Here is a 57,671-nt window from a genome sequence, read left to right on the forward strand (position 1 = left end):
TGGTCAATTTTAGGTTGTCATTTCTAGCCGTTTTAGGATTATAACCGTCGACGGTGGCATTTCTTCGAAGTTCATGACTTATTGTACTAAAATGAACGCCAACCTTTAGTGCGATGGTCCTCAATGACATCCCTGCTTTACGAAGCCCGGAAATCTGGTATCTTGGTTCTTGAGTGAGTTGATTGTAGTGTTTGTTTTGTTTGTTCATAACAGACCTTGGTTAAGTGTGAGAGCTGACACCATACTTTCAACTCACTCACTTTTAAATTTCAGTCTGTTGCACTTATTGTACTACTCCAGCCGCAAACAGTGCGATACCAGTGAATTCAATGTAATTCAATAAAATGAGGCTCAAGCATGAAACATATATTCCCTATAATTTTGTTATTTCTCGTCGGCTCCTGCTCTACAACAACAACACATGTGGGCTCTGTTGAGAAAACAGAGAATGGACACGAGTACAGCATAAAAGAAACAAAAACTGGTTTTATAGTAGCAGGACACTACAACGAGTATCAATTTGTAAGAAACAGCAAAAATGGTTTCATTGGATGCATGAGGGTGATAAATAATGCTGCAAGAGAACATGCTGAATCTATGAATAAAGAAATTGAACTTCCCAAATGGGATGAAATTGAAATTATAGATCATGGACGAGATATTATTTCTGCTATAATGAATGTTAATTGTAAACACGAGTATAAATTCGTTAATAAACAAAAAGGCGTCGTAGAAAAATTAACTGAACTTAAATCTCTATATGATTCAGGCGCCTTGACAGAGCAAGAATATGAGTTGTCTAAAAAGAAATTATTAAGCGAATAGAATAAGATATACTTGAATAACATAGCACTCAACAAGGATTGCTGTCAGGCTACCGATTCGTTCTTAAAACCCATATTGTAATGCAACAGTGTATAGATTGTTGCGTAACTCTCGGGTGCCAGTAACCTGTTAGCTCCACGTTAAAAAGCAATCTCAGCATCACGCATAGGAACTAGAAATGAAATGCTCGGTCTATATTGCAACAAGTGCTGATGGTTACATTGCCACTACCGAAGGAGCTGTCGACTGGCTCCATAGTGCTGGCAATCCAGAAGTTGATATGGGCGATAATCCAGACATGGGTTTTGGCGCTTTTATGGCCTCGGTTGATTGCATGGTAATGGGGCGGAAGTGCATGGAAATGATTTCTTGTATGAATTTATCTCCCGAACAATGGCCTTACGGTGATATTCATATCGTTGTTGTGAGCAACACGATAAAAGAACCACCCGAAAACTTAAAGGGTAAGGTAGAAATGTTCTCTGGTGAAATTAATGACTTGGTAAAAGAACTAGAAAGCAAAGGGTTAAAACATGCTTATATTGATGGTGGCTCTACAATTACATCATTTCTTAATCTTAAGCTCATCGATGAGATGACAATAACTAGAGCGCCCGTATTATTAGGAGGTGGCATCCCGCTTTTTGGTAAACTAGATAACCACGTTAAACTAATAGGCTCTAAGGCAACTACGTTCGCAAACGACTTTATTCAAATAAAGTACGGAGTAAATTACTTATAACGATCAGCTGTAGCGGATCGATTTACGCTGCGCTCCAATTTCCCGTTGAGTTGGACGATATGTAACTCTAAATCAAAACCTTTATGCCTGAAAAATATTTCTGATTACGTATAAAGCTCAGCTATTTTTTTAGGGGTATCACTATATGAGTACCCTGTCCTGTTACACTACCTCCATACCACTAAACAAATGGAGGTAAATATGGCGAAAAATTCAATCCAGTTCCAACCAGGTCTCAGCTTGCAAGAGTTTATCTCAAAATACGGTTCTGAAGAACAGTGCTATCAAGCACTTTTCAGATGGCGTTGGCCTAATGGATTTAAATGTCCAGAATGTGGCCACGATCGCTATTGCACCTTAAAATCAAGAAAACTCATGCAGTGTAACAGATGCCGATCTCAGGTTTCAGTGACTGCCAGAACGATTTTTGACTCGACTAAGTTGCCGTTGACTACTTGGTTTCTCAGTATTTATCTTGTCACACAATCTAAAATTAGCATCTCCGCTCTGAGTTTGAAGAGAACTGTTGGTGTCTCTTATAATACAGCCTTATTGATCAAGCATAAAATACAACAGGTTATGAAAGAACGAGACGATTCAAAACCTATTTCAGCAACCCTTGTACAAGTTGACGACGCTTATTGGGGCGGCAAAAAACGTGATGGTCGCAGAGGCCGCGGGGCAACAGACAAAATACCTTTTGTTGCTGCAGTTTCAACGAATGAGAATGGTCATCCACTTCATATGCGTTTTAGCCAAGTTGCCTCCTTTACAAAGAAAGCTATCATTGATTGGGCAGCTAAACATCTTTGTAATGGCAGCGAAGTTGTCACCGACGGCCTTCTCGGTTTTGAAGGCCTTGATGATGCAGGTTTTTCTCACAAAGTAATTATCACAGGAGGTGGACCTGAAAGTGTTAAAATTGCTGATTTCAAGTGGGTTAATACTATCATCGGCAACGTTAAGAGGTCATTCCATGGTACATTCCACGCAATCAGCAAAAAACACTTTGGGCGATACCTCGCTGAATTTTGTTATCGTTTCAATCGCAGGTTTGATCTGCGACAGCTGCTACCCAGATTCACTTACGTGGCTCTAAGAACTCCACCGATGCCACAAAAGCTTATAAGAGTGGCTGAGCTTTGTGGGTAATCAGAAAAATATTTATATTATTTTAAGAAGACACGGAAGCAACGGTCTTTTCTGTTTATCAGAATGGGGATTGTTCTTTTAGGGTATATAGCTGCACTTTATCTAGTTGAATACTATACTGATTTTAATATACCTGAAGGTGTTCACGATATAATCGTGATCGCATTTTCATCGGTTGCAATTATATTGTTTTATGTCGCATGGTGGCTTATCAAGAATCCTGCAACATACGAGGCATTTATTACTAGCAAAGAACTCTCAATAAGCTATCCCGAAAGTATGTCATGGTCCTTCACTGTGAAAATTGAAGATATTAAAAGAATTGAGCATAGACAAACTCATTCAAGTGGAGGAAAATCCATTGTAAAAACAGGGGTGCTTATGGAAAATTCTGATTTTCATGAAATAAGTATGAATTATGGAAATAGCGTTAATAAGATGTTTAAAGTTTTGAAGTCTATTAACCCAGAAATAACTTTTCCAAAAACTGTCAAAAAAACTTTTTACCTGTTTGGTAAGAAAATACGGTAATGCATAGAAAAAATCTTGGGTTTGTGCAAAAATGCTATTGGAAAAAGGCTGTTAAGAAGTGGGAGCAGTTTATCGGGCGTTTTACAGATAATAGTCAATTCTATACTAATATTGACCCATAATAATGGACACATAGTTAAACCTACCTTGTAATTTTCCGCCTCAATTTCAATATGATCCTGCATTAAAAATGCAGTACGCGCATGGTAAGGAAATTGCTATAGGGCTCTCCTTTTTTTTAAAACTTACTTTTTAATCTTAAAAAAGCATAATTTGGCCAGATGGTCATTTATTGTTCTCACCATCGTAAGTATATTTGGTGCAGTACTTTTTCTTACAATAGAACTGTTTTCTGATCGTGTTGGTCCAATTCTTACTGTTGTGCAAATTGTAATGCAAGGAGTTGCCGTGTATTTTTTAGCACAACATTCAGTAACTACTTGGATTAAAGATCGTAAAAATGTTAAAGCTACCTGTTTTCTCACCGAGCCTGCTGAGGCTCCCCGGTGAGCCTACCGTTACACGAATAGAATATCTAGATGTCCGATGATGGGCAAACAATAGGGTTCTGCTATATGTCGGAACCGTGCGAAGTAATGAGGTTGTTATAAGAAATGGAAGCTGAACTGAAACACCTGGAAGATGTAGAATTGGCAAACGGCGTTGTTGTACGGTTTTATAATGAATCCCGCAGGGTGGCCGGCGATCGCTGGCAGGTTAACGTGCGCTATGATGCAGTTGTTCCTGTCTCTGAAGCATTTTGGAGTCTGGTGAGTGGAGAGCCGGAATTGATAGACGAGATTCGTGCTACCTTAGGTTCAGAGATAGTCCTTACCAATCTCAATGAGCGGAATTTTATTTCAGAGGAGGAAAAGGAACCGTTGATCGCAGAAATAGTCAACCGGGCTCGGGAAAATATGCTCGGCTATTTCGCTGATCCTTCGTTTCCCGAGAGCTATTTTAAACGTCGTTTTAAAGAGGCGCGCGAAGAAATTGAGCGGAAAAAGCGAGAGGTGTGGGTTGAGGACAACGATGATACCGAAGAGCCGGATGATTTTTCCCATCTTTTTTCAGATGTGAAAAAGAGCGATTAACGTCAAACAATTCAGGGGTTGTCTTGTTGTATTCTCACCTGGTTTTCATACTAAACTGCCCTTTGGTTCAAGTTCAGCGTTGCATGTCAGATTTTTATCCTCAGGTAAGTGAGGAACGAGACTCCGAGATATCAAAAGTATCCCTACGGTAAAAATCTCATACGCGCCTTGGTGTTGAACCAAATGAGTAGTTTTGGGATGGAAATGCACATTATGAACTCTTATACGAGTAGTATAATGAGATAACCCCAATTACAAGAAATCCAGCATATGACTATCGGCGAACACATTTATTCCTAGAAAAGTCTTCATTAAATAAAGAGCAATAAGAACTGTGATTCCAATAGTTAAAAACAGCATGAACACCATGATTATTGTACCGGATGCTGCAAGAGCTGTTGTCCAGATGTTTGAGAGTATTGAGACGGTTGCCTTTCTGAATCTCTGTGCAATGTAGGGGAGGCCTTTAATTTCTTCTAGAATACGGAGGTATTCAGTGGTTATCGTATCAGTTTCCACTGATTTGACATGATGTTCGTAGGCGCCTGAAACTGATTTCTTAATATCGTCTTCATGTAAGGGTTTTTTGATATATTTAAGAACACCAACTTCGTTTACAGCAAAATAGAGCAGGTCTTCATCAATTCCTTCACTCATCAGTACGGGTTGAAGGTGTTTGAACTCATTTACTATTCTACTCATAAATTGTAACCCACTCTCACCAGCCAGATTTTCGTTACATATCAATACACCTACAAACTCCTGTAACAGTACAGAATATCCTTGTTCTGCATTAATAGCCGTCAACACTGTGAGTTCCGGTTCAAAAAGTTTTTTGAAGAGGGAGATAACAGCCGGGTCTTCATCGATTACCAAGAGCAGTTTAGATGGTTTTGACTGCTTTGCGGAGAGGGATGTCATTACGAAATCCTTTATAGTCCTTTCGTTGGTTGTCGACTTCCCTGCCTGGTTGAGGGGAAAACAGCCAGTGAAAGTGGTTTAGGGCCAAGAATATGAAACGATGCTTCAGGCTTTCAATCAGGCTTTTTGCGCGCAACTAACCTTTCAACCCAACATATTTGCATTGCACACTACTTAGTACCCGACAGAAAACCGCCAATTTCCCCAATTGCTTCGTTGCTTTCGAATTGTAATTCTCAAAATACTTTGAGTAGTATTCCGGTTAAAATTATCGGCCACTTTAAACTTCAAAAACGTGCAGTTTTTTCGTTCAGACACTATTTAGGAGATTTCTGATAACTGCTCACAACGTTGTTTTCCATATTTCGATGCCTGTTTCGATTGCGGAGATAGCATACAAATTCATGACAATAGCGGGTGAGAATACGGGTTCTTGATAGAGTCGGCATTTGATCAAAAGTGAGATCGTAACCAAGTTTTTCTAGTAATAACCTGGAGAAAGGGTAACTCTCGAAATCACGTAGTTCTTGTTGGCTGAGGTTTGCTCGCCACGCATCAGCCTTTGAAGCCTGTGGTCGTTTACCTACCAGTTTGTGCTGTGTTTCGGTAAAGCCGGGGATAACAAGCCCACCACCGTTCACCATGGTATCTGTATATGGAATGTCTGCGAATATACAGAGTTCTTCTAAGTTCTTTTCAGGATCTTTAACGAGTTTTTCGAAAAATACGCGTTGGCAATTATCTGATTCCACAAATTCTACAATCAGGGCCTGCTGTAGCCGCTCTGCCCAGTGACGAGAGGCGCTGTAGGCATTGTTGGGGCCCCAGTCCAGATGCCTGAACGAGTCGCATACAGCACGTCCGTCCCGAATGATGTGAATAAAACGGGCATCCGGGAACACTGATTTTAATAATGCGTAATACTTGAAATTATCTGGAGTGTGGTCAATCCACACACCTGCTTGAGTTTTGCCAGGCTGAACCCGCATCAAATAGAGTCTGATTATACCCTCAATAGTTTCGCGTGGTTTATCTATATTGATGACCTCTGCCAGTTCTTTTTCGCTTGCCTGTAATCCCCAGGCCGCAAAACGAAAATTATCAACGAGCCAGTGTGCAACTTCTTCAGGGGAGGAAAATGCTTCAAGTTGAAAATGCAGCAGCATCTCATGAAAGAACTGAGATTCAGGTGTGGTGATTGTCTGTTCAGTGCAGCCGAGCATGTCGCCAAGCATTGTGGTGCCGCTACGGTCACAGCCGCTTATAAACACAGGCCTAAAATTCATATCAACCTCCTGCTCCAGCACGGGAGCCGAATACTAATAAAAATGGAAGATTCAACCGTTTCTGAACCTGAAAACAGCAGGCAAGGTTATTGAAAACCATCGAAATGCTCACTGCCATTGCGGCACCCGAAGCGCCGAAGGTTGGGATAAGTACGGCTGAAAGGATGATGGTAAGTAGTGTTGTTATAATCAGAATATTACGAAGTGTTTTTTCATTTCCTGTCATTGCGAGCAGATAGCCGACAGGGCCTGTAACGAGGTTGAACATCTGGCCGGCCGCAAGAATCACAAGCGAAGTGCTTGCCGCGGTAAACTCTGTACCAAAGATATTAAGAATGAATCCCGGCCAGCAAACTAATATCCCGACAGGAAAGATGCCAAGGAGCACAAGCATGCGCGTTGAGCGTTGGGCCAGATCCATGAATCCTGTCATGTCATCAGCATCATGAAAGGAGGCGAAGCGCGGGGCGGTGATTGATGACAAAACGATTATTAACAGACCAAGCTGAGCTGAAAGGCGATAGGCTACATTATAACTGCCTGCTTCCGCACCGTCGGAGAAGATGCCTAAAAAGAGAAAAGGGGTCCAGAGCATTCCGTAATTCATCAGTTCAATAAGCGTTAGCGGAATGCAGCTTGCGAGCAGTGACCGTGTACTGACAATGGTAACACCTGCACTGGCAGGAAATGATTTCTGAACGACAATCCAACCGAGCAGTGCTGTAAAAACGGTTGCTGCCAGGTAACAGATACTCACTGACAATGCGCTGAATGTGGTGAAGACCGAGACAACGCTTAAAAGAAGAATGGTCATGGTAGGAAGGGCAGCCACTTCAATGAACCCACCCCAGGCGGGTTTACCCATCGCTTTGAGCATTGCGGCCTGTATGCCAAGGAGTGAAAAAGGGATTATGCTTATATTGATAACGTTGAGTACGTTGGCATATTCGGAATTTTTCAGGACTACCGGTGCAAGTATTGGTGAGAGAGCCAGTATTGCAACGGCAAGTATCAGACTGAACAGGAAACTGATTATCATCGATTTTCGATAAATCGCACGGGCCTTGGCCCAGTCCTCCAGCATTACCGCTATTCCGGCGAGGCGTTGCAGTGCGGTGTCAAATCCGAATTTTGCCAGGATTGATAACAGCATCATCATTGTAATTGAGAGGTAAAATGCACCACTTGCTTCCGCTCCCAGAAGTCGTGCCAGCAAAAACATCAGAACAAATGAGCTGACCGGGCCAAGACCGCGGGTAAAAAGAACACGTATCACTGATTTGATCAGCGAACGTGAACCTTCATTATTGCTCTGGTTTTCCGAGTTTGTGCTTTCTATCTGGGTAGTCGGCATATCTGGTCTCCTGGCAATGAATTACTTTATGGTTTGCACGTTGCGTAATTCATGAAGGATGGGATTCCAGGTCGTGTTCGATGCGTCTGGCCTGAAGCTTTCCTATCAATTTTTGGGCAATACCTTCAATGGACAGATACAATTTTTGCGGGCAGATCAGCAGCAGATATGATGCACCGAGAGTGAGTATGGTGCGACCCGGTTCCTGAAACAGGATCTGCGGATCTGTTGCGAGAGCACGATGTACAAGTTTTGTGGCCATACGTCCGTCGCGCAGGCGGATTGCCTGTCGTGCCAGGTACCTTAACTGAAACGCCCGTGCACGATTTTCCCATTTATCTATAAATTCAGGGGCATATGTTCGCGTTTTGCTGATAACCTGCTCCCAGGATTCAAGCTGCTTAAGCAGGTTGGCAGATAACCCTCCGGCGTTGAGCCGATAGAAGGTAAGTGCCTCGGGTAAACCTTCGATGACCCAGTCGGTGGTGATTGCGATCCGTATCCAGCATTCGATATCTTCTGAGCGTCGTAATTCCGAGTCAAAATAGCAGTCTTCTTCTTCACCTTCAAAAACGAAACTGAAGCGGATGGCATCAAATACTTCGCGTCGTATAACTGGTGCAGAACCGTTGCCTATCGGGTTACGGCAAAGGTAGTAGCCAGGTTCAATGTCCTTTAGACGCGGCATTTGATAGCATGCATTAGGCGTACCATCTTCGTCAATGAATGCCGAGCGGCTAAATGAGATGCCGACTTCGGGATGTGAGACAAGATGTTTATGGTGGAGGCTGAGTTTGTCAGGGTGCCAGCAATCATCAGAGTCAAGAAAAGCAAGAAAAGCACCTTGTGCGTTTCGGACACCTGTGTTGCGGGCTCCGGCAAGCCCACGGTTTATCGTGTGCCTGATGATTTTGATGCGGGGATCATTAAACTCTTCGCAAATGGAGATGCTGCTGTCCGGTGATACGTCGTCTATAATAAGCAGTTCAAAATCTGTAAATGTCTGGTCGAGAACGGACTGTACTGCTTTTGCGACAAAGCGTTCAACATTATAGACCGGCATTATTACACTTATTTCGGGCATGTCGGTTCTCCTTCCGGGGGTGGTGATTGTTTTGACAGTTTCGCGTGGGAAGCGATCAGGATGTCCCGATGCGCCATACCTATAATCATCAGAGCAGGCCATACCAGATAGGCCAGTATTTCGAGGTTTTCACCGAAGGTATACATAAAGAGCAGCATCATCATGCCTAACCCAACCCTGACTATGGCCATTTCACCGCTCCACCATATGAGTTGCAGCATGCCAAAAGCCATGGGTATGAGTAGTGCGCAGAAGCCCACAATACCTTTGACGAAAAGCAATCCGTACCAGCTGTGATGTGACCCGATCGGCATGAATTCAACCAGATGGGGCCCGCGTTCAACAATTCCATGCCCCCAGATCGGTGCCTCATTTTGCCATCTATCAACAGCGATTCTGCCGAGTGCTTCACGAACACGTGACGACCCTGCACGGGCAGCGCGAAAAGCCTGCCAGAACTGGTTGACCAGCTCGTAAAGGGTGATACTGATAAGACCGATTATTCCCGTTGCAGCGCCAACAATAAACGGAGTGGCCGGATGCCGAATAAAGGCTATGACCCGTACAATAAGCCACACCATTACGATTGCGATCAGGGCCAGTCTGGATTGCGACATCAGCACCATGAAAATCGAAGCGACGATACCTATAATTTTCCATTTGCGTGATTCGTCCTGCAAGGCGAATATGAAAAATATATTCGCTACAAAACCGAGAGCTGGGGCCCATGGGGTAAACAATCGCCAGCGTGGAGTACCCGAACCCGGGTCGATTTCATAGAGGTTCAGAGCAAAAAATTCAGGACCGGGACCGCCAACTGCTTTGAGTGGTGAAACCCAAAGCGTCTGAGGTAAACCGACAACCCATGCCCCGACAAACAGAGGTAAGAGCAGCAGTGTATGCAGACAGACATGATTGGCAGCTCTGTAAATAAGTTTAGATCGGATATTCAGGCAACCCAGTAGAGGAAATATGGCAAGCAGAGCCCATCCTTTAGCCCACCCAACTGAAGATTTAATGATTTTGCCTACTCCGAGGTCAAAATTGATATGGCCCATAATGAGGCTGATTTCCATGACCAGCATGCCGATTATCCAGATCCATAGAGCCAGTGGGATGTGGCCACGAGGCAGGCCGGGATGGCTTCCACCTTCATGATAGTAACGGATGAGCATGATAAAGAGCATAACCCAGGCTATGACCGGGGCGACGACATACAGCGCCCCGATCAGGTAAAAGAAGTACGTGCCACGAATAGAGTACCAGACTATACGTTCTTCAAGATTTTCTGGAGATATGGTTTCCGTATCCATAAGAGTATGAGGCCAAATATAACAATACATGTGCCGAGTGCCGCTCCGACCAGAGCCAGTGTTCGTGGCAGCATGTCGGGCTTTTTCGGTTTCTCCGGCGCTGAAAATAACTGAACCATCGGGTATGTTGCGAAACGATCAGATTTACCCAGATCAATCCTTGCAAGCGCGGTAGTGAATACAGCCGTAGCGACCTGGAGTTTTCGCTTGAGATCTTCGAGTCTGCTTGCCTCGATGGTACTCTTTTCGAGCATTTCCTGTTGTGTTATGATACTTGCTTCCAGCGTAATGATCTGGCTGGCCATTCCCTGCTGACGGCTGTGCATTTCAATGAGTTTGCTGAACAGTTGCTTATCACCTGAACTGCCAATCATGGCGAGTTTTTCAGGGTCAACCTGTGAGTGACCCGAGATATCCAGAACTCGTGAAAGCATGGCCTGTTTCAGCTTATCATGAATATCCCTTGCGGTGATAACCGCTAAATTTTTTTCTCCCCACTGCGCTCTTGCCTCCGCAAGTACCGCTGCTGCTGTGGCATATTTTGCAGTGAGTTCGATATACAATGGGTCGCTTTGCAGATTAATGGCTGCGAAAGCCATTTCGGGTTGTATTGACAAGGTGTCTTGAAGTGTTTTCAGCTGTGTTTTCAAACCGTCATGTTCCGCTATTATCTCGCGCAGAGTAGTCCGTGCCCGTTCAAGTCCCAAGGTAAGTTCGGCGAATTGCTCTAGAGAGACTATGCTTGATTGTGCCTGATATTCAAGAGTGTCTTGTTGTGCCTGTTCGAGTTTGTCGCGGAATCCGCTGAGCATCATATTTGTGGATTCTTCTGTTCGCTCCTGTTCATCATTACGTAGTCGCTCAAGTTCCAAGTGAAAGGCGGAAAATAATGCTTCAGATTTATTATATGCCTCTTCTCCGGTTCTGCCGCTGTGGCGGAATTCAATTAATGCTGTTTGATCAACGAGTTTGATCACAGGTTTGCCGTACTCTTCTTTGCTGAGGCCTGCTGCCTTAGCAGCAGCATTCAGAACCTGAGGACTTGAAGCTATAGCCTTGTAATTAACTTTTGGATCAACTGAATGGCTTGTGTAAGGGGATTTTACATTTGCGGTAGCCTGACCAACACTTTCTAGTGAGACAGTCTGCCCGGCACCGCCGCCTGGCAGAATCAGCGTCCAGTTACTGTAGTATGACGGTTTAACTCCAACTAAGAAAAATACTACGGGAATCCAGATGACCATCATGGCGGCGATCGTTATGCCGAGGTACATGTAAAAACGGCGTACGCTCGGTAAGTTGCTGCCGTGCGTGACAAACCTGAGAACTTTAAGGGCGAAAACTTTTAAGAGCGCATATGGAGAACTGCTTTCAGCCATGCTGTTAAAATAATGAAAATGGGACAATAATGTCGAAAATCGTATTAGCAATTTCGCGGATATTAGTGACACCGGAGTCGTAGCAGCCTACGCTGTCATTGGGCATCAGAAATACGTTGATATCATCATTGTCAGGGTTCATAAGCAGTTCCTTTATTGATCGGGTTTCTACTTCCTGCTTGCCGTTTAGCGGGTTTTTTCGCACCAGAACCCCATACCTTGCAGCATTTGTAGATACTGTACCACCGAAGCAGTTCGCTGCTGTCATAGCGGTGATAAGGCGCGAGCCGTAGGGCAGGCTTGTAGATTCTTTACCGATTGCGGAGGTGGCGTTGCTTCGTGATGGGACTGTTAAGTTTGAAAGGAAAACCCTGATGCCGGGAGCTGTGATGATAGATGGCACGAGCAGTTTTCTATCCATTTTGCCGGACGTGGGTACAACGATGGTGTCTCCTGTCATTAGCGGAATGGCTGGGATAGGTCTGCCATCTGTGACTCCGGACAGATCCACGATTCTGGATACACCATTACGGATTAAAGTGATTGTGTCTATGGCTGCATCAGGGCGAACTCCGCCTGCACTCCGTAATGCTGCGGGCAGCAAACGTTCTGGCGGGAAATCACCGGAATACTGTGTTGATTTTTGAGTCCGCTCTTCAGCATCGCGAACATTTATAGTTACTATCCCCGAATTGAATACTGCTCCACCTACATTTACCTGAATCGAAGCCCACTGTTGCACGCGTACACTGACCCAAACCCGTGATGGGCGGAACTGTCCAGATTCCACCAGGGCGGTTGCTATTAAGGTTTCGGCATACGAAACATCATGTCCGGCAACGTGTTGAGAGGGGAGATACGGGATATTGACAGCACCGTCAATATCGACCTCATATATTCCGCTAAAGTCGTCGCCATTATGAACACGAATATGCAGGCGGTCACCGGGGGAGAGAGCAGGGCGCAACTCTGACCACCTCGGAAGTTCTGTGCTGCTGTTGAGAATCTGATTAGCTGTAATTTCATCCTGAACGCGCTGTAATGCTAGATCTTCTACGTTCATTTGCTGGAATACATGATCAGGCATTTTGTCCGAAATTCTGTACGGTGTGCAGGAGGCAAGGAGCATAAGTATGAAAAAAAGGGGAGGGATTACTTTTTGAAATCGGGATGAAAAATATCGTGTTCTCATAATATTCCTGCGTACGTTTTCCGCGTATGTGTCCATGTCCCCTGGAGGGTGTGGGAATCTTTGCGGACTGGTTTTCTTCACTTTAAAGAGCAACAGATGTGCCAGGATGTTCTGTTTATAGGTAATGGTTTGGCATTAATATGAAAAATTATTCCCAGCTGATTGTACAGTTTAAGCATGACTATCAAATTGAGAGACGATGATCCGAGTTGCTCTATATATTTGAAAGGAATTTAAGGGAAACTTCTGGATATCACTCTGGGGGAGGCATATACTTTGATATATACAGAGTTTCGTTACGATAATGATCAGAGAATACGAGATGACAATGTCCAGAGGGCGTTCACGGTTCACAATATTGATAGTCGATGATGAAGAGCAGGTGCATAGTTCCCTGCAGCGGTTCTTCTCCAGATATAATTATGTCATCCTTTCAGCAAAGAATGGTGAAGAAGCGTTGGATAAACTGGATGGAGTAGCAGTGGATCTCATGTTGCTTGATCTGCTTATGCCTGGCATTGACGGAATGACTGTATTGAAAAAGGCCTGTGAGAAGGTACCTGATCTAAAGGTAATTATTCAAACAGGGCATGGTGGAGTTGCCGAAGCGGTAGAAGCCTTGAAGCATGGTGCCTCTGATTTTCTAGAGAAAGGGGCCTCGCCTGAAATATTGCGTAAGCGTGTAGGGCAGATCTACGAATTGTGGCTGCTTGAGCAGAAAAACAAGGCGCTGGAAAGGCAGAGGTCGATAACTTTCAGCTATGATCAGATGGTTGGCGAATCTCCTGCGATGGCCAAACTCAAAGATATGATTGTGCGGGTTGCTCCGACTGACACAACTGTGCTTATTCAGGGAGAGAGCGGCACTGGAAAAGAATTGATTGCCAGGGCAATTCACCATCACTCCGCGAGAGCAAAGCAGCCATTTGTTGTGGTTGATTGCGCTTCAATAAGTGAAACAGTAATAGAATCGGAACTGTTTGGGCATACAAAAGGTGCATTTACAGGAGCGGATTCAGCTACGCTTGGTTTGATACGCGCAGCCGATAAAGGTACGCTCTTTCTTGATGAAGTTGGTGAACTTTCGCAGAGTGTGCAGGCAAAATTTTTGCGAACAATCCAGGAAAGGATCGTTCGACCGGTTGGGTCGACCAGAAATTACTCTGTTGATATTCGAATAGTTGCCGCGACCAACAGAAACCTGCTTGATGAAGTTTCTGCCAACACATTCAGGCAGGATCTCTATTACCGCCTGACTCCTGTTACGCTGATTTCGCCACCTTTAAGGGAGCGTAAAGGTGATATTGAACTACTCGCAGATCGTATACTGACTCAGTCGAGCGGGAAAGATGTGACTGTATCAGCCGAAGCCCTGGCGATGATAAAAGCGTATGACTGGCCGGGCAATGTGCGAGAGCTTGAAAATGTGCTTAAAGGAGCGATGGTTTTTGCATGTGAGTCCTGCATTCGGCCAGCTGACCTCCCACCGGCAGTTGGTGGTGAGCCTTCGCCTGCCAATGCTGAAGAATTGCTTCCTGCGGGAACTCTTGCTTCGTATGAACTGGAGGCAATTCGGAGCGCTCTTGCTCTGGCCGATAATAACCGCAGGAAGGCTGCGAAGATCTTAAATATTTCAGAAGCAACTCTGTACCGTAAAATTAAGCAGTATAGGTTGTGAGGGTTAAGGACTAGGACTGAGGGGCAAGGACTAAGGACTGAGGGGTAAGGACTGAAGACTGAGGACTAAGGACTGAGGGCTAAGGACTGAGGACTGAGGACTGAGGGCTAAGGGCTAAGGGCTAAGGACTAAGGACTAAGGACTAAGGACTAAGGAGTGAGGAGTGAGGAGTGAGGAGTGAGGGGTAAGGAGTGAGGGGTAAGGAGTGAGGGGTAAGGAGTGAGGGGGAAGGAGTGAGGGGGAAACTGTAGAAGCTGCAGGTGGATTCGAAATGTAGCAAATTTGATTTGATATACATAAGAGGCTGGCTGAGTTTCGGTGGTAATCAGGTGGGTTAATTCTGAATTCGTACCGAGATACAGGAGAAAATATCCTTTAAGGTGGTGCATCCTGTAAATTTCATAACATCTTGTTTTAACCTTTCAAGGAATAGCGAGTTTGGTACATGTTGGTTGTGGCAGACAAATTCGGCCAGTCGCTGAGGTCCGTAGTTATTACCTGCATAATTTTCGGCCTGGGTAATACCGTTGCAATAAAATATAAGCTGGTCACCGGGGCTAAGGGGGACTGTCGTTGCCTGGTAATTTGCCTGTTCGATAAGCCCGAGCGGCATGCTCTTCCCTTCAAGGAATGAATAGCTGCCAGAATGTGCACAGTAATGAATTGTCTTGCTGTGGCCGCAGTCGCAAAAGGTTAGTGTACTGTTTTTGAGGTCAAATTTAGCGTAGCAAAGTGTCACGAACACATTGAGGTCAAGGAGCTTTTGGATTATGAGATCATGAATTCGGTCAAGTGTTGCTTCGAGTAAAGTCTTATCAGTAACCGTATGATTTGAAGAGTTAGCCTGGCTGGCTCCGGCAGAGTTGTATTGGACCAATGTTTTGAGAATCAGCGTTTTGATACCCGCCCCGATAAGAATAGATTGAACTCCTTTCCCCATAACGTCACCGAGAATGAGGTCGAACCTGCTGCTGTCGTAGGTGACAAAATCATAAAAATCGCCATCCAATTGACCTGAAGGAAGACAGAGGGTTGTTATCTCTGCTCCACGTATCTGTTGAGGAACATCGGATTGCAGGAGTTGAGTTTCGATAAGCAGATGACTTGCCAGAGCATCTTTTTCCAGTCGTTCTTTCTCAGTGCTTAATTCTTTCAACTCTTTCAGGGTGGACTCAAGGTAATTGTTTGAGTTTGAAAGCTCGACAATAAGCTCTTTTTGCTGGCTTTTCAGCAAATAATACTGTGCGGCATCAAGGATGATTTTTTTGAATAGTACAGGCTCCAGCGGCTTTGAAATAAAACGGAAAACTTCACCCGTGTTGATACTTGCTATGGTCTGTTCAACGTCTCTTGTGGCACTCAGGATCAGTCGAAGGGTTTTGGGATAAAGCTCTTTCGCCTGACGTATTAACTCAAGACCTGTCATATCCGGCATTCGAAGGTCAGTGATCATGATGTGGATATCCTCTGTTTTCAGCGTTTCAAGTGCCTCTTTTGCGCTATGGACGAATACAGTACGGTAGGGTTCTTTTTTGAGGAAGCGGCGGAGAGCACTCAAAATGTCGGGTTCATCATCGACAAAGAGGATTGAAAGCTGATCAATGGTCATCATGTGCGGAGTCCTCCTGAGATCCAACGGGTAGCGATAGGGTAAAGACAGAACCTCCTTCTTCGGGGCAGTCGAGTTGTAATGTCCCGTGATGTTTGTGAACGACGATATCGTAAGAGATGCTCAGGCCAAGACCGGTCCCCTGGCCTGGGGCTTTGGTGGTGTAGAACGGCTCGAAAATCCGGTTACGATGTTCCGGTGCTATGCCCGGGCCGTTATCCCGGATCTCGCAGAAGACGGTTTTATCGTGCTGCCATGTTTTAATGCTTATGATTCCCTTGGCCTCGTGTTTGGCAGAGGCGATTGCATGGGCGCTGTTGATGATGAGGTTAAGAAAGACCTGGTTCAGTTGTTCAAGTGAGCAGTATATCTCGTCGATAATTCCGAGGTCTGTGGTTACATCTGCGTGATATTTATATTCGTTCTGAGCGATTGTAAGCGTGTCCTCAATCCCTTTATTGATATTGGCCCAGGCAAAATCACCAGCCTGGTCTGAGCGCGAGAAATCACGCATCGACTGGATGATTTTGGCTATCCGGTCAAAACCACGCTCAGACTCTTTGAATAGTACGGGAATGTCTTTCTGCAGATAAGAGATATGCAAATTTTTTTCATTATTGCGCACAAGGGCCAATGACTCATGCAGCGATGGTTCAGCCTCCGCCAGTTGTATGAATTCGGAATAGTGTTTGAGCATTTTGAGCAGATCTTCAAAATCATCAGTGAGCGTAGCAAAATTAGTACGTACAAAGTTGATGGGGTTGTTTAATTCATGGGCAATTCCCGCAGCGAGTTGTCCTACTGAAGCCATTTTCTCCTGCATGACGAGCTGGGATTGTGTTTTTTCAAGCTCGTTTGTCCGCACATGAATCTCGGCTTCAAGTGTCTCATTGAGTTTTCGAAGCTCTTCTCGACTGCTGTGTAGTTCCTGTGTTCTTTCCTGAATGCGTAATTCGAGTGTATCCCTGGTTTCCAGCAGTGCCTTTTCCCTTGAATGTAATTGATTGATCAGCCAGTCGGTATCTTTTGCCAGTGCAGAAATTTCATCAAGCTGCTGGTTTGTTGGCAGGGGTTTGTGGCTGCTGCTTGTATAGAATTCATGTACATGTTCTCTCAGTTGCTGAAGAGGACGGATATACAGTCTTTTGGCCAGTGCAATAGAAAGCAGTAGAAAGAGTATTGCGGTACCCATGATTCCGACAATGAGTCGGATGATTATTCTGTTGCGGGCCCAGTCGAGCAGATCGCGATTCCATCTGTAGGCGATATCTATATTGAGATCAGGCATAGCCAGCATATTTATCTGACCTGTGAGGCTGGGGCCAAAGGAGCCGATCACCGCTCCTTGGTGAATAAGTTCTATCTGGTAATAATTCAGGTCGTTTTGAATATAATGAAAATCGGCGAGTTCAGTGAGTTGTATCTCAGCAACCAGAGCACCGAGCGGCTGAGATTGAACGTAGACCGGTACAGCGATCCGCCAATACCAGTGCCTATCGTTGGTGCTGAGCCCCAGATATCTGTTTTGCCTGCCTGTCATGAGTTCAGTAAGCCATATTTCATGTGTATAACTGAACAGGGGCTGGGCGAGAGATGAATGGAGTATTTCGCCGTGAACATCAAGCAGAGTTATCTGGACTGTGCTTCCCAGCAGCGAGAGATCCTTCATGTAACGTGCAAGCTGTGCCTGAGAGGTTGCTGGTGTAAGTAATCCATGGGTTATGTCAGGACGCTTAGACATATCTGAAAGCGCAGTCAGCCGATAGTTAAGGAAGGAATGAATAGCCTGACGGATTTCCTGTATGTCCTGCTCAATCATGCTCTCCTGGATTTTGCCGACTGACCTGTCGACCTGAAAATAGACACCGGTGCTTACTACTATCGTCAGGATAACTGCTGCAGCGATGGAGTAGGCGACAAGCGCTTTTGAAATAGAAAACTGTGAGGAGAGAATTTTCATTCGAGTGTCATTCTGATGTCCATGCTACAACGATTGAAGTTGCTAGTGTTAGTGCAAGTGTACAGAGCTAGAATACAAAAGAGTTATAGATCCTGAACAGAGTGTATACTCTTTCCATTATATGGGGGAGGGCAGCTGCGTCCAGAAATTCTTAAGGTATTTTCTCAGGCTTTTTAGATTCTGTGATTAAAGGTGCGTGCCGGATCTATGGATGTTGAAATAACATCTTCAGGAGGATAGGATTTATCCATGCAAATTACAAACGAGTATAATAGACCGATGCGTACATTGGGGCTGGACAGGCGGAGTATCTGGGCGACGGTACGCTGCTCTATGGAAGCGGATAACTATAAGCAAAAGCTTAACGGTGGTAGGCGACGGCATCACTGGAGAAGTTTTGAGACGCTTTTAAAGGTTTTTGCTTTGGGACTGAAGGTTACATCGCTCTATGATCGCGGTATTGCCAATGCCAGAGCCCTTGAATTACGATGCCATGATGTTCCGCTTAAAAATCTGCCGACAGCCTTTGAAGGCTTTACAATTCTCCAGATTACCGATCCGCATTTCGATTCGATGCCGTCTGTCGACGACAGAATCATTGAGCTGCTACGTGAACAAGAAGTGGATGTTCTTGCTTTCACAGGGGATTATCGTAATGCAATTCATGGGAAATTTCGCCAGGTATTACCAGCAATGGAGAACGTAGTGCGTGCGACGAAAGCACGTGAAGGAGTGCTGGCGGTTCTTGGTAATCATGACACGGTCTTTATGGTTAATCCGCTGGAAGAGATGGGAGTGCGGGTATTAGCAAATGAGACGGTGAGCTTTGTCCGCAATGGAGAGACTTTGCATATCACCGGAGTGGATGATGTCCATTATTACTATACGGAGATGGCTAGGGATGCTATGGAGACGGCGCCGTCAGGGTTTCGAATTGCGCTTGTTCACTCGCCTGAACTGTATGATGTCGCAGCGGAATACGGATACGATTTGTATCTTGCCGGTCATACCCATGGCGGCCAGATCTCTCTGCCAGGCGGAAGACCGATAGTAAAACATCTAAACGTAGGAAAACATCTGGGACGTGGAGGCTTCTGGCAGCATGGTTCTGTTACCGGCTATACCAGCAACGGTGCAGGAACTTCAGGGATTCCTCTTCGTTTCAACACGAAACCTGAAATAACGTTGTTTACACTCAAGTGTGATGGGCAGTGACAGGTCGAGTACGTGCTATATAACGTATATAAATGATTGTAGGGTTCAAATTGCTAACGTTTCTTTCTGAAGGTGTTTTTTCATGGTGATAATGTTCCAGCCATCCTCATGGGAGTAGTTGACATTATCCATGGTCGATTTCATCAGGTGTATTCCATATCCACCTTCAGGTAATGAATCGAAATCAGGGGTCGGTACTTCGTCGAAAGCAAATGGAGGGTTGTGATCCTTTATTTCTATGATGAGCTGATCTTTTGTGAGTCTGAAGCATAATGTGAAATCAGACTCTCCGTCATCGGGGTTAGGGCTGTGGCGTACGGCATTAGTACAGGCTTCACCGACTGCGAGTTCTACCTCATTGATAAACGCTTCATCAGCATCAGGTTCGGTGCCCATCACCATACCATAAAACGTTCTGGCCACATGAGCTGCAGCGATGGAGCCGAGCTGGGCATGCTCAAGAGTAGACTTGAGTTCGATTTCCATCAGTTTCATGAAAAATTTCCCTTCTAATCTGAGCTGAAGCTTCTGACTGCAGCCTGCGGGTCGTCATAGATATCGAATACCTGATTGAGTCGTGTCAGGTCGAAGACTGATCTGATTTTATTCGTAAGTGCGGCAATTTTAATATCTCCATCTTTTTCCCGAAAAGCTCGCAGGAGTGAGACGAGGCTACCGAGTGCGGTACTGTCTACGAAGGTGACGGCTGCCATATCAAAGACCAATCCTCCGGAAGTCTTTATAATGAGGCTGTTCACAGTACTTTTGAAATCCTTTACAGTACTTGCGTCGAATCGGCCTGAGAGAGTAATTATAGTGACACTATTTTCGGTTGTGTGGGTGATATCCATATCGTGCTCCTGATTTTCTTTCCCCCGGCCGAATTCTGTATATACGGGAGGGATGTGGTATAAATCTCATGTATATTGCCGAGGATCATTGGTGCATAGTCTTGTTGTCCGGCCCGGTGAGTAGGGCTTTCGCCAGCATTTTAGTATCCTGAACAACACTGCGATGTGCAGCATAGAAACGTTCTGCTACTTCTGATTCAATCGTACCCGGGGCAATATTGTCAGCTTCGGTGTAGGAGAATACACCGGGGGCATATTCCGGAAAGCTTTGGAGTGATTGATGATTCTCACTGGTTGCCGGTAACAGCAGGTTGCCGATAAGGCGCATCTTTCCTTGTATAGCAAGCATCAATAGAGGGATTTTTTCGAGATAGAACGTTGAAAAGAGTCTGCCGGTGAGTGTCTCTTTGTTTGAGGCGATGGTGTTAACCTCAACAGTATCACCTGTATGGTTGATGTAACAACGTATCTGTTGTTTTTTCCAGTCCCCCTGCAGTTTGCGAAGGATGCCAAGAATGAGGTAGGGGATGCCTAAAATAAGCAAAAGGATGACAGCCCCAATGCTGCTGATAAGCTGGCGAATTCTTTGCCAGGGTATCACGGGACTGATCTCTGAGAACAGGAAGGCGTCTTCGATGTCGATACTTTCAGCATCTGTTCCGCTGAAAATAGTCCTGCCGCTGACTATCTTTTTATCTACATACAGATTGCGGCCCAGGTAACTCCCTTCCAGAACGGCGCTTTCTTTTACCTCTGTAGCGGAGTCGATGATGACATTTTTATCTATTACCGCACTGGGGCCGATAACTGCTTCACCAAGTAACCGGACATTATCACCAATGATTACCGGAGGGTTGATAACTACATCTTTACCTATTTCTACATTGCGACCAAGAATCGTACCTTTGTCAGCGCTGTAACCCGGTAGTACATAGTTATCCTGTTCTTGTGCCAGCACCTCCATACATATCTGATATATATCTTTGACTGATTCAAGCGATGAGAGTGACAATTCAGCATCAAGTGCGGAAGGGGACATGCTCTGTATTTCCTTGCTGTCCCGACCGAAACGTATGGCACCTGTAGTGCAGCTTATCATCTTTCCTGAGTCAGAAGTTTCCTGCCAGTTGCGGTAATCGAGCTTTTTATCATAATGAATGAAAAAGAATCCCTCCAGCATGAGTAGCGGGGTGTTCTGGATGAATTTATCGTTTTTCAGAAGAATGGAATCGATTGAATCTGAGTCTCGCGAATTGCTAAAGCTTAGTTCGATACCCCAGCGGCTCCCTGTGCCGAGATAACTCTCAATTTCAGGAGATGGTTCGTCAAAAATGAGACGTGCCGATGTGCAGCCGTTAAGGATGACGAAATCGAGCATATACTCTATCAAGGGCTTGTTGCAAATGCGAAGCAGTGCTGGATGCTTGCCGGGGAAGGCATCTTGAACCCAGGAATAATATTTTTCGCGTATACATATGAGTGCTTTCATTTCAGATCCTTTTCTACTGAGTAGAAGTTTTCTCAAACGAACTGATTGCTGTGTTGACGGTAGGATAGATTTTGAAGACCTGATCGGCTTTGGTCAGTTCAAGTAGCATTTTGACTTTAGCGTTGATTGCAGCAAGTCGCAGATCACCGTCCTGGCTGAGTGCCTTTTTCAATCCGATAACAAGCGTTCCAAGACCTGTAGAGTCAACATATTCAAGCTCACTGCAGTCTATAACAATATTGCTGGAGGTTTTGAGCGTGTTTAATAATTCTTCTTTCGTTGTTTTTGCTTCACTGCTCGCAAGGCGGCCTGTGAATTTTAAGAGCTGTATATCACCATGTTTTTGCTGTTCTATTTTCATACTAATATGCTCCTTTGCCCGTGAGAACTGCAGGAATGGTTTTGGCCAATATCTTGATATCCTGCCAGATACTCGTGCTTTTTATATACTGCAGATCCAGCCGTACCTGGCCGGTAAAGGGTATGTCACTTCGACCGCTTACCTGCCAGATACAGGTAATGCCGGGGATCACATGAAGTCGTTTTCTCTGCTCTAATGTGTATTGTTCTACTTCCACAGGCAGTGCGGGCCGGGGGCCGACAAGGCTCATGTCACCTATGAGGACATTGACGAGTTGCGGCAACTCATCGATACTGAACTTGCGTATAATCCTACCTGTGCGTGTAATTCTCGGGTCATTTTTCATCTTAAAAATAACCCCTTCGGATGATTCATTTTGTTCGGCAAGTTGCTCTTTTATTTTTTCCGCATTGATGACCATTGAGCGAAATTTGTAAAATTTAAAGTATCTGCCATCTTTGCCGACCCTGATCTGGTTATAGAAAACAGGTCCGGGGTCTTCGAGGTAGATGGCGATGGCGGTGATGGCAAACAACGGGAAGAGCACTATTAACATTATCCCGGAACAACAGAGGTCGAACACGCGTTTGACGAGCATGGTCAAACGGACGGTGTGCCTGAAAAACAATAATTTATTTCTGTAGCGACGGTCTTTGAGTGTTTCCGAGAGATTGTCCGCCTGCTCCATTCGGGAATCTTCTTTACTGGCCATAATGCTCTCCTGAATTACGTATGATTCCGGATTTTCCATAACAGCACCCTGGCGAGAAAGAGTGGGTTGCCGATAACGTAGCGCTGCCACATGCGTCCGGGTTCCTGCAAAATTCGATATACCCATTCAAGTCCGATTTCCCGAAGCCAACGCGGTGCCCTGCGGGTGTTGCCTGAGTAGAAGTCAAAAAGGCCGCCAACCCCCAACACCACTCCGGCATTGAGGCTGCTTTTGTTCGTTGAAATCCATCGCTCCTGTAGTGGTGCACCAAAGGCGACAAGGACGATATCGGCACCTGAACTGTTAATTGCGTCTATTACCGGGCCGCTTTCACGTTCATGGTCAAAATAGCCGTCATGAGTACCTGCTACGGTTGCATTGAATTTCTGTTTCATGTTGGATGCCATAGCATCAGCGACACCTGGTTTGCCGCCAAGCAGGAAAAAGGAGAGGTTCTGTTCAGAAGCCATCTCAGAAAGAAATGGCAGCATATCGGTGCCGTTGATGTTTTCCTTCAAGGGGGTTCGCAGGATTTTACAGGCTATGGCAATGCCTATGCCGTCGGGATACACATAGTCTGCCTGCTGCAAAAGCGCTAAATAGTTGCTGTCTGTACGCGATTTATTAAGGCAGTCAGGGTTAATGAAAAATACCGATTCTGAAGTCTTACCGTCAATTGCAACTTCACCAATCTGTTGGACAGCTTCTTTCATTGAAACGTTGGAAAAGGTTACGTCCAGAAGATTGATATGATCTGCTTCAACGGGGATGGAGCTTGCAAAAAGATAGGCCGGGGCTGAGCGTAGCAACAACAGGAGATCTGAGGCGGGTCTTCTGGTAAAGCAATATTCCCAATCGGTATTGAGCTGGCCTTCATGAGCGATATTGCTGTTTTTCCGGACTTGCCAGAGGGAGAAAATTCCTGGTTTCAGTTGCTGGAGATAATTGTTTTCATTGAGGGCGGCGCTGGCGTCATGCTGTTTTATGCTGGTGCTGATAAGAGCCAGTTTGCCGTTAAGAATATAGGCATAGAGCGACAGGCTACTGACAATCTGCAAGGGGACATTGAAATACTTTATGGTCGTAGGAACACCGTTTAGACCGGTTATTTCGCGGTTGATAAAAATAGCTCTGCCTGAGAATAGCTTCACCACAAAAAGTATAAGCAGGAGAGGGAGTGCAAAGAAAATAACGACAGTCAGGCTGATGATGACCTCAATGAGCATATACAGCCAATCTCTGAGGGAGATGCTTAAGGGGACAGTTGCTTTAACGATGCGATGGCCGAGATGATTCTTTAAAGTAGATTCTAATTTACGGATATGTTCTGCCCGGCTTTCCTGCTCGTTTCCTGATCTGGACACTGTACAAACCTCCTGGCTGCGCAAGGAGCCAATGATTTCGAATTGAGTGTGCAATTTGAGAAAATCAAGCAACAGCTGTGCCAGAGAGAACGCGTTTAGGGTAAGATATTGATATTAATGAAGTGGATAAGAATTCGTTTATGTGGTCAGGGAAGTGTGACTGTCAAATTGAGAGAGGGGCGGAGGAGTGATGCTATAGTTTTGAAAGGTTTTGCCTGCTTGCTGCTTACCATATAGGCGTAGCGAGACGCCATTACGTGAATTACGTGAGGACAGATCGAAAATACTGAAGTTGGAGTAACACAGTATTGAGTGCTCAAATACGGTCGAGACTTGTTCCACAGAATATGCAGATCAAGTCTCGAATATTAAAAAAACGTGTTAGAGATTGTTCGGAGTCGTGGTAATCAATTTTTTATATCAACCACCCCATGGCATCTGGGTATACTCTTGAAAAATCTTATCATGAAGTTCTTTGAAAAAGGATTCGTGACCTCTTTCCCATTTAGCCAGAAGAGAAAGTGCTGACTTGGCTTTCCCCTCAGCTTTTCCAGCAGCGTTTTCGTAAAACTCCGAGAGATCTTTTTCTATGAGATACGCTGTCCGTAGGACAGCAACATCAGGAATCATAGACTCAATAACAGATTGATCGAGGAGTTCTTCTTTGGCGCGGCTTTCAAACCAGTCATCGCCCTCCAGAGCTGCGGCTGTTTTTGCAACCTGGTCATCAGAACCGGAAATCAATCCCTGAATGTATTCAATATGCTTAAGTTCTTCCGCTGCCAGTCTCGTGAAGACACCCGCAACAGTAGCGTGTGAAGATTTTTCTGCATTGGACTTGAAGAACTGGTAGCCTTCTTTTTCCCTCTGTAAAGCATACTCATATATTTTTTGCACGTTCATGCCGCTGCCTCCTGATACAGTGTAAGATTCTGTTAGGGATAGTTACAAGTGACACAATTCCGGAAACCTTGAAAAAAGTACTATCACAGTTCCCTGTAATAATTAAACACTCCACAACCCTATCCGATTTTGTTATTCGAATCCATTATAATTTTATAGAAATCGACTGTTTTTACGGGATAAAATTGGCACTAAATCGTAATTTGAACCCATGAAAGTTGCCCAAAAGACGGTGTGAAAAAAGGAATAATTACGCTTTATCTGCAGCCTTTTTTTCACGTTCTAACAGCTGCTTCTTACGATCCACTCCCCATCTATAGCCACTTATCCTGCCATCCTTGGTAATTACTCTGTGACATGGGATCAGAACACCGATTTTGTTTGATGCACAGGCAGTGGCGACGGCGCGTACTGCTTCCGGCTTTCCTATTTTTTCCGCGACCTCGGTATAGCTTAGAGTGTGGCCCGGCTTAATCTGGCGAAGGACGTTCCACACCTGTTGCTGAAATGCTGTTCCCTGAATATCTAATGGAATATGTCGTGCTTTATCAGGCTGCCGGATGAATTGTACAACGTCTTTAATGAGTCCTGTAAAGTCCGGCCCGGCTTTTTGGAGGAGTGCTTTCGGGAATCTATTCTGCACCATAGGCGCGAGTGCATTCGGGTCATCATCGAATTCAATTGCACATACGCCAATTTCAGTTGCCGCAACGATAATCCAGCCAAGAAAACACTCAGCGATTCCATAGGTAATAGTGACTCCTTCGGCCCCTTTTCTGTATACTTTTGGTTTCATTGCCAACCTGTCGTGCTGTTTGCTATATGCGCCACTGCTTGAAGAATATCCGGCGGAGTAGATTGCTTCTGTAACAGATTCGTCAGTTTTTAAACGTTGTTCGAAGCGTTTTGATGTGTGGCTTAGCGAATATTGTTTCGGGGTGAGGCCGACAATTTTTTTAAACTGCCTGTGAAAGTGATAAGGACTTAAGCCAGCTTCTTTTGCAAGATCTTCAAGTTTAAGGTGCGCTTCACTCGCTTCAATTGACCTGCAGGCCATGATGATTTTTTGTTCGATAGCAGTTTGTTGTGAAATCGATTGAGGTTTGCAACGTTTGCAGGCTCGATAACCTGCCTTTTCAGCTTCTTCGCGGCTGTCAAAAAACTCAACATTCTTCCTGTTTGGCAACCGTGAAGAACAATTTGGGTGGCAGTATATGCCAGTTGTTTTTACAGCATAAAAGAATTTGCTGACACTTTCGCTATCTCTGTTTAGGAGTGCCTGCCAGCGATCTTTTTCTGTACTGTAATTTTTTGTAGTATTTCCCATAGTGGTTTACCGAGTCATGCACGTTATGACAAACTGGCCGGGTGTATGATGTGTTTTTTTCGAAATCGTCTAAATATCCTGCCATCTATAGAAATAAGGCCTGAACCGATAAGTACCATGCCGAGATAATGCTGCAATTCTAACTGTTCGCCAAGAAAAAGTGTGCCGAGCAGAACAGCACTTACAGGAATGAGCAGGGTTACCAGTAGTACATTGGTTGCTCCTGCTGTGCTGAGAATCCGAAAATAGATAATATATGCTAGCGAAGTTGAAGCAAGGGCAAGTCCGGCAAGAGCAAACCAGACGTTTAGACCCGGCATTGGAAGTGAAAATGGCGTATCAACCACCAGGGCAATTGGAATAAATAGGATGGATGATGCAGTAACCTGACTGGTAGCGATGACCAGAGGTTGTATCTTTAATCTGCCAAACCTTCGTCCATAGATACTTGCGAGCGCATATGACATGGATGCCCCCAGGACGGCGAACTGGGCATACAGGTTTGTTCCCAGTCCACTAAGAGACTCTTTACCAATCATGATGGCTACACCGATTAAGCCTAGTGATACGCCGAGAAGTTTTAAGCGTGTAGCTTTTTCGTCTCTCGTTAGAAAATGGGCGGCAATTACGCCAAAGATAGGCGTAGTGGCGTTTAAAACCGATGCTAATCCGCTGGAGATGTGTGTTTGTCCCCAGACTATGAGAGAAAAGGGGATAAGGTTATTTATGATTCCCAAGCCAAAAAATGCGAGCCAGATAGTCGGTGACGTGGGTAAACGCAGACCTGACAAGTAGACTACCGCGATAAGGGCAACTGCAGCAACAGATACGCGAATGGCGACAATAGTAAACGGCGGCAATGCCTCTACTGCAATGCCTACAAAAAAGAAGGAGCCGCCCCATAAAACGGAAAGAATAATGAGTAAAAGCCACTCGAATGAACTCATTGATGAACCTGCTGTTTGCATGTATTGTCCTGTTGATCGATGATAAATAGAAACCTGATTACCCTTAAATCTCAGCTTAGAAATGTGAGGCGTAAATGACATTAACTATCGGCTCCATGACGATTAGGTATTTCAACTTTCGTTTTGTATGGACACACTATAGAGCCCGGAATTGATAGATACACTCTGATTCTTGCTGTGTAATTCGAAAAGTGTGTAATCCTCTTTAAAAGCGGGAAAAGATCAAGAGGTCATTAGGTTTGAAGACAAGATAGGTAAAGAGGAGACTGTGGTAGATGTTCGAAGTTTAGGCCTTTTACTCAAATGCCAGATACTTTTTCACATATGCCATAGGTTTGTAACTGTGCTTTGCCTGCCTGAGACCTTTGTCACCCAGATCCTGCTCGCGATTAATAGAGATATAGATATCGGGGAGTATTGCGGCAAATGTCTGATTAATAAATTGATAGAGCCCTTTGTAATCGATTAACGCCTTTTCGAAATGGATAACAAAGCTGGTTGAATTTGCCAGTTCTTCACCAAGGGAATAGGCGACGGGCTTGTCATCAACATAATAGATTCCGCCACACAGCTGTAATTCCCATGATTGTTCGAGCGCCTCCTTTGCAGAATCATAATCAGCGGATGAATTGTGTTGCTCTCGCCACTTATCAAGAATTTGCAGGGCTTCAGGGATGTGTTCATCAAGCAAAGGTTTGGCGGTATATTCATGACTGCTGATAAAGGCCTTAATCAGATTACGTTTTTTATGATATTTCCGTCCCTTTAGCTCTGCGAGATCTTTGCGATCGTACAGATAATCGAAATTGTCGCGGTCTTCTATTGTTCTAAATCCACGAGTCTCTAAGGCGATCTTTTGGGGATGGGTCACGCATTTCATATAACGATGATCATGAAACAATCTGGTCAGGTACTCTTTATCGGGCAAACCAAAGGGTAGCATGAAAAACGGTGTGCCCGAATCTTCTCCAAGAATTATAAGAAAATCCTCTACAAGGCGCGAAAGTCGGTAATTGTGCTTATCTCTGAAGAGGTAAAGGTTTGCAAAAGTGAATTCAGAGACGCCTTCAGGCAACTTTCGCAAACGCTCATGCAGATATTCTCTGAGGTCAAGAGTGAGGCTGCATGAGTCGGGGTAAAGGGGGATTTCATTCATAGGGTATTCCCGCGCTGATCCAGTAAAATACGTTTGAAATTGTATACGATGCTACGATTCGGGTCGAATATACACGTGCTACTTTTTTGTCTTAAGATACTGTACCAGAAACGCATCCATTGCCAAATGAGTGATGTGATGCAGCACACAAACAACCAGAGCCAGACCGTATTCCGGAAAGAGCGAGACCTGAAGGATGATGCTGAGCGGCAGAGTCTTTTGGCATCCCATTAGAATAACGCTTTCTCGACGACTTTTTCCGATTGTAGTGACCTCGGTTGCAGCAATGGCAATAAATAGCAGAATGAGGTGATATACAAAGGTGACGAGAATAACCGGAATTACTGAGCCAAGACTGGCAACAATAGCTTCACGTCCCTGGCACGAAGCCATCCAGACCACAAAGAGAATACTGGTCTGATTCAAGACTGATATGTACGGTAAAATCGGCTTTACCAGAGCTCCGGCTTTATTACGCAGAATAATTCCGGCAATGAGTGGTAATAGTACCCGTGTTGCGATCTTGATCATTATCGGCAATTGATCAATTTCGATAATTCTGTTGTCTCCTGTAAAACTTAATAAGAAGGCCAGCGTAAGCGGGATGGTGAGTACCGCCAGGGAGTTTGCAAGTATGGTGATGAGTAGTGCGTGGGCCATATTGCCGCCTGAAGAACCCGTCATAACAACACCGCTGCTGAGTGTTGTCGGCATGGCAGCAACCAGCAGTAAACCGATGAGTAGTTCACTCGATAGCGGCAGATAGCAAAAAAGTATGGCAACCAGTGGCGCCGAAACGAAAATAAGCAGAAGTGCTACAAACGTACCTGAATAGTCTGAAATTCCTGTTCTGATCTGGCGCGTATTAAGAGCGAGCCCTGATAAAAAGAAGATCACCATTATGACAATATCAGGCCCATGATGCCCTTTAAGCCATAAACCTGCAGAAACGGTGATGCCAGAGATGTCACCAACCGCAAGGGTTGCAACACCGATCAGGCCAAGCATAAACCAGTTTTTACGAAAGAATTGCGACACGGATACCTCAAATTTCTATAGGGCGATTACTTATCTCATTTCCAGTCATAGATCATTACTGCATGTAATCTATCGCATTAGACCACAAAATCGCTGTATTTACACATGCTGAGTTTCAGAGGTAATTAGAATAATTTTTGATTAGTCGGTAACAGAAGGGAAGGAGTGAGGAGTGAAAAGGCTAACATCAAAAAGTCGGGCAGGGTTCTTTTCCGGAAAATGGTGGCCAATTCTTTCTCTTGCTGGCATACTGTTCGCCTATTGTTGAGGTAATGCACGAAGTTTTCGGATAAATACCAAGCTAAGTAACGAGGGCTGACATTATGGCGCAAAGTGTGGAACAGGTTCTCCAGAAAATACGCTTCATAGAACAGGATATCGAGCTGCATAAAAGTATCCTGGTTTCAATTCCTAAAGATCAGGAAGGGGAGATGGAGAAGGTTATTGGGAAGATCAAGCAGATGAAAGACCGGGTTCAGGAACTTAAAGGCTCAATAGCTGAAATTGATCCAGAGGTGCACGCACACATTCTGCAGCTGGAAGAGGGCACAAGAAAATTTCAGGAGGTCATCAAATCGCGTGAGCTTCGTCAGGTAATTACTCTCGACCAGGCTGGTGAGTGCAGAGTTGACCTTGTGGATGGCAGACAGTTTGAGTGTCTGGTAAAAGCGATGGACGAAAAAGGTAACTGGACAGCCCTTACCCTTGATGGTGAAGTTCTTGAGTTTGGTGTTGAGGAAATTATGGAGCTGTAGGTGCCAGGTTTAAATAATGAAATTGAAGCGGCGTCGTATCTCTAAAAATGATACGACGCCGTTGTTGTTTATATGAAAAAGTAGTCCCTTTTGTTACCTGATATGTCATTTACCATTATTAGAATACTAACTGTTTTTCTTGCAACTGCCATTTTCACTCTTCAGTTCTGCAATGCTGCAGAAATTGACAGTGTCACCACGCGCAGGGTTCACCTGGATGACAGCCTTCAGGCCATCAACGCAATATTCAACCAGCGAATGATGGAGGGAATAGCAAAAGCCAATGGTAGAAGAGATGATTTCGAGGATTTGACATCGGAAGAATTCTGTGATGAAGACATTCTCTACGCGGAACTGAGAAAGGCAATTTACCAGTCATTTACTGCTTCTTGGGGTTTGAAGGGCTACAGTCTGGACAAACAGCTTCGGGAGTTGCTGGCTGACCGAAGTTATTCTTTGTCGCTGAATGACTCGATCTATCGTGATATCAGTTATGTAGAAGGTGTTTCTCTGAATATCAAGGAATTGAGCGATGTGGTAAGAATCAGTGGCCATCTCGTCGGACTCGATAAACTTGGCCATTTCTTTGCGGAAGGCTGGCAATATTTTGAGCTTACCCGCGAGGAAGGTAAAAATATTGAACAGGACCTGCAGTGGGGAAAAGAGCAGGAAGCTGGGAAATATGGGTATACCACAACAGGAATTTTTTCCTTTTCCGATCTTGTGGCAAATTTTAATGGTTTGCGATTTTGGAATAGGGTACTTGGGAAAAACAACGACCCATTGCAGGGTTTTGTGGCCAACCTATTTGATCGTCCATATGTGACCTGCGATATTCAAGTTGTTGCTTCGTTCAGGCATATGAAAATTGTGAAGGCTTGGGAGCGCAACAGGAAATTCGATCTATCTGTGTATCTGGACGGTGTGTGGGACGAAGGGAATAACTGTAACAGCTATGCCGACCCTTTGATCGAAGCAAAAGTGTCACAACGAATAGGGGAAGTCGATTCGCAATTCAATTGTCCATTTATTCCGGAGATCTGCCTGGAGGCCCGCGAAAAATACGGTAAGTATGCAAAGCAGCTACTCCACCCTTACTGCCTGGTTGTGCCTGAATAATAAGCCTGAGTAGGTGAAAAAATGCTGTGCAGGAATGGTCAGCAACAGCATTACCGTGAATATAGAAGTAAATCACACTCCTTTGAAGTTACTTTTTAGAGTAGGCGAGTGATTTGCAGATCAGCAATTGAAGAGACACCGGAAACATCTTCAATTACTCGTTGACTGATAGGCTTATTGTTTTTTGGAACAATGTTCACTTTCAGAATCAACGTACCCTGCAAGGACGCAGGGTACGTTTTTGGATCTTTACAGTTTATTCTGGTATGAACCAACGGGTTCGTTGAATCATAACTAGCCGAATATATTACAAGTGTATTACGGGAAGGACCCACTGAACATACCATACGATATGGCTTTTCATCTGGATAGTATTCTCTTGCCGGCCTATTATTGTTTTATCTTGCCGACCACATAGGGACCCTCGGGGATAACTGCCACGTTGGTATGGTCTTTTAGAAGTTCATCAATCGTTGTCTGGCAGTCTTCTATTTTAATCCCGCTGAACCTGCTGACATCATCCAGGCTCAGCCCTGGTGAATATATATAGATTTTTCCTGCATGCTCGAGTGCCTGATAGATATTCTGGGCACACCACTGGTCGATGACAAAATTTTCAGGGTCACTGTGCTGTACTTGGAAGTCGGTCGGAGTCGGGTTTGAACGCATTATGGTACAAAATTCCTCACTCCCCAGCCCCTCCTCACATCCACATAGAACAACGATAGTCCCACCCTCGGTAAGAATATCGTAGGCACTGATTAAGCACTTACTCACTTGATAGAATGTTGCGTCCAGCGGATATCCGCCTGCTGAGGTAATAACAAGATCGACTTTTTTCTCGATATTTTCGACGGCATGGGCTATCACCATTTCGCAACCGGCTTTGTGTGCCTCTTCATAATGTCCGGCGAACACACCAGCCAGTTCACGCTCTTTATTGATCACAACGTTCAAAATGAAGTCGACCCCGGCAAGCTCTGTAACCTCCATGGCATATTGATGAAATATATTATTCTCAAGTCGACAATTTGCCTCATGCAGCTGGTCAATGACCTTATATGAATGCATGAATTTCATGGTCTCAAAACTGGAGATACCCGGAAGAATGGACTTTCTGGAACCGGAAAATCCCGCATAAAAATGCGGCTCTATAAGACCCGTCAAAATCTTTAAATCGGCGTCAAGATAATGCGTGTTTACCTCAATCGGCGCACCCTCTATTCTGGCGATTTCCCGCAACTCCTCCTGCTTCTGGCAATAATGATTGACTATGCGATAATTCTCCATAATTTCTTTACCGACCATCCCTTCCAACTCATTACCGAGGTTAGGCCTGTGCATGCCAGTCGCAATGAGAATGGTGATATTCTCTCTTGCCATACCATTTTCTTCCAGCGTCTTTAATATGGGCGGCAGAATCAATGTGTTTGGCACAGGCCGGGTAACGTCTGAGATGACAATGCAGCAGTTCTTACGTCCCTTAGCCAGATCCGCAAGAGGTGGCGTACCGATGGGGTGGGCCAGCACCTGTTCTACTGCCTGACGCTTATTTGTTACAGGATTTGTAGTGTGGGTCTGCAGGAGCTGTACGGTATCTGGTAAATCCAGCGTAACGGTTTCTTTACCACATGGAAGCTCTATTTTCATTGAGGACCTCTTTGCTCTGGTTATACAGATATTCAGCATCTATGGTGAAGCGCGAGGTTTAGAGGGAGGTAGACATAAATTCACACGATATTGCTTTCACAATTTATTACTTACAGACAGGCAGGTGTCGCACCTATTTATTACGTGGGTGATTAACGTAGTACGCCTAACTCCTTGCGCTTCACTCTTGCAGTGCTCCTTGAATATCGAACGATTTAATGAACCCTTCTATATTGTTTAAACGATTTTTAACGAGATTATCAAGTATTGCCTTGTAGACATCAAATGACAGAAATAATGAAACCCCATATTCAGGCGACTTCATTAGCACAATAACCAGTGCGATTAGGTAATAACCTATTGATTTCCTATTGTATCGACAGATCTCATTATTCAAGACCTTACTTCTTTATTGTTGTGTCCTGATTAGCACCGTGGTGGAAGGTGGGTTGGTTCTATTAATATCTTGATATCCCGATGTAATATTACATTTGTGGAAGTGAAAAATATGGTAAAAAAAAACGTCCAATGTAAGCTGAAAACTGTTAGATTGCTAGTTGAGTATGAGGCTATAGAGTTGTACATCTGGACATAGCGAAAACTGCATTCTGGAGATTCATGGAAACAATAATACCTAAAGGCACCATTCCAACACCTGAACAGATGAAACAGGTGGTTGAGGATTCTCACAAGCGCTCTGAAGCATATGGTATTAACAGTGAGTTTCGAGATCTGGAATATAGTAAGCTGTCTCCTTCTGAGCTTGAAGCGAGAAGACGTAGAAATAAAGATGTTCTGGATGTTGTATTTGCAACGATTAAAGAATTTTATGATCTGATGTCTCCGGACGATTTCCTTGTGGGGTTTGCCGATAACGAAGGGTATATACTTCATCTTGCCGGTAGCGATGAACCCAAATTGCGATCAGCAGCCCGCCAATTTGCTCCTGGTTACCGCTGGACAGAAAAAGATGTCGGCACTACAGCAACAAGCCTGTGCCTCCGCCTGCAGGTTTCGATTCAACTGCACAGTACAGACCATTTCTGCAAGCGAGCTCAGGCCCTCATCAGTTCGGCCGCACCGATTTTTGGTCACAAGGGTGTTTTGCGGGGAGTTCTGGTTGTATTTGGAGATCAGAGCCTGGTTCATCCCCACACCCTTATCATGATAACCTCTGCTGCCCGTTCTATTGAACGACACTTGAGACTGTTGCGGCGCAATAAAGAGATGTCTCTCTATATCGGTTTCCTCAATAGTGTCATCGAATCTTCAGGAACAGGTCTTCTAACACTTGATAAGGACCTGCGTATCAGGAAGATTAATCGTCAGGGTAAAGAAATCCTTCAATCCGATGAGCTCGAAGGAAAACCCATCTCCACCCTCGGCGATCTTGATCTCGACCTGAAAAGCATTCAAAAGCACCCGCATCGCTGGAAAAACAGAGAATGTCATATACAGGATGAGAACAGAGATATTCATTTCTTTTATTCAGCTCAACCTGTCATATCAGGCGAAAAAAAACTTCTCGGAGCTGTTCTCGATTTTGCGGAGTTTAGCAATATCCGAAAACTCTACAATAGAATTTCAGGTTCAAAACCTTTCTTTACTTTTGATTCTCTGATAGGTACATCACCGCTCTTTCTTGAGGCAGTTGAACTCGCTAAACGTGCATCCCTATCAAACTCGACAATACTGCTTCTAGGGGAAACAGGGACAGGAAAGGAATTGTTTGCCCAGGCGATCCACAATGGAGGGCAGCGAACAGATAAACCGTTTGTACCGATCAATTGTGGTGCAATTCCAGGGGAATTGCTCGAGAGTGAATTGTTTGGATATGTTGAAGGAGCCTTTACAGGAGCTCTTAAAGGTGGCCGGCTCGGCAAGTTTGCACTCGCAACGGGTGGAACCATTCTGCTTGATGAAATAGGGGACATGCCCCATGATATGCAGGTTAAGCTGCTCCGTGTTTTACAGACAGGTGAAGTGCAGCCTATTGGTGCTCGCAAGGTGGTGCAGACGGATGCCAGAATTATTGCCTCAACCCATGTGGATTTATCTCAAGCAGTAGGGCAGAATAAGTTCAGGCAGGACCTCTATTATCGCCTCAATATCCTGCAAATCCGAATTCCATCTTTGCGGGAAAGAGGAGCTGAAGATATCATGACTCTTGCGAATTATTTTCTAAAAAAGAACGACCCACAGTGCAGCTTCACTCCAGATGGATGTGACGCACTTGTTTCATATAGCTGGCCAGGCAATGTTCGTGAGCTCGAAAACACTATCCAGCGGGCACTTCACGTCAGCGATAGCAAAAAAATTACTGGTAAAGGTCTTGGAATTACAGAATCGACCTCTAGTGAAAAGATTGCATACCCCGGAACACTACAGGAAATGGAACAGAAAATGATTTCAGCCATATTGACTGAAACACAATCGAATATGGCTGAAACCGCAAGGAGGTTGGGGATTTCACGGGCAACGCTTTATCGTAAGGTTAAGCAGTATGGGCTGGAGAAAAACTAGGAGGCTGTCCGACAATGGCCTTTTCGGAGTCTACGCTTACCGACCCATATCTTCGTTAAACTCGAAAAATTATCCTCCGGTAAGCGAGGAACGAGACTCCGAGATATTAACTATATGCCTCCGGTAATTTTGCGAGTTTGCCTTGATCTGAGCGAAAATCCCTATTGTCGGACAGTCTCCTGGGGGCAATACTATTTGCAATAACGGATGGTTACTGGAGTTTTTTGACGCCGGATATTATCTGACCAAACGACTCGCCGATATCTTTTTCCAGTAGCGGCCAAACATTTTTTTGAACTTTCATTCTCATGGCTTTGAGTTCTTCGTCGCTGAGCTCAATTATTTGCGTTCCCTGCTTTTTAAGCTGCTCAATGCTTTCTTTTTCCTGAGCTGGTGCAACGCGATAACGACGTTGCTCAATTTCACTAGCTGTCGTGACGAAAAGTTCCTGTTCCCGCGCTGAAAGTCTGTTCCATTCATCTAGATTCATGTATATGAACCAGTGTTCAAAATGGTCTTTTACAGGAATATAGTATTTAACCAGGTCTTTCAGCCCGCTGTATCCTTCAGCTCCACCTCCGATCATACCGGCAACCATCCCTGTCTTCAGCCCCATTTTTGCATAGGTCCAGGTAATCGGATAGGGTGTGTAGCCGAGTTGTCTGGCGGATAACTCAAAACTCTTGATAGGCGGAACACGAAGTATCATGTGCTTAGATACATCAGGGTTTCCGGGTTGAGGCGGCTTTTCTGTAAGGGCAATACCTCCAAAATAGACCGGCCATCCACCAAGTAATTTTATATTCTGTTCTTTAAGAAATCCGGCAAGGGTGTTGAAGAGTTCACTGCCCTGGGTGTAAATCTGTTGCGCCTCAGCCCAACTGTTAACGAGATACGGTGTTGTTGCCAGTATCAATCGTTTGTCTATAGATGTGGAGAGCGGTCCGACATAGAGTTGCACTTCACCAAAAGATACACGCTCCTGAACTACAGAATAATCTCCCAACCTGTTTCCTGTATACACATCAAATGAAAACGTGTTGCCGGTTTTCATTTTTACCTGCTCCATAAACTGGTGCAGATCCTTGTCTATGGCAGAACCGGATTGGCGTAAATGTCCAACTTTCCAGCTTCTTAATGTGTCAGCGTGCAACGTGTCGCTGTAGAAAATAGTAAGAAACACACCAAGAAGCAGGACGATAGTACCCTTATTCATTTGGGGCTCCTGTTGGTTGACTACGTCTTCGCTGCTAGACAAAAGACTGGCAGCGAAGACGAGCTTTTATACCTTATTCAACGATACCGTTAAGAACGGTCTGACCCCATTCCTTACCCACATCATCAAGAATCTGTGGCCAGACAACGGACTGAATTTTTTTAGCGGTTGCCGCGATTTCGTCGCCGCTGATTGTTAAGATTTCAGCACCGTAATCAGCAAGGCGTTTTTCATTTGCTGCCTGATCAGCTTCTGCAACATTCCAGCGACGATCTTCGAACTGGGTCGCAACATTTTGCAGTTGTTTTTGTTCTTCAGCAGAAAGTTTGTCGAATTGTTTCTTGCTGATTATGAGGTACCATGCCTCGAAATGCGTGTTGGATGGAAGGTAATATTTGGTTACATCCCTGAAGGAAGAATAGTATCCTTCTGCGCCGGAACCGATGACACCATCGACAACGCCGGTCTGTACCGCCGTGAAAGCATCAGAAAATGGAATTGGAGTTCCAAGATAACCGGTGGTATCAGCAAGAAGCTGGAAGGTCTTCATTGGTGGAACCCGCAGCTTAACACCCTTGGCAACTTCTGGGTCACCATATCCTTTCACTTCAGTATTAAAGGCAATTCCACCAAAGTATACCGGCCATACAGCCAGGAGATGAATGTCCTGTTTTGCATAAAGATCTCCAACTACTTTACGAAGAGGTGCTCCTGCAGAATAGTTCTTTTTTGCCTGAACCCAGTCTTTCACCATATAGGGGAAATAGACGAGCTGGAATTTTTTATCCGCAGCAGATGATGGTGGCTGACATGCCATATCGACAGCTCCGAGACCAACCCGCTCCTGAACGATTGTGTAATCGCCGAGCGCACTGGCAGGATAGATCTTCGTTTTCATTTTCCCGCCTGAGGCTTCTTTCAAGGTGTCTGAAAACCAGCGAAGATCAGTATCGATAGCTGTCCCCTGAGGTCTGACATGAGAAATTTTCATTGTTTTGGCCTGAACGCTTCCTGCCATAACGGCAACGCTGGCAACCAGAACGATCATACTGACCATAAAACGCTTTGTCATTTCATACTCCTGATAAGGTGTTGGTGATTAATAACCGAAGAGTCTCGGGAAAAACAGAGACAAATCAGGCCAAAGAGACGTTAAAAAGACAACCGGTACATATCCGCAAACGATGAGAATCATCGCAGGCTTAATTACTTCTGAAAATTCAACTTTACCAATTCGAATACCGAGATAGAGAATAGATGCGTATGGAGGGGTAACACCACCCATCGCTGTGTTCACGCCCATTATTGCTGCGAACTGGATTGGTGAAACGCCTATAGCTTCCATCAATGGGAGTAAAAGTGGAGCGATGAGAATGATCGCTGTAATATCGTTGACGATCATACCGACGAAAAACAGCAGGAAATTGATTAGGATGAGCAATAAGACCTTATTTTCCGTGATCGTAAAGATTCCTTCGACCAGGGCCTGGGGAACGTCTTCCATAACGAATATCTGGCTGAGCATCAGGCTGAAGATGATCATAACCATGATGGCCCCGACTGCAGTGGCAGAACTTTTTGCCGCTTTAAGGAATGTCTCCCAGCTCAAGCCTTTATAGATCAGGAAACCAACAGGAATCGCATAGATAACGGCAACAGCTGCGGCTTCTGTGGGGGTCATGATCCCGCCATAAATGCCGCCGAGAATGATAATCGGCATAATAAGAGCTGGAATTGCCCTTCTGGTACAGCTAATTCCTTCTTTAATAATTTCCTGTTTTGTCGACGGGGGATCAAGTTTTAGCGGGAACTTTCTCGCCATTACGAGATTAACTACCGAAAAGAGAAAGGTGATAAGCAGACCCGGCCCGAGAGTGGCTAGAAAACAGGCAAGAATTGAGGTGTCGGTAACCCAGCCATAAATAATCATGGTAACACTGGGTGGGATGAGCAACCCAAGTACAGAAGAGTTTGCCACAAGCGCTGTTGCGTATCCGCGTGGATATCCTTTCTCCGCCATTTCCGGGATCAGTAGTGGACCGGTGGCAGCGACGCCTGTGAGGCCGCTTCCTGATATTGCTCCGATGATTGCACAGCTTACAGATGCAACAACTCCAAGCCCGCCGCGTATTCGTCCGACAAATACATTGACAAAGTTCAATAGGCTTGCGGCAATACCGCTTTCGCTCATAATAGTACCGGCAAAGACAAATAGCGGAATACAGAGCAGTACAGGATTAGCAAGCTGGGAATAGCCCCATACCATGGTACCTTCCATTGCTGCGTCGCCTAAGAAATACATGGCTATCAGTGCCCCGCCAAAACAGAATGGCAGCGGAACACCAAAACTGAGCATAAGAACGAGAACACCCAATGCCAAAAGAGAAACAGTTACAATTTCCATTCTAGAGCTCCTTTGTAGGCTGGAGAAGTGGTTCTGCAGACTGCAGAGGTGCGTATGAGATTAATCGTCTGGCATTTTTGAGAAGATAGTATCCACTGTAAACGGTCATGAGTGTAAGTCCTATGAACAGTGAACACTCAGCCCAGAAGGTTGGGATGTACAGCGTGGGACTTTCTTTCCACACTCGCTTTGCATATTTGAAATAATCCCATGCCCAGTAGGTGAGCCAGCAGGAAACTGTCACAGACATAACGTCTGCGATAACACGAACGATCAGGCGTGATTTTTCAGTCTTCAAAAAGACATCAAGAACATTTGCTTTGATTTGCGTATCTTCTCTGGCAGCATTGACACTTCCAAGGATATAGAGCCATAGGGTTGGATAGATCAGCAGTTCATCAAGCCCCATGACAGGAAGTTCAAAAACATACCGCATAAGGACCTGGTAAAATTCCATTAGTGCAACGATGCTGATAAGCAGGGGCAGTACATATTTAAAGAATCTCTCCATGTTCTTCTCCGTTGAGCCATATTATTTCTTTTGATACAGCAAACCCTGGTTCTCAAAAGAAGGTTTCTATCGTCAAAATGTGTTCTCACTCATGCTATTATTGTCTCACCGCTGCAATCACTGTAATTTCAACCAGCAGATCAGGCCGCGCCATTCGCGCCTCTACACAGGCTCGCGCCGGAGCGTGTCCTTCAGGAACCCAGCTGTCCCAAACCGCGTTCATCTCTGCAAAATCTTTCATGTCCCGGACGTAAATGGTCGCGGAAAGAATCAACTCCCGTCCGCTTCCAGCCTGCTCAAGCAGGGAGTCAACCCTGGAAAGCATAGTTTCGGTCTGTTCTGTCATGGAAATAGGGCCATCCAGATCGGCCCCGACCTGACCGCACAGGTAAACGGTGTTATTGTGAATTACAATTTTGCTCATCCGTTCAGATGTTTCCATTCGAGTTATCGTGTTCATAGCTGACTCCTAATGTCCTACTTTTTTACTTTGATTTTTAAACAGGTTAGCCGGATCAACGCCTCCTGACTCTATCGGCATGGCTGCAACTTCTTCAAGAGGTATCGGCTTGAGCGGTGGACGAATGGTGAGCAAACCAGCGGCAGGCATTGAACTGTCTCGTTCTGCAGCAACGATCTCTCCCAGAGCCGGTCCGCACATTCTCCCCTGACAAGGTCCCATACCACATCGTGTTATGGTTTTCACCTCATTCAGATCGGTTACTCCTTCGCTCACGACATTGCGCACATCGCCGACTGTGATATTTTCACATCTGCAGAGAACAGTGGTGTCCTCAAAGGCAAACCGATTAGGATCCGGTGCGAAAAACGCATCGATAAGTGGTCGTGGGTAGCCGTCGTGTTGCAGCTCTTTCAAAAAAGGTTTTGCGAGGCAGTCCCGCTCATATTGTGGAATAATACCGTGACAATGTGCTACCTCTAAGGCGGCAAGTTCCCCTTTATATTCAGCAGCCAGAGCCCCGGAAACCCCGGTAGCGTCTCCAGCGGCGAAGATCTGTTCAAAATTCGTGCGCCCCCACTCGTCGGTAGACGGATACCAGTAGCGCTGATTTTTATCCCACTCCATATGACAGCCGACAAGTCGGTATATATGGCTATCCGGAATCACTCCAAAATGAACCAGGAGCATATCGGTGATAAAGCTGAGTTTTTTCCCACCATAATCAGCCTCTACACTGGTAACTGTGGTTTCACCGAGTGCCTTCAGGTTGGTGACGCCCTTATAATGTGGTACCCCGGATTTTCTGATGTCCAGGAGCATTTTCACTCCTTTCAAAAGAAATTTAGTACCGAGAATCGCCTTGGGGACATGGGGAAGAATCGTTGGAGAAGGTATCTTCGGAGTTGTTTCAAGGATTGCAGCAACCTTAACACCTTTTTCAATCAACAGGGCGGCTTCGAGTAATAAGAGAGGCCCACTGCCTGCGAGAACCACAGTACCTGAAGGACACAGATCAGCTTCTTTCGCGAGGCCGTTTACAGCCCCAGCACCCATTACTCCAGGTAAGGTCCAGCCCGGGATAGGAACCGGACGTTCCATTGCACCGGTTGCAACAATCACATAATTTGCAGTTATGCGTTCAGACACACCGTTCCGGGAATAACAAACCCGGCCTTCCCGCTCCACATTCCATACAGAAGCATTGCCAAGATATTCAGCTCCGCTTTTCCTGAACCGCGTGGCAAGATCTTGACCACGCCGGTATTCCTCTCCCATTTTCACAAGATTGGTAACGGATGCATTTTCAACATTGCGATATATCTGGCCGCCTATTCGGTTCTGCTCATCAAGGGTCAATACTTTCAAACCCATTTCGGCCAGGTTGGAACTTGCAGCAAGGCCGGCTGGACCGGCACCGATAACAATCGCATCGTAATGGTTGCTCATGATAGCCCTCCCTCTTCTCCTAGATTACGATTGATGACCATTCCTTCAGTGACAGTGGTCATGCAGGCTTGACGCTGGACGCCATCAATTTCCATCAGACACTCAAAACATACGCCCATCAGACAATGTGGAGAGCACGGCTTTTTTGAGGTGGGGGATATCTTCGATACTATTTTGCCAATAGCAAGCAAGGCGGCAGCCAAATTCATTTCAGCAGGAACTGTAGTGGGCTGACCGTCCAGAATTACTTCAATTGAAGTTGTTGTAGATGAGTCGTGTTTAAACATTGAACCGTCCATTACTGAAGTGTGAAATTTGGGGGGCCTCTTCTTTTTCCAGTATCCAGGAAGCGATCTGCTTGGTTAGAACAGGAGCCAGTGTCACTGCAGAATGCCCGGCAATAGAATAGATGTTCTTGTGCTCAGCAAGCCTCTCATAGATAGGCCCGCCATCGGGTGTCATCACTCTGATGGCCCCCCAGGCCCTTACCCAGTTGATTTTTGCAAGCTCGGGAAAAAGTTTGATAGCATTGCTTGCCTGGCTCTTCATCGCCTCAATGGTCACCTGGGTATCATGGGCCGTATCTTCTGTTGATAAGCCAATCATAAAGGTTCCATCCATGGTTTGACGTACAGCAAGTATTGGGAAGCGAAGAACCCGCTTCACTCGCTCAGTCACAATAAGCTGTCCGCGTTGAGGGTAGATGTTAAGCTTAGATCCAAGATGGCCCAATAATCGTGAAGAACCATGACCTGCAGCAATCACCAGCTTATTACACTGATAATTTCCCTTAGCGGTTTTCACGGTAATTGTGCCGTCACCATTCGGCTCGATAGCTGATACACTGAGTCCGCCGAAGTAGGTGCCTCCCTTATTCTGGAAGGCGCCACGCAGAGCAGCCAGAAGTGTAAGAGGGTTCACATGCCCCTGCTCAGGGCTATACATTGCGCCGGTGACCTCATCCCCAAGTTTCATATCAGGAATCATTGATGCAAACTCTTCTCGATCCACCATCCTTGCAGGGTAGTCGAGGCCATCGTCACTACACACTTTTTTCAGGTTAGCAACGGACTCCGCATATGCCTGAAACTGTTCGTCACCAATTGCATGCAGAGCGCCGCCATTCCACTCGAGTTCTACATCGTAGCCGCTTTCCTCTTTGAGTTTTGCAGCATACTCAGGCCACATTGTAGTCGCCATGCGACTCCATCTGGCATAAACAGGGTTATTTGCTCCTTTACACATAAACCAGGTTAGACCAAAATTGCCGCGCGAGAGTCTCTGGGTTGGAAGCTGTTCATCGAACATTACAACTTTTCCAGCCCCCTCACGGATGATACCAAGTGCTGTTGAGGCACCCATTATCCCACCGCCAATAACGATTATGTCAGCTTTATTCACTGTTTATCTCCGTTTAGATCAAGCAACTCTTCTTCTGAAGAGTACTCAGTCGATTATATTATTGTAGATGTGGTAAGCTATAATCGTGCCAGTATGACATTCCTTTATGCGTTTGATGTCGCACCCAGAATAATGAAAAATATATTTTGTATAAGTATTAGATAATATTGAAAAATTGTTGTGGAGTTTGACTGGGAAGGGGATGGGACTTATAGTGGGAAAGTGTTTCAGGATTATTAATTTGTAATAATCTGAGATGATTGGTGTGTCTCATTATGATACATATTTATGGTCTACTCACTGTACCACCTCTAAAAGCGGAGTTCCAGGGCGATGTGTTTCATATTGAGACATGTTTCGTTGTGAGAATTTCCGATCAAAACACGTGCGTATCTGATGGATAAAGTGGCAGGGTAAGGTTTAAAGAAGAGTTTTTTCTTAAGGGGATATCGAGCACCTCAGTAATAGATAAATCCAACAGCAGACCTGATTCATCCATTATCAGGTAATGTATACATTCCTGAAGGTAAGGTTTTTTATAAAAATACAGTTGCCTGTTTAGCTCAGTTGTCGAATTACACCCCGCGCAATTCTTTCGCTGTATGTATTCAATTTCCAGTGGCCAGGGCTCCAGCCTTTAAGGAAACGGTGAAAATCAGTCCAGGCATAAGGGTAAAGTTTACGCCACTCCATCTCTACCGCCTCGAAGTCGATTTGCGGCTTGCACACGGCCAGTGCTTTCTGCAGGGTAGTGAAGTAGGTATTCAGCAACCAGCTTTCAAGGCGCTCGCAATCATCATCTCCAAGACAGCTGCCGATGAAATAGGCTAAATCCTTCATGCCGCATCCACCGCCAACATATTGGAAATCCACAGCAGCCACGTTGTTGCCATCATGAGAAAAACAAAAATTTGCAAGCTTGGCGTCTCCGTGTACAAGGGTGCGATACCGACAATCTCGCAATAGCCTATCGATCCTGTAAGCAGCATGTTTAAGTGCCGGATCATTCAGCGCCTCCAACTCGTCCGGTCGGGTTTCCAGATGCCAGTAGGTGCCTTGAGGCCACAACCCTTCTGGGTCGGATCCCATAAACGTTGCGTGGAACCAGGCAAGCCAGTTGAGACAGGCGGTAATCTCCCTTTCGCTGACGACTTCACGACGATTAGGGAAACCTTCAGAATCCAAGTCTTCCAGCACTATCAGAGTCTCGGAGTCACGCTGTTCTATAGCCAGGCAATGTGGAACACGGCATTCTTTAGAACAATGATGAGCCCAGTTGTTGTACCATGCTGTTTCCACTTTATACGACCGTAGCTTACGCTGATGGCCAAGGTCAGTATTCCATCCCCGTGGGTGGTTCCCCCCATCGGTAAGTCTCACATGTTTCACAACAACAGTGGAAATGGTACTCCCGATTAATCGATAGCGCAGGATCACACCGTAACCGCTCCATAACTCCTGAATTCTTTCTACCAGTTCCAGATCTGTGGCGCCTGTTGCCTTGATGACACAATTGAAAATATCGTTTTGCATAGATAAAAAAAGAAAATCACTATGGGATTACGAGTTAAATGATGATTAATATCATCGTAAACGACTACGTGGTGGTAAATTACAAAAAAACAGATCAGCTCTTTCCATCGTTTCTGCTCCTCTCTACCAATTTTAAAATCAATAAGCACTATTTTCGATCAAATGGTGACTTTCACTGACTTGTCTTTTTTTTAAGCGTTGCTGACCTTCATTTTTTCCCTGTCCACTAATAAAACTGGAATAGACCACGATTAAATGCGGATTAATGATTTAAAAAGATATTTTCTGAACATTAATCATTCCACGATGTTCAGGAAATACGTAACAAAGGTTGAACCTGGACATCCGGGAGGGGTTGGATTTCGTACGCACGAAATTTCTCACCTGAGACACCCGAAGATCCTCCACAAAACGAGTAGGGATTTCACCCGGTAGGTTGCCCGGGAGAGATGAATCAGAACAATGGCTAATGTTAGCGCATATTTGTGATTAAATGTTCGTGGCACCCTGATGTGGGCGCGGAATTTGGCATTGATAACTACTGAACTGTGGGTAGTGTGGTTCAGAGAGTGAAAAGACGTATTGAAAGAGACCGAAATTTGCTAAAAGAACTGAGAATTATAGAGGAAAATTAGCTCAAAGTCAAAAGCGGACTTGACCCCTTGCCTTACGGAATAGGGCCAAGCGATGGTTCATATAACACGATTGCTATTGGCAATACCAACCTGTCGACACCGTTAAATCCCATTTAGAAACTGATGCTTAATTATACTTCTGTTCCAAAGCCTCACGAACTTTGAAGGCAAGATCTTCCATGGAGAATGGTTTTTGAAGGAAACACACATTTTCATCCAAAACTCCATGATGAGCAATGATATCGGCAGTGTAGCCTGAACAGTACAAACATTTCATGTCTGGTTTGATTTCGCGAATTAATTTTTCTAGTTCCCGGCCGTTCATCTCCGGCATGATCACGTCGGTGATTAACAACCGGAGTTTGGCTGTATGCTTTTTCGCAAGTTTGACCGCCTCTCCTGGCGTACCAGCAATCAAGACAACATAGCCCAACTCACTTAACAAGGTCTGAGCCACTTCCCGTATCGCTGCTTCATCCTCTACCAGTAGCACTACCTCCCCTTGGCCTTTGGGTGCTTCTTTCACTATACCAATTGGTTCGGAAATGCCTTCTCCACTGAATCGAGGCAGGTATATTCTGAAGGTCGTTCCTTTATCGAGTTCACTGTATACGTTGATAAAACCATTGTTTTGTTTCACAACACCGTAGACGGTTGCCATCCCAAGTCCCGTACCTTTGCCAATCTCCTTGGTAGTGAAAAAAGGTTCGAATATGTGCTCTTGAGTCTCCTTGTTCATACCGCTGCCATTATCACTTACCGCAAGCATCACATAATCACCCGGGATGAAATCACTGTTAACTCCGCAAGAAGAATGGTCAAGAGTGATATTTTTCGTCTCGATGCTAATCTTTCCAACACCAGTGATTGCATCCCTGGCATTGACACAAAGATTTACCAGAAGCTGGTCAACCTGTGATGGATCCATTTTTATTTGCCAAAGATTTGATCCTGGCAACCATGAAAGATCAATGTCCTCTCCGATTACTCGGTGTAACATTTTGAGTATAGATGTAGACATCTCGTTTACATCCAGTATTTTGGGAGCAATGGTCTGTTTGCGGGCAAAAGTGAGGAGTTGCTTGACGAGGTCAGCAGAACGGAGAGCGGCTTCCTGTATCCCCTTGAGATGGGAATGAACTGACTCCGATGGGGAACAGCTTATCATTGCAATTTGTGCATGGCCAAGAATTGCTGTGAGCATATTGTTGAAATCGTGGGCCACTCCGCCTGCCAGTTGACCAACCGATTCCATCTTCCTGGCCTGATGCAGTTGAGCGGTGAGCTCAGTTTTTTCCTGCTCCGCATTTTTAAGATCGCTGATGTCTCTAAATTCCCCTACTCGAACAGTGCGTCCCTTGTACGGAATAAGCTTACTTTGAAGGTAGAGTGGATATGTAGTTCCGTCTTTACGGATCCCTTGAACTTCATAAGGTTCCTCAGCTTCGGATAGCATCTTCCGAGTAACTTCTTCTAGCGATTCCGGGGCTATAAGTCTAAGGCCATTCGTGCCGATCAGTTCATCAAATGTATATCCGGTTATATCGGAGAGCCCCTGATTGCAATCGAGAATGGTGCCTTTTTCATGAATCACAATGCCACCAAAAGATGCATTATGGAGCGTTCGGAACCTTTCCTCACTATCTCGTAAAACCTGCTCCATCCGCTTTCGGTCGGTAATATCTTGCACAAAGGCAATGGAATACTGGTGTGAATCATATTCTAACAAATTTATTGTCACCTCAACGGGCACGAGGCTGCCATTTTTGTGTAAATGTAAAGTTTCAAATTTATCCGAGGTAATGGCCGATAATTTGTCCCAAAGTATGCTCCAATTGTCACTAGTCAATTCTGAATCAATATCAATAATATATTTGTTTTTGAGTTCCTCTGTATTGTAACCAAGAATTGCAGCTGCTTTTTTGTTGACATCTAAAATTTTTGAATCTGCTCCGATCCTGTATATCCCTATAGAACCTTTATCAAAAATATTTTTATTAATAAGTAAAGCTTTCTCAATAAGCTTATTAAACCACCTTGCCATTTCACCAACTTCGTCCCGAGTCGTAACAGGCAATCGTTTAGTGGGATTACCATCACCTTCTGCAATGTCCCTTAACCTCTCCACTGCCTGGTTAATTGGTTCTGTTATGGTGCGAGAGAAAAAATAGATAATTGACCCGACACAGGCCAAAGCAAGAAATGTAATAAGAAGAAAACTGTTTCGAATGGCTACTGCAGAAGCAAAGAGTTCATTGCGGTTCTGGGTCAGGACCACACCCCACCCTTTCAGCGAAACAGGTGCAAATCCGGCAAATTTGTCTGTACCTTTAAATGTATAAGGTGCGCTACCCGCTTTGCCTGCGAGCATATCTGTCGTTATACTCTTCATACCTTTTTCTTCTGCCAGGTTGAGAGTCAAAAGATAATCCTGGTTGGGATGAGCAATCAGCACCCCTCTCTCATTCACCATGAGCGCGTAACCGGTTTTACCAATTTTCACCCGGTTTACAATATCCGTAAGAGCTGAGGCGTTCAACACCATTCCGAAGATGCCGAGGAAGGTGCCATCATCAGAAAAAACAGGTGCACAAGTCACAACAACCAACTGCCCTGTAGATTTTGATTTCACCATATCACCAACAACGGGTTTTCCTATGCGCTTAGCCTCCTGGAAATATCCCCTGGCTGAAACATTGGAGCCCTTATATTCAGAACCGTCAGACCGTTCACCCGTATACAGCTCACCGGTAGCATCAGTCACAAAGACACCATGATACTCCTTACCCAGATGAGCATACAGCTTTTTCATTGCCTGTCGAAGCCTCAGTACGCTCTCTTCGGCGCTCTCAGTTCCCGACTCGTTTACCTTTTGAGAAACCTCTCTTACCTGCGAATCGGAAGCATAGGCGAGAGCTATATTTTTGTCTTTACTTAGATTGGTATTAACTAGATTTGCAATGGCGATTGCACCATTCTGCATCAACACCATGGCCTGTCTCTGGAGTGCATCCGAAGATTTTTTGGTGGTTATCAGGCCAACAATGAGAAGAGGAAGAAGAACAGTCAGACAACCACCGACTAGAAGCCGAAAATTGATAGAATATATATTCATAATACACCAGGAAATATCGATAAATATGGTGTTACGAGCACAAATCGCGCACGATGGTCACTGGAAATTCGGTTATCTATTTTTGGTGGAAACACGAAAAATCACTTTTGATGAGTGTCTGTAGAAGCTATGGAACTAATGACTTATTTGATCGTTTTTATACAATATAAGTATCGAACCACTGCGTGGTGCTGAAAAAATGTTAGGTTGCTTATCCTGAGTGGAAATAATAGCTTCTGCTGTTTCTTCAAGCCCTGGACTCTTTAATAGTACATGTACTGATAGAGGTCAGTCAATTAAATGGGGTCAGAGAAAAATTAAACAGAAGGCAGAGAATTTTAATTTCGTTATCCGAGATATTTCCTGAGAATCAACTTTTCACAATGTCTATTTTGTATACGTAACAACCTTATCAGGAAAATTATTCACTGGTTTTGGCTGGCATCCTAAATAGCATTGGCAGCGATTGTTTTTAATCAGAGAACCCATAATACAGCCGTTGTATCCGTTGAAAGATAAAAAGTCTATCTACTCAATAAATCCTGAATCTTCTCATGTGACCAGCTCATAAAAACGACTTTATTACAGAAACGACTCAACCGGCAGCAGACGCAAGAACCAAACTGACAATTTAGCCCAGAAGCCCGCATACGGTTCGTTTTCAAAGACGATTTCCTTTCCATCCCGGTTAACCTTCCATTGCAGAGAGCCACTTCCGTCGAGCGTAACTCGGAACGCTACTTTATCGATGTTATCTATGAAAACTCGTGCGCTTTTTCCTGCCAGCTCCTTGTTGAAAAAGAGAATTCCGATTTCATTGTTGATGTTTAAGGATCGCTGATCAAGGTTCATGGACCCGACGAACATCGCATCCTGGTCAAGGACCATTGTCTTGGCATGTAGACTCGACTTACTGAGGCCTGGTAACCAACTGAGTCGCTTCATCACCTCTTTATTTATCTCTTCGTCGAGTTCGTAAAGTTCAACGCCGGCCTTAATAAGCTGTTTGCGGTAGCGTGAGTAACCAGCATGAACGGCAGACACATCATTTGAGGCCAGCGAGTTGGTGAGAATGCGTATTCGTACCCCTTTGGCGCTGAGTCTACATAACGCATCTGCGCCTTTTTGCCCCGGAACGAAATAGGGAGAGATGATGAGCAACTCCTCGTTCAAACTCTCCAGGTAAGGCCAGAGTTTGGAGATAAGCAGATCTTCCTTCCAATTTTTTCCCCGCTCTTTTTTCTCAGACGAGTCATGCATCAGCTGCGCCTCTCCCCAGCTGAAGTGAATAGTACCGTTTCGCAGTAGACCGTTGGCGAGTTCTGAGTTGAGCAGAGCGGTAATATAGCTTGTTGCCGCCGCATTGTTTTCAAACTCGGCAAGTCGCTTTTTCAGAGTGGGTAACGTGTCTATTAAAGCCTGTCCAGCAAGAGTCGAGGCAGGATAAGCGTGGTCGCTGTTCCAGTATTGATCGAAGGCGTCTGAAACTTCGGGTACAACTGGGCCAATGGCTAGCATATCCATATCGGCAAAGGCCAAATCCTTATTGGCGTCGAAATATTCGTCGCCGATATTACGGCCGCCGATAATGGTTAGGCGATTGTCAACCGTGAATGATTTGCTGTGCATCCGATAATTGACATCAGACAGGCGAGTGATGAATTGAAGGTTTTTCGAACTTCCTCTCACAAAGGGATTGAAAAGCCGTACTTCCATATGAGGATGTGAATCCAGAGTCGTCCATACGTTGTCGGCCTCCTCACCATACATGTCGTCGATTAGCACGCGCACCCGCACTCCTCGATCGGCGGCTTTTATGAGGCGGTGAATGAGAAGCTGGCCGACCGTGTCCTGGTGAAACATGTAATACTGGACATCAATGCTGCGTTCCGCTTTTTCTGCGAGTGCGACCCTTGCTACAAAAGCATCCAGTCCGTTAGCGAGCAGGATAGCTCCCGTTTTGCCCGCCTGGTCTTTCGTTTGTTTTTCGACTAACTTGCTCAAATATGTTGTATCAGTATTAGACATCACTTGAGAAACCTGCTTTTCAGCGTTATCCGGCAGATTAGAACAACCAACCAGCAAAAATACTACTAACGCAAAAATGAAATGTTTTCTTTGGATGTGCTGGAACATAATCTGTCCTCATCGGTTTGAAGCGGGACTTACGAATCATTCTGGTGCATTCCCTCATGGTCTAATGTCATGGGGAAAAGAAATTTTTAGAGGAGATGGTAATACCGTAAAAACATGATTCTACCGAAAACATAACTGCCAGATTACGAGGAATGATGGAATCATGAAAATTCAATCGGAGTTCGATGTATCTTCTTTAACTCTCAACCATCCGTAGATGATCTCATCCATTTGCCTTACTATACTTCTCAATTTTGACTAGTATATGCCAATAAAGAGGAGATACAAAGCATCGGTGGTCCAAAGAACATTGGCAAACTGCAATATCGATCTACCCCATACAAAACGAAAGGAAAGTAAAAGCAAGGTGATGAATAATCCAAAGGCGTTTGAGCTGATAATGAACGTTTCAGATTCTCTGACATGTTTCATTCTTCAAGTTACAAGGCATTAACGATAAGCATGGCTTCTTTATGAAATGTTCGGGCTGGGAATGATCGATCTATTACTCTTGCTGAATCACCCAGAAGAGAACAGCCAGGACACACCTATTTCAAAGATGCTGCATCTATTGACTGGGCTATTTCTTTACTCAGCTTTCCTAGTGCTCTGCTCTGGGCAGCAACCAATCCGGCATAATCAGGAGTATCGGTTGTTTCTGAGATACTGCTTCGTTTGTTGTCGATAATCGATTTGTCCTTGTCATTAAGAACGAGCCAACGTGCCACAAGAGTGACCTCGTTATTCAGGTCACCATCAAAGCGGATGATTTCGATAATTACCTGGTAATCGATAGGAATAAAAGAGCGCCATGGATGGATAAAAACCTTCTCGGTGTTTAACAGAGAGCCTATATTGTCGGCCATTATATTGATAATATTGTTTTTGAGGGAACCAGACCACTGATCGAATGCTGCTTGACCAATCTTGTTTTCATCAATTCGGGTGATAATTTTGGACGTATTCAGGTAGTCGGCCAGTTTGATTGGTCCAATGCCAATGGGCAGGTTGCGTGATGCGCTGCTCTCTGTCAGCAATTTCTGACGTTCTACAGTTGATGTAAGTGTATAGAATCGTGTTGGTTGGCTTTTATTCATGCAGCCGCTAATCAGTAAAGCAAGAACCACATTTACCAGGATCAAAACAAAAGATTTTTTCTTCAGCATAATATTTTTCTCAGTTATTGTCTTTTCCCCGAATAAGGGCTTCAGGATGCTGTTCCAGATAATCTGCCAGTTGTCGGATAGAATCTGTCATGCTGGATATATTTTGCAATGTCTCCTCCAGTTCAATGACAAGTTGAGCATCTTCAGATACGACCCCTTTGACCCCAGCCAAACTTTCATTCAAGCTGGTAGACACAACATCTAACTGTTTGTTGATATTTCGCGTCAGCGAATCAAAATGCTCTATCAACTGTCTCATGTCGTCTACAAGCGGCTCAACCTGAGTGTTTACATTGTTAACCAGTGTGCGGGTGTCGCTGAGAGTATCTTCGATGTTACCAGTCACATCTCCAATGTAGTTATCGAGTTTACCGACGAGCAGCCGCGCTTCGTCGGCAGTTTGTCTCATGGACTTTAACCCCTCAGGTAGATCAGGATTATTGACAAGGCGATCAACTCCAACGATGATGTTACTAAAATGTGCAAGATCGATTTTCTGCAGTTTTTGGAATAACCTTTCTGTTGTTGATTGTATCGTTGGTATTTCAGTGAATTCTGAGTCAAGATTCTTTAAATTTACGGGGGAATTAGGGAAATAATCGAGTTCAATCATCAGTTGTCCGGTAATAAGGCTCTGAGTACTCAATACCGCCCGCAGACCACGCTCGGCAAGCTGTGCTATTGTTTTTGCCGGATCTCTTTGGGGTTGTATAGTTTCGCCGACATCAAACTTGTCTTGTCTGATATCGATAAAAACCGGAATGCTCATGGTCAGGTCTTGAGGATTTGCGCGAATGAGGATGTTGGTGACTGACCCAATCTGCACTCCCTGGAGCAACACAGGGGCGCCAACGTTTAAACCTTTGATGGAATTATCAAAGTAGAGAACAAACCTTTCAGTTCGTTGAAAAAACTTACCAGAACCCAAAATAACTACACTCGCAGCAAATATGAAAACTGCAATGACAATGAAACCGCCGATCATTGTTGTATTAGCCTGTTTTGCCATTCTGTCTCCTTGTTACTTCTCCAACGTTTCGCCCCGAGTTAAAAACATATGCAGGGTTGGATCGTGACTCTCCGCCAACAGTTTGTTTGGGTTGCCCGTTGCCGTCATAGTACGTTTGGACACATCGAGAAATACCGAGTTGGTACCAATTGCAAAGATACTTGCAAGTTCATGAGTTACTACCACCATAGTGGTGCCCATGCTTTCGCTCAGCTCAATAATCATATCATCCAACCGGCGTGCACTCACAGGGTCAAGCCCCGCCGAAGGTTCGTCAAAGAACAGAATCTCAGGATCCAAGGCCATTGCACGGGCAATGCCGGCCCGCTTCTGCATTCCACCGCTTATCTCAGACGGGTAAAAGTCTTTAAAGCCAGCCAGGCCAACTAACTCCAGCTTCAGTTCAACAACTTCATCCACCTCAGCAGTACTTAAATTCGTGTAGATTTCAAGGGGCAGAGCGATGTTTTCTCCGAGCGTCATGGAACTCCACAAAGCTCCACTCTGATACATGACTCCACCTCGGCGGATGATCTGTTCACGTGTCTGCTGGTCCGCTGCCCAGAAATCTGTATCATCATAAAGAACTCGACCTTTGGCAGGACTCTTCAGCCCGATGAGAATAGTCATCATCGTACTTTTACCGCAACCGCTGCCACCCATAATAATGAAGATATCCCCATGGTAGATAGTGAAATTTAAATCCCGCATCAGGACAAAATCACCATACCCCATGGTCAAATCCTGGATCGATATGTGTGCCTTACGTTCAGTCATGTTTTGTGTTTTCAGTCGAGTAGCAAGTTGTATGGCGAAATCAAAACCTTAAATTCCTAAGATATTACAGATGATTGTAATCATTGCGGTCGTTACTATAATACCGACGATCGCGGTCACAACCGCGGAGGTGGCGGCATCGCCAACTGCTGAGGCGCTTCGCCCGCACTCCATTCCTCTCATGCAACCAGCCAAAGCAACAATCACTCCAAAAAGGAATCCGCTGAAAAGCCCTATGCCAAGATCCCAAAATCTCACTGCTGTCACTGTTTCATTGAAGTACTGTATAAACCCGATATCAAGCATATATACGCCGACTACCATTCCGCCAAATATTCCCATGATGTTGGCGTAGAGGCACAGAAGTGGCATCATGATCATTAGTGCCAGCATCCGGGGCAATACGAGAAATTCCATAGGCGAAATACCCATGGTCCTCAGTGCATCAATTTCCTGGTTCACCTGCATGGTACCCAACTGGGCAGCAAAGGCTCCGCCTGTCCGGCCAGCCATGACAATACCGGTCATGATAGCTGCCATCAGTCTTACCATTGCGATCCCGACTAAATCAGCTACGTAGAGCTCAGCCCCGAATAACTCGAGTTGAATTGCGCCGACAAAAGCCAGAATCAGGCCGACAAGAAAACTAATCAGGGATACAATTGGCAGGGCCTGACCACCACACGTTTCCAGCATCAGCAAGAGGTCTGTCTTCCGAAAAGTGGCCTTCCCGCGCATGAATTGCACTACAGCCAGCGATGCCGCACCAACAAAATCAAGCAATTTCCCGGCAGACCTACAGAGTTCGACAGTCTCCTCCCCAAGAATAGTAAGAAATAGACGACGTTTATCAGCGGTACGGGCATCTTTTTTCTCTGGAACAGCAGCGGCGAGAGCCAGGAGTTGTTGGGCTCCTTGAGGCAGGCCGCTTATATCGAGTGGTATGGCCTTTTCTTCTGCCTGTTTGCGTAATCGCTTTACGAAGGTCAGCAATCCAGAATCCCACCCGGAAATATCCTTGGAGTCAAATATAATCTGCTCTACCGCAGAAGATCCCAGATGCTGAAGTACTTCTTCTGTAGAAGGCAAGTTCTGACCTAAATTCCATTGACCAGAAAGGACCAACTTCAGAACATTGTCAGAAGAACTTTTAACAAGAATCTCGGCTGGAGCTACCATTTAGAATACTAGATAAAATTTTAAATGGATGAGTGATGTGAACGCTACCCAAAGAAATGCTTTTGAGCAAAGTCCGCCTCTGGAACCTGGACGTAACGGGAAGCGAAGTACAGAACTTCCGAAGTCGATCTGTTGTTTAAAACGATTTTACCATAATTATTCCCCTCGCCAAATGCCTGCGTGAATTTACCCGATTTCGAACGGAGTTGTTCCACGCCGCAACTTACAATGTCCAAGATGCGGAAGAGTATTTGCTACTGTCAGTCGTTTGCCCAGGTTTTTACATGCCGGGCAAACGACTGTATCATGCTGCACAGCAGCAATAAAGGTTTACCTTAGTCTACATGAGGCGTAGAGGAGGGGTGGTCCTACTTTATTCGGCTATGAACCAGGTATGCCACCGTTGATCTCCCAATGCCACTACGAGCAATGGTGGTATAATTAAAGAGGAATCCAACACTAGGAGGAGGTGCCTTTTATATGATTATTAAGTCCGCTTTTGACCTTTTTCTATGCTTTCACCAATCCAAGATTTTTCCTAATTATCTAATAGACAAAATATGTCTAAACAGAAATTAAAAGTTAGGTCGAGATCTGCTCAACAAAGCCATCAGAGCAGGTCTCGGCTTCTACAGCTTACGGCAGAATAACCAATTAGCGATAGGCGGCTATTCCGGTAACTTTTTCTCCAATAATCAGCGTATGCATATCATGTGTACCTTCGTAGGTGTAGACTGATTCCAGATTGTTTGCATGCCGCATAATCGGATATTCACCCATAATACCGTTTGCTCCGAGCATTGTTCGGGCTGATCTGGCAATTTCCATGGCAATTTGAACGTTATTCATCTTGGCCATGGACACCTGAGCAGGGGTGTACTTGCCCTGATCTTTTAGTCTGCCAAGTTGCAGTGCCAGGAGTTGTCCTTTAGTGAGTTCGGTTACCATCTCGGCAAGCTTTTTTTGCTGCAGTTGAAAACCGGCGATTGGTCTATCGAACTGAATTCTGCTTTTAGAATATTCAAGAGCTGTCTGGTAACAGTGATCTGCTGCGCCCAGCGCTCCCCACGCAATTCCGTATCGGGCCTGAGTCAGACAACCAAGCGGGCATTTTAGACCTTTACAGTTGGGGAGCAGGCTTTCTGCTTCATCAACGATTACATCCTGCAATACAAGTTCTGAAGTTACAGAGGCGCGCAGGCTCCACTTTCCTTTCATTCGTGGTGCAGAGAACCCTGGAGTGTCTGTTTTTACCAGAAAGCCGCGTACGCCTTCGTCAGTCATTGCCCAGACAAGAGCGACTTCTGCTATAGATCCGTTGGTGATCCACATTTTGGCACCATTGATTTTCCATGTCCCATCTTTTTGACGTACAGCCTGGGTTCGCATGCCTGCAGGGTTCGAACCAAAATCAGGTTCTGTCAGGCCAAAACAGCCAAGAGATTTTCCTGTAGCCATACGGGGCAACCAGTAATTTTTCTGCTCCTCAGAGCCATAGGCAAAAATAGGGTACATAACCAGAGAACCCTGCACTGAAGCAAGAGAGCGGATAGCTGAGTCACCACGCTCAAGTTCATACATCAGTAAGCCGTACGCAACATTTGAGAGCCCTGCACAGCCATATTCAACAGGGAGGGTAGGGCCGAAGAAACCCAACTCGCCAATGAGTGCAACAAGATGCTCCGGGAAGGTCTCATTCTGTGCGTGTTGATCAATTATCGGCAGAACTTCTTCGTTAACAAACTTTCGTGCAGTTTCACGGACCAGTTTCTCTTCATCATCAAGCAAACCCTGGAATCCCATATAGTCAGTAATCTCTGTTGCTATATTCATTTTCCCTCCGGAAGTGATGTGTCACGGTTGCATCAGCCAACAGGCGGATGTGAGTGTTATTCAGATGTTCTTTATATCATTATATGTATAGCCGAATTGTATAGCTAACTCAAATAGAGTTAGGCACGGATGTGGTTGGTGATGAGGTTGAAAGGTATCGTTGTTCATTCTGACTTATATGATATGGAATGGATATTTGTTTTGGTCAACGTCATGCAGGTGATACAATGAGTTTCATGGTTCGAAGAGCGCGAGAGGAATGTTCCCATTCACAGAAAAATTCTCATAGACGATGGCAGACAAGAACGAGATCATTAATTACCAGCATATATTTGACAGGTTGAAGTATTATTTTCCTGACAGTTTGTATCTGAAGAAGTCGTTTGATAAGCATACTGATTTGTCAGATATTATCCACACGCCCGCAGGATTTCTTCCCTATCTGCAGACAGCTCTGCTTGATGAAAAATTCATCGAGGTGAGATTTGATGATGGCGAGGACCTATACTTTACCAAAATAGTGGATGCACCCATCGATAAAACAGAGAGTGAGGATGAAGATCAGCCGGAATATGTTGTAGCAGGGTATTTACAGGATATGTCTCACATGATTTCTTTGCCTTTAGAACCTGGGATGGGAAACTTTTTTATACGAAAAAGTGAAAAGGTTGTTTTTCGTATGTTTACCAAATCTCTGGCTGTTGAGTTTGGAACCAGTTTTCTCGATTTTCTCCGGATTGATGAGATACCGTATATGCATTTCAGATATCCGGTTATAGGGCAATTACTGAGGGGTGAACGTGAGTACAGGGCCAAGGTTTGCGAAGATGTAAATCTTACGGTAATGATCAAAGGGAAGAGAAAACAGGATGATATTGAAACGAAGATGGTAGATATTAGTGTCAACGGATTGGCAACTTCATTTCCCAGAAAGAACAGGGGGGATATTTTTGTCGGAGAAACACGAAGTCTGACAATATTTCAGGATGGCGAAAAACTTGTTCAGGTTTCCTGTTATGTTCGACATCTTACTCGTGTGAGGCAGGAAAATAGTATAGATAATATTAGTGGTGTTGAATTTGAGTTGGCAACAAAGGACTTAAGGAAAAAAATAGAGTCACTCGTTGCCGCAGTTCAACGTGCACATCTGCAAAAGATCTCCGGGATGGCCAGAGATACAGGATACAATCTTATTGCATGATTTTACAATTATGACAGCCATGTTATGAGTGTGCAAAAGGTTGGTGTCGACTCGTATTTTTCCACTGACAGGAAAAAGGTCATTACTGTCTTGTT

Annotated in this window: 48 protein-coding genes and 1 pseudogene; 11 read left to right on the forward strand and 38 right to left on the reverse strand. The window is 44.9% G+C overall.

Annotated features, from left to right (window positions below):
• Window positions 1-25 precede the first annotated feature (25 nt).
• Window positions 26-208, reverse strand: a pseudogene (locus FCL46_RS07095) (helix-turn-helix domain-containing protein); the annotation flags it as partial.
• Window positions 209-357: 149 nt separating this feature from the next.
• Here FCL46_RS07095 and FCL46_RS07100 point away from each other — a divergent pair.
• The 5 genes from FCL46_RS07100 to FCL46_RS07120 all read left to right on the forward strand — a co-directional run bounded on the left by FCL46_RS07100 (window position 358) and on the right by FCL46_RS07120 (window position 4,344).
• Window positions 358-825 (forward strand): SHOCT domain-containing protein, encoded by a 468-nt coding sequence (locus FCL46_RS07100; RefSeq protein WP_136806936.1) that lies wholly within the window; start codon window positions 358-360, stop codon window positions 823-825.
• Between the two features lie 178 nt (window positions 826-1,003).
• Window positions 1,004-1,567 (forward strand): dihydrofolate reductase family protein, encoded by a 564-nt coding sequence (locus tag FCL46_RS07105; protein WP_136806937.1) that lies wholly within the window; start codon window positions 1,004-1,006, stop codon window positions 1,565-1,567.
• A gap of 201 nt (window positions 1,568-1,768) precedes the next feature.
• Window positions 1,769-2,719 (forward strand): IS1595 family transposase, encoded by a 951-nt coding sequence (locus tag FCL46_RS07110; protein WP_176371594.1) that lies wholly within the window; start codon window positions 1,769-1,771, stop codon window positions 2,717-2,719.
• A 63-nt stretch (window positions 2,720-2,782) separates the two neighbouring features.
• The gene (locus FCL46_RS07115) at window positions 2,783-3,250 is read left to right on the forward strand and encodes a hypothetical protein (RefSeq protein ID WP_136806939.1); all 468 of its coding nucleotides are present in this window, start codon (window positions 2,783-2,785) and stop codon (window positions 3,248-3,250) included.
• Between the two features lie 614 nt (window positions 3,251-3,864).
• Complete coding sequence (locus tag FCL46_RS07120; RefSeq protein WP_136806940.1) at window positions 3,865-4,344, forward strand: hypothetical protein; 480 nt, start codon at window positions 3,865-3,867, stop codon at window positions 4,342-4,344.
• Between the two features lie 252 nt (window positions 4,345-4,596).
• Here FCL46_RS07120 and FCL46_RS07125 read toward each other — a convergent pair whose 3' ends face one another.
• The 7 genes from FCL46_RS07125 to FCL46_RS07155 form a co-directional block, all read right to left on the reverse strand.
• On the reverse strand, window positions 4,597-5,265 hold the full coding sequence (locus FCL46_RS07125; protein WP_136806941.1) for a response regulator: 669 nt from the start codon (window positions 5,263-5,265) through the stop codon (window positions 4,597-4,599).
• Between the two features lie 317 nt (window positions 5,266-5,582).
• Window positions 5,583-6,551, reverse strand: coding sequence for a sulfotransferase family protein (locus FCL46_RS07130; RefSeq protein WP_136806942.1), 969 nt, complete (start codon window positions 6,549-6,551; stop codon window positions 5,583-5,585).
• Window position 6,552: 1 nt separating this feature from the next.
• A complete protein-coding gene (locus FCL46_RS07135) occupies window positions 6,553-7,905 on the reverse strand; it encodes an oligosaccharide flippase family protein (RefSeq protein ID WP_136806943.1) in 1,353 nt (450 codons plus the stop codon).
• A gap of 49 nt (window positions 7,906-7,954) precedes the next feature.
• Window positions 7,955-8,989, reverse strand: a complete 1,035-nt coding sequence (locus tag FCL46_RS07140) for a glycosyltransferase family 2 protein (protein ID WP_136806944.1) — start codon at window positions 8,987-8,989, stop codon at window positions 7,955-7,957.
• Window positions 8,977-10,302, reverse strand: coding sequence for an O-antigen ligase domain-containing protein (locus tag FCL46_RS07145; RefSeq protein ID WP_136806945.1), 1,326 nt, complete (start codon window positions 10,300-10,302; stop codon window positions 8,977-8,979). The genes FCL46_RS07140 and FCL46_RS07145 overlap by 13 nt, the downstream gene beginning before the upstream one ends.
• Complete coding sequence (locus FCL46_RS07150; protein WP_136806946.1) at window positions 10,257-11,681, reverse strand: GumC domain-containing protein; 1,425 nt, start codon at window positions 11,679-11,681, stop codon at window positions 10,257-10,259. Before FCL46_RS07150 ends, FCL46_RS07145 begins: the two co-directional genes overlap by 46 nt.
• Window positions 11,682-11,685: 4 nt before the next feature.
• Complete coding sequence (locus tag FCL46_RS07155; protein ID WP_167505845.1) at window positions 11,686-12,768, reverse strand: polysaccharide biosynthesis/export family protein; 1,083 nt, start codon at window positions 12,766-12,768, stop codon at window positions 11,686-11,688.
• A gap of 427 nt (window positions 12,769-13,195) precedes the next feature.
• Between FCL46_RS07155 and FCL46_RS07160 the strand changes: the two genes are divergently transcribed.
• A complete protein-coding gene (locus FCL46_RS07160; protein WP_167505846.1) occupies window positions 13,196-14,551 on the forward strand; it encodes a sigma-54-dependent transcriptional regulator in 1,356 nt (451 codons plus the stop codon).
• A 334-nt stretch (window positions 14,552-14,885) separates the two neighbouring features.
• On the opposite strand, the gene FCL46_RS07165 is transcribed toward FCL46_RS07160, so the two are convergent.
• A complete protein-coding gene (locus FCL46_RS07165) occupies window positions 14,886-16,163 on the reverse strand; it encodes a SpoIIE family protein phosphatase (RefSeq protein ID WP_136806949.1) in 1,278 nt (425 codons plus the stop codon).
• Window positions 16,150-18,120 (reverse strand): sensor histidine kinase, encoded by a 1,971-nt coding sequence (locus FCL46_RS07170; protein ID WP_136806950.1) that lies wholly within the window; start codon window positions 18,118-18,120, stop codon window positions 16,150-16,152. Before FCL46_RS07170 ends, FCL46_RS07165 begins: the two co-directional genes overlap by 14 nt.
• Window positions 18,121-18,369: 249 nt before the next feature.
• On the opposite strand from FCL46_RS07170, the gene FCL46_RS07175 reads away from it, so the two are divergent.
• A complete protein-coding gene (locus FCL46_RS07175) occupies window positions 18,370-19,335 on the forward strand; it encodes a metallophosphoesterase (protein WP_136806951.1) in 966 nt (321 codons plus the stop codon).
• A gap of 45 nt (window positions 19,336-19,380) precedes the next feature.
• On the opposite strand, the gene FCL46_RS07180 is transcribed toward FCL46_RS07175, so the two are convergent.
• From FCL46_RS07180 to FCL46_RS07230, 11 genes are all read right to left on the reverse strand, one after another.
• Window positions 19,381-19,830, reverse strand: a complete 450-nt coding sequence (locus FCL46_RS07180; RefSeq protein WP_136806952.1) for an ATP-binding protein — start codon at window positions 19,828-19,830, stop codon at window positions 19,381-19,383.
• A gap of 14 nt (window positions 19,831-19,844) precedes the next feature.
• On the reverse strand, window positions 19,845-20,186 hold the full coding sequence (locus FCL46_RS07185) for an STAS domain-containing protein (protein WP_136806953.1): 342 nt from the start codon (window positions 20,184-20,186) through the stop codon (window positions 19,845-19,847).
• A gap of 85 nt (window positions 20,187-20,271) precedes the next feature.
• A complete protein-coding gene (locus FCL46_RS07190; RefSeq protein ID WP_136806954.1) occupies window positions 20,272-21,675 on the reverse strand; it encodes a glycosyltransferase in 1,404 nt (467 codons plus the stop codon).
• 13 nt (window positions 21,676-21,688) lie between these two features.
• The gene (locus tag FCL46_RS07195) at window positions 21,689-22,036 is read right to left on the reverse strand and encodes an STAS domain-containing protein (RefSeq protein ID WP_136806955.1); all 348 of its coding nucleotides are present in this window, start codon (window positions 22,034-22,036) and stop codon (window positions 21,689-21,691) included.
• Window position 22,037: 1 nt separating this feature from the next.
• Window positions 22,038-22,748: a sugar transferase gene (locus FCL46_RS07200; protein WP_136806956.1), complete on the reverse strand. Its 711-nt coding sequence runs from the start codon at window positions 22,746-22,748 to the stop codon at window positions 22,038-22,040.
• Between the two features lie 14 nt (window positions 22,749-22,762).
• Window positions 22,763-24,112: a WecB/TagA/CpsF family glycosyltransferase gene (locus FCL46_RS07205; protein WP_136806957.1), complete on the reverse strand. Its 1,350-nt coding sequence runs from the start codon at window positions 24,110-24,112 to the stop codon at window positions 22,763-22,765.
• Between the two features lie 420 nt (window positions 24,113-24,532).
• Entirely contained in the window at window positions 24,533-25,015 is a 483-nt protein-coding gene (locus FCL46_RS07210; protein WP_136806958.1) for a ferritin-like domain-containing protein, read from the reverse strand.
• Between the two features lie 250 nt (window positions 25,016-25,265).
• Window positions 25,266-26,342 carry a bifunctional DNA-binding transcriptional regulator/O6-methylguanine-DNA methyltransferase Ada gene (gene ada, locus FCL46_RS07215; protein ID WP_136806959.1) on the reverse strand — a complete coding sequence of 359 codons (1,077 nt, stop codon included), beginning with the start codon at window positions 26,340-26,342 and terminating at the stop codon, window positions 25,266-25,268.
• A 23-nt stretch (window positions 26,343-26,365) separates the two neighbouring features.
• Window positions 26,366-27,289: a DMT family transporter gene (locus FCL46_RS07220; RefSeq protein ID WP_136806960.1), complete on the reverse strand. Its 924-nt coding sequence runs from the start codon at window positions 27,287-27,289 to the stop codon at window positions 26,366-26,368.
• A 316-nt stretch (window positions 27,290-27,605) separates the two neighbouring features.
• On the reverse strand, window positions 27,606-28,466 hold the full coding sequence (locus tag FCL46_RS07225; RefSeq protein WP_136806961.1) for a DUF2156 domain-containing protein: 861 nt from the start codon (window positions 28,464-28,466) through the stop codon (window positions 27,606-27,608).
• A gap of 78 nt (window positions 28,467-28,544) precedes the next feature.
• Window positions 28,545-29,504 carry a bile acid:sodium symporter gene (locus tag FCL46_RS07230; protein ID WP_136806962.1) on the reverse strand — a complete coding sequence of 320 codons (960 nt, stop codon included), beginning with the start codon at window positions 29,502-29,504 and terminating at the stop codon, window positions 28,545-28,547.
• 323 nt (window positions 29,505-29,827) lie between these two features.
• Between FCL46_RS07230 and FCL46_RS07235 the strand changes: the two genes are divergently transcribed.
• Together FCL46_RS07235 and FCL46_RS07240 are read left to right on the forward strand one after the other, a co-directional pair.
• The gene (locus tag FCL46_RS07235) at window positions 29,828-30,259 is read left to right on the forward strand and encodes a hypothetical protein (protein WP_136806963.1); all 432 of its coding nucleotides are present in this window, start codon (window positions 29,828-29,830) and stop codon (window positions 30,257-30,259) included.
• Window positions 30,260-30,361: 102 nt separating this feature from the next.
• Window positions 30,362-31,378, forward strand: a complete 1,017-nt coding sequence (locus tag FCL46_RS07240; protein ID WP_136806964.1) for a hypothetical protein — start codon at window positions 30,362-30,364, stop codon at window positions 31,376-31,378.
• 390 nt (window positions 31,379-31,768) lie between these two features.
• On the opposite strand, the gene FCL46_RS07245 is transcribed toward FCL46_RS07240, so the two are convergent.
• Window positions 31,769-33,028, reverse strand: a complete 1,260-nt coding sequence (locus FCL46_RS07245; RefSeq protein ID WP_167505847.1) for a nickel-dependent lactate racemase family protein — start codon at window positions 33,026-33,028, stop codon at window positions 31,769-31,771.
• 618 nt (window positions 33,029-33,646) lie between these two features.
• Here FCL46_RS07245 and FCL46_RS07250 point away from each other — a divergent pair.
• Window positions 33,647-35,551 carry a sigma-54-dependent Fis family transcriptional regulator gene (locus FCL46_RS07250; RefSeq protein WP_136806966.1) on the forward strand — a complete coding sequence of 635 codons (1,905 nt, stop codon included), beginning with the start codon at window positions 33,647-33,649 and terminating at the stop codon, window positions 35,549-35,551.
• Between the two features lie 211 nt (window positions 35,552-35,762).
• On the opposite strand, the gene dctP (FCL46_RS07255) is transcribed toward FCL46_RS07250, so the two are convergent.
• The 16 genes from dctP (FCL46_RS07255) to FCL46_RS07330 form a co-directional block, all read right to left on the reverse strand.
• The gene (gene dctP, locus FCL46_RS07255) at window positions 35,763-36,767 is read right to left on the reverse strand and encodes a TRAP transporter substrate-binding protein DctP (protein ID WP_136806967.1); all 1,005 of its coding nucleotides are present in this window, start codon (window positions 36,765-36,767) and stop codon (window positions 35,763-35,765) included.
• A 73-nt stretch (window positions 36,768-36,840) separates the two neighbouring features.
• Window positions 36,841-37,839 (reverse strand): TRAP transporter substrate-binding protein DctP, encoded by a 999-nt coding sequence (dctP, locus tag FCL46_RS07260; RefSeq protein ID WP_136806968.1) that lies wholly within the window; start codon window positions 37,837-37,839, stop codon window positions 36,841-36,843.
• Between the two features lie 27 nt (window positions 37,840-37,866).
• Window positions 37,867-39,171 carry a TRAP transporter large permease gene (locus tag FCL46_RS07265; RefSeq protein ID WP_217909578.1) on the reverse strand — a complete coding sequence of 435 codons (1,305 nt, stop codon included), beginning with the start codon at window positions 39,169-39,171 and terminating at the stop codon, window positions 37,867-37,869.
• Between the two features lies 1 nt (window position 39,172).
• Window positions 39,173-39,682, reverse strand: coding sequence for a TRAP transporter small permease (locus FCL46_RS07270; RefSeq protein WP_136806969.1), 510 nt, complete (start codon window positions 39,680-39,682; stop codon window positions 39,173-39,175).
• Between the two features lie 97 nt (window positions 39,683-39,779).
• Window positions 39,780-40,142: a RidA family protein gene (locus FCL46_RS07275; RefSeq protein WP_136806970.1), complete on the reverse strand. Its 363-nt coding sequence runs from the start codon at window positions 40,140-40,142 to the stop codon at window positions 39,780-39,782.
• Between the two features lie 9 nt (window positions 40,143-40,151).
• Complete coding sequence (locus tag FCL46_RS07280; RefSeq protein WP_136806971.1) at window positions 40,152-41,591, reverse strand: NAD(P)/FAD-dependent oxidoreductase; 1,440 nt, start codon at window positions 41,589-41,591, stop codon at window positions 40,152-40,154.
• Window positions 41,588-41,878, reverse strand: coding sequence for a (2Fe-2S)-binding protein (locus FCL46_RS07285; RefSeq protein WP_136806972.1), 291 nt, complete (start codon window positions 41,876-41,878; stop codon window positions 41,588-41,590). Before FCL46_RS07285 ends, FCL46_RS07280 begins: the two co-directional genes overlap by 4 nt.
• Window positions 41,871-42,992 (reverse strand): NAD(P)/FAD-dependent oxidoreductase, encoded by a 1,122-nt coding sequence (locus FCL46_RS07290; protein WP_136806973.1) that lies wholly within the window; start codon window positions 42,990-42,992, stop codon window positions 41,871-41,873. Before FCL46_RS07290 ends, FCL46_RS07285 begins: the two co-directional genes overlap by 8 nt.
• Window positions 42,993-43,550: 558 nt before the next feature.
• Window positions 43,551-44,525, reverse strand: a complete 975-nt coding sequence (locus FCL46_RS07295) for a phosphotransferase (protein ID WP_136806974.1) — start codon at window positions 44,523-44,525, stop codon at window positions 43,551-43,553.
• 762 nt (window positions 44,526-45,287) lie between these two features.
• Window positions 45,288-48,275: a PAS domain S-box protein gene (locus FCL46_RS07300; protein WP_136806975.1), complete on the reverse strand. Its 2,988-nt coding sequence runs from the start codon at window positions 48,273-48,275 to the stop codon at window positions 45,288-45,290.
• Window positions 48,276-48,857: 582 nt separating this feature from the next.
• Entirely contained in the window at window positions 48,858-50,411 is a 1,554-nt protein-coding gene (locus FCL46_RS07305; protein ID WP_136806976.1) for a phospholipase D family protein, read from the reverse strand.
• 548 nt (window positions 50,412-50,959) lie between these two features.
• The gene (locus tag FCL46_RS07310; RefSeq protein WP_136806977.1) at window positions 50,960-51,577 is read right to left on the reverse strand and encodes a PqiC family protein; all 618 of its coding nucleotides are present in this window, start codon (window positions 51,575-51,577) and stop codon (window positions 50,960-50,962) included.
• A 10-nt stretch (window positions 51,578-51,587) separates the two neighbouring features.
• Window positions 51,588-52,586, reverse strand: coding sequence for an MlaD family protein (locus FCL46_RS07315; RefSeq protein WP_136806978.1), 999 nt, complete (start codon window positions 52,584-52,586; stop codon window positions 51,588-51,590).
• 12 nt (window positions 52,587-52,598) lie between these two features.
• The gene (locus tag FCL46_RS07320; RefSeq protein WP_136806979.1) at window positions 52,599-53,363 is read right to left on the reverse strand and encodes an ABC transporter ATP-binding protein; all 765 of its coding nucleotides are present in this window, start codon (window positions 53,361-53,363) and stop codon (window positions 52,599-52,601) included.
• A gap of 48 nt (window positions 53,364-53,411) precedes the next feature.
• Window positions 53,412-54,542, reverse strand: coding sequence for an MlaE family ABC transporter permease (locus FCL46_RS07325; protein WP_136806980.1), 1,131 nt, complete (start codon window positions 54,540-54,542; stop codon window positions 53,412-53,414).
• Between the two features lie 654 nt (window positions 54,543-55,196).
• Window positions 55,197-56,375 (reverse strand): acyl-CoA dehydrogenase family protein, encoded by a 1,179-nt coding sequence (locus FCL46_RS07330; RefSeq protein ID WP_136806981.1) that lies wholly within the window; start codon window positions 56,373-56,375, stop codon window positions 55,197-55,199.
• 292 nt (window positions 56,376-56,667) lie between these two features.
• On the opposite strand from FCL46_RS07330, the gene FCL46_RS07335 reads away from it, so the two are divergent.
• Complete coding sequence (locus FCL46_RS07335) at window positions 56,668-57,576, forward strand: PilZ domain-containing protein (RefSeq protein WP_136806982.1); 909 nt, start codon at window positions 56,668-56,670, stop codon at window positions 57,574-57,576.
• Window positions 57,577-57,671: the final 95 nt, after the last annotated feature.

The sequence above is a fragment of the Desulfosediminicola flagellatus genome, assembly GCF_005116655.2.
GTDB lineage: Bacteria > Desulfobacterota > Desulfobulbia > Desulfobulbales > Desulfocapsaceae > Desulfopila > Desulfopila flagellata.

What these genes read in the sequence shown, in the direction of transcription:
- FCL46_RS07280 (WP_136806971.1), bottom strand. Translation starts at nt 41,591, where the DNA reads ATGAGCAACCATTACGATGCGATTGTTATCGGTGCCGGTCCAGCCGGC.
- FCL46_RS07150 (WP_136806946.1), bottom strand. Translation starts at nt 11,681, where the DNA reads ATGGCTGAAAGCAGTTCTCCATATGCGCTCTTAAAAGTTTTCGCCCTT.
- FCL46_RS07225 (WP_136806961.1), bottom strand. Translation starts at nt 28,466, where the DNA reads ATGAATGAAATCCCCCTTTACCCCGACTCATGCAGCCTCACTCTTGAC.
- FCL46_RS07240 (WP_136806964.1), top strand. Translation starts at nt 30,362, where the DNA reads ATGTCATTTACCATTATTAGAATACTAACTGTTTTTCTTGCAACTGCC.
- FCL46_RS07270 (WP_136806969.1), bottom strand. Translation starts at nt 39,682, where the DNA reads ATGGAGAGATTCTTTAAATATGTACTGCCCCTGCTTATCAGCATCGTT.
- FCL46_RS07335 (WP_136806982.1), top strand. Translation starts at nt 56,668, where the DNA reads ATGGCAGACAAGAACGAGATCATTAATTACCAGCATATATTTGACAGG.
- FCL46_RS07185 (WP_136806953.1), bottom strand. Translation starts at nt 20,186, where the DNA reads ATGGATATCACCCACACAACCGAAAATAGTGTCACTATAATTACTCTC.
- FCL46_RS07190 (WP_136806954.1), bottom strand. Translation starts at nt 21,675, where the DNA reads ATGAAAGCACTCATATGTATACGCGAAAAATATTATTCCTGGGTTCAA.
- FCL46_RS07235 (WP_136806963.1), top strand. Translation starts at nt 29,828, where the DNA reads ATGGCGCAAAGTGTGGAACAGGTTCTCCAGAAAATACGCTTCATAGAA.
- FCL46_RS07165 (WP_136806949.1), bottom strand. Translation starts at nt 16,163, where the DNA reads ATGATGACCATTGATCAGCTTTCAATCCTCTTTGTCGATGATGAACCC.
- FCL46_RS07180 (WP_136806952.1), bottom strand. Translation starts at nt 19,830, where the DNA reads ATGAAACTGATGGAAATCGAACTCAAGTCTACTCTTGAGCATGCCCAG.
- FCL46_RS07320 (WP_136806979.1), bottom strand. Translation starts at nt 53,363, where the DNA reads ATGACTGAACGTAAGGCACACATATCGATCCAGGATTTGACCATGGGG.
- FCL46_RS07295 (WP_136806974.1), bottom strand. Translation starts at nt 44,525, where the DNA reads ATGCAAAACGATATTTTCAATTGTGTCATCAAGGCAACAGGCGCCACA.
- FCL46_RS07130 (WP_136806942.1), bottom strand. Translation starts at nt 6,551, where the DNA reads ATGAATTTTAGGCCTGTGTTTATAAGCGGCTGTGACCGTAGCGGCACC.
- FCL46_RS07285 (WP_136806972.1), bottom strand. Translation starts at nt 41,878, where the DNA reads ATGTTTAAACACGACTCATCTACAACAACTTCAATTGAAGTAATTCTG.
- FCL46_RS07170 (WP_136806950.1), bottom strand. Translation starts at nt 18,120, where the DNA reads ATGAAAATTCTCTCCTCACAGTTTTCTATTTCAAAAGCGCTTGTCGCC.
- FCL46_RS07330 (WP_136806981.1), bottom strand. Translation starts at nt 56,375, where the DNA reads ATGAATATAGCAACAGAGATTACTGACTATATGGGATTCCAGGGTTTG.
- FCL46_RS07265 (WP_217909578.1), bottom strand. Translation starts at nt 39,171, where the DNA reads ATGGAAATTGTAACTGTTTCTCTTTTGGCATTGGGTGTTCTCGTTCTT.
- FCL46_RS07160 (WP_167505846.1), top strand. Translation starts at nt 13,196, where the DNA reads ATGACAATGTCCAGAGGGCGTTCACGGTTCACAATATTGATAGTCGAT.
- FCL46_RS07145 (WP_136806945.1), bottom strand. Translation starts at nt 10,302, where the DNA reads ATGGATACGGAAACCATATCTCCAGAAAATCTTGAAGAACGTATAGTC.
- FCL46_RS07195 (WP_136806955.1), bottom strand. Translation starts at nt 22,036, where the DNA reads ATGAAAATAGAACAGCAAAAACATGGTGATATACAGCTCTTAAAATTC.
- FCL46_RS07135 (WP_136806943.1), bottom strand. Translation starts at nt 7,905, where the DNA reads ATGCCGACTACCCAGATAGAAAGCACAAACTCGGAAAACCAGAGCAAT.
- FCL46_RS07310 (WP_136806977.1), bottom strand. Translation starts at nt 51,577, where the DNA reads ATGCTGAAGAAAAAATCTTTTGTTTTGATCCTGGTAAATGTGGTTCTT.
- FCL46_RS07120 (WP_136806940.1), top strand. Translation starts at nt 3,865, where the DNA reads ATGGAAGCTGAACTGAAACACCTGGAAGATGTAGAATTGGCAAACGGC.
- FCL46_RS07175 (WP_136806951.1), top strand. Translation starts at nt 18,370, where the DNA reads ATGCAAATTACAAACGAGTATAATAGACCGATGCGTACATTGGGGCTG.
- FCL46_RS07275 (WP_136806970.1), bottom strand. Translation starts at nt 40,142, where the DNA reads ATGAACACGATAACTCGAATGGAAACATCTGAACGGATGAGCAAAATT.
- FCL46_RS07200 (WP_136806956.1), bottom strand. Translation starts at nt 22,748, where the DNA reads ATGGCCAGTAAAGAAGATTCCCGAATGGAGCAGGCGGACAATCTCTCG.
- FCL46_RS07110 (WP_176371594.1), top strand. Translation starts at nt 1,769, where the DNA reads ATGGCGAAAAATTCAATCCAGTTCCAACCAGGTCTCAGCTTGCAAGAG.
- FCL46_RS07325 (WP_136806980.1), bottom strand. Translation starts at nt 54,542, where the DNA reads ATGGTAGCTCCAGCCGAGATTCTTGTTAAAAGTTCTTCTGACAATGTT.
- FCL46_RS07245 (WP_167505847.1), bottom strand. Translation starts at nt 33,028, where the DNA reads ATGAAAATAGAGCTTCCATGTGGTAAAGAAACCGTTACGCTGGATTTA.
- FCL46_RS07250 (WP_136806966.1), top strand. Translation starts at nt 33,647, where the DNA reads ATGGAAACAATAATACCTAAAGGCACCATTCCAACACCTGAACAGATG.
- ada (WP_136806959.1), bottom strand. Translation starts at nt 26,342, where the DNA reads ATGGGAAATACTACAAAAAATTACAGTACAGAAAAAGATCGCTGGCAG.
- FCL46_RS07100 (WP_136806936.1), top strand. Translation starts at nt 358, where the DNA reads ATGAAACATATATTCCCTATAATTTTGTTATTTCTCGTCGGCTCCTGC.
- dctP (WP_136806967.1), bottom strand. Translation starts at nt 36,767, where the DNA reads ATGAATAAGGGTACTATCGTCCTGCTTCTTGGTGTGTTTCTTACTATT.
- FCL46_RS07300 (WP_136806975.1), bottom strand. Translation starts at nt 48,275, where the DNA reads ATGAATATATATTCTATCAATTTTCGGCTTCTAGTCGGTGGTTGTCTG.
- FCL46_RS07220 (WP_136806960.1), bottom strand. Translation starts at nt 27,289, where the DNA reads ATGAGTTCATTCGAGTGGCTTTTACTCATTATTCTTTCCGTTTTATGG.
- FCL46_RS07115 (WP_136806939.1), top strand. Translation starts at nt 2,783, where the DNA reads ATGGGGATTGTTCTTTTAGGGTATATAGCTGCACTTTATCTAGTTGAA.
- FCL46_RS07305 (WP_136806976.1), bottom strand. Translation starts at nt 50,411, where the DNA reads ATGTTCCAGCACATCCAAAGAAAACATTTCATTTTTGCGTTAGTAGTA.
- FCL46_RS07210 (WP_136806958.1), bottom strand. Translation starts at nt 25,015, where the DNA reads ATGAACGTGCAAAAAATATATGAGTATGCTTTACAGAGGGAAAAAGAA.
- dctP (WP_136806968.1), bottom strand. Translation starts at nt 37,839, where the DNA reads ATGACAAAGCGTTTTATGGTCAGTATGATCGTTCTGGTTGCCAGCGTT.
- FCL46_RS07140 (WP_136806944.1), bottom strand. Translation starts at nt 8,989, where the DNA reads ATGCCCGAAATAAGTGTAATAATGCCGGTCTATAATGTTGAACGCTTT.
- FCL46_RS07125 (WP_136806941.1), bottom strand. Translation starts at nt 5,265, where the DNA reads ATGACATCCCTCTCCGCAAAGCAGTCAAAACCATCTAAACTGCTCTTG.
- FCL46_RS07105 (WP_136806937.1), top strand. Translation starts at nt 1,004, where the DNA reads ATGAAATGCTCGGTCTATATTGCAACAAGTGCTGATGGTTACATTGCC.
- FCL46_RS07315 (WP_136806978.1), bottom strand. Translation starts at nt 52,586, where the DNA reads ATGGCAAAACAGGCTAATACAACAATGATCGGCGGTTTCATTGTCATT.
- FCL46_RS07155 (WP_167505845.1), bottom strand. Translation starts at nt 12,768, where the DNA reads ATGCCTGATCATGTATTCCAGCAAATGAACGTAGAAGATCTAGCATTA.